We start from the raw sequence: 43,466 nt of genomic DNA, 5'->3' as shown, positions 1-43,466 counted from the left end.
AGCCCGGTGCTGGGCTTGTGCGGGTCGCGGATGTGCCGGTGGGCGAGGGCCGGACTACCGGAGCTGGGCGTGCCCCGATCGCCGATCCGCCCGGTAGACGGGGGTGGCCCGGTGCTGGGCGGGGTGGGTTTCGTGAGGTCTGCTTGGTCGCGGGGCGTGCGTGGGTGGGCAAAAGTCCGGGCCCGTGGGCGATTTGACCTGGTTGGTGGGCCTGTCGCGGTGAGTTTGTGCCGGTAGCTCGCCTTCCGGGCCGACTGGGTGGTGACGTGCGTGGGCTGGGCGGGTTGGTGCGTCTGGCTGGGCGGAGTATGGGCTTCAGGGCGTGGATCGGGCCGGATCGGGGGGTGTTACCCCGGGTTACGGCCAGTTTCTTCCGGTGGGGCGTCCTGCAGGCGGGGCTGGCGTCCTCACCGTCCCCGTACATGAGCCGCACCGGCCCGCGCGAGCCTTGCCGGGAGCGTTCGTGGGTGGCTACCACCCGGCGCCGATCTGCCCTGGCGCGCCCCCGTCCGTGACCGGCCCGGCCCTCGTCCCGCGACCGGCCAGGCCCGGCGCCGGGCCGTCGCCCCCGTCCGCCCGGCGCGCCCGCTCCGGGGCCCGCGAGTGTCGCGTTGACCGTACGCCTGTGCGGTCTTCCAAGGCCGTACGCGATGATGGCCCGGTGACCGACGACCCCTCTTCCGCCTCCCCTCCTCCGACGATCCGTCCCCGCCTCATCGCCACAGACCTCGACGGGACTCTGCTGCGCGACGACAAGACCGTCTCCCCCCGCACGGTCGCCGCGCTGGCCGACGCCGAGGCGGCGGGGCTGGCGGTGGTGTTCGTCACGGGCCGGCCGGCGCGGTGGATGAGCCTGGTCGCCGAGCACGTGCACGGGCACGGGATGGCGATCTGCGCGAACGGCGCCGCGGTCGTCGACCTGCACCGCGGGCTCGAAGTGACCGAGGTCTGGCCGCTGCCGATCGCCGACGCCCTGACGATCGTCGGCGTGCTGCACACCGTCGCGCCGGGTACGGCGTTCGCCGTCGAGTACACGGGCGGCTTCGGGCGCGAGGCGGGGTACCCGCTGCACCGGGGGCCGGGGCCGATAGCGCCGGTGGAGCGGCTGCTGGCGGAGGACGGGGAGCGCGCGGGCGACCCGCTGCTGAAGCTGCTGGCCTACCACCCGGACATCGGGGCCGACGAGTTCCTGCACGCGGCGCGGGCGGGGGCTGCCGCGTACGGGGAGTTCACCCGGTCGACGCCGAGCGCGCTGCTGGAGGTGAGCGGACTCGGCGTGAGCAAGGCGAGCACGCTGGAGCGCTACTGCGGGGCGCGGGGGATCACCGCGGAGGAGGTCGTCGCCTTCGGCGACATGCCGAACGACATCGAGATGATGACCTGGGCGGGCAGGTCGTACGCGATGGCCAACGCCCACCCCGCGGTCCTGGCGGCGACGACCTACCGCACGGCGGCGAACGAGGAGGACGGCGTGGCGCTGGTCATCGAGCAGTTGCTGCACGGCATGTGAGGCCCGGAGCGCCCGCCCCGTCCCCCTCTACGCCCCCGCTCGCTCCCCCTCTACGCCCCCGCCTCGCCGTCCGGCTCCGTCAGCGGGACCTCCCAGATCAGCGACGTCCCCCCGCCGCAGTCCCCCAGCCCCGGCCCGTACGTCGCCCGACCGCCCAGTTCCTCCGCCCGCCGCTCGATGTTCCGCAGCCCGCTCCGCCGCCCGTGCGGCGACAGCCCCCGCCCGTCGTCCGCCACCGTCAGCCGTACCGCGTCGCGACCGTCCGGCAGCTCCGCCGTCGCGTCGATCACCACCCCCACCTGCCCCGCCCCCGCATGCCGCGACGCGTTCGACAGGCCCTCCCGCAGCGCCGCCAGCAGGTGCCGCGCGATCCGCTCGTCCACCCGCTCGTCCACCGCCCCCACGAAGCTCGTCGACGGCTGGAACCCCAGCGGCCCCGCCGCTGTCGCGACCTCCCGCAGCACCAGCGCCCGCAGCCCTGTCGGTGCCTGTTCCGGCTCCTGCTGGAGCGCGTAGATCGTGCCGCGGATCTCCTCGATCGTCAGCTCCAGCGCATCGACCGCCGCGTCGATCCGCTGCCGCACCTCCGGCGCCGGCTCCAGCCGCTTCGCACCCTGCAACTGCATCCCCGTGGCGAACAGCCGCTGGATCACCAGGTCGTGCAGGTCCCGCGCGATCCGGTCGCGGTCCTCGTACACCGCCAGCCGCTCCCGGTCCCGCTGCACCTCCGACAGCATCAGCGCCAGCGCCGCCTGCCCCGCGAACTGCGTCGCCGACTGCTTCTCCGTCTCCCGGTACAGCCGTGCGCCCGGCGCCCGCGGAAGCGAGAGCACGCCGAGTACCCGTTTCCCGCTCCGCAGCGGCAGCATCATGCACGGCCCGAAGCGCTCCGCGCCGTCGCTCACCGCCCGCGGGTCGGCGGCGGCGTCGTCGAGAAACACCTCCTTGCCCGCGAGCAGCGCCTGCACCGTCGGGCTGTACGACGGCAGCACCCGCCCCACGAGGTCGTCCACCCCCTCCCCGGCCACCGCCACGACCTCCAGCCACTCCGGGCCCCGGGCCCCGTCGCCCCTCGCGCCCCGTACCTCCCCGCCACCGGCGTCCCCGCCTGCCGCATCGACCCCCGAACGCGGCAGCAGCACCACCCCCGCCACCGCGTCCGCGAGCCCCCGCGCCTGCTCCGCGATCACCCCCAGCGCATCCCGCGCATCCGCGCTCGACAGCAGCGCGGTCGTCACGGCGTGCGCCCCGTCGATCCACCGCTCCCGCTGCCGCGCCTGCAGGTTCAGCCGCGCGTTGCCGATCGCGATGCCCGCCTCGGTGGCGATGATCCGGACAAGGTGCACGTCGTCGTCCAGGAACCGCCCGCCGCCGCGCTTCTCCGCCAGCACCAGGTCCCCGAAGTACCGCCCGTCCACGTCGATCGGCACCGTCAGCGTCGTCCCCGGCGCGTCCGGGATCGCGTCGAGACGCGCCCGGTCCACCTCGTCCACGCCGTACGACGCGAACTCGTCCAGATCACCGCTCTGCTCGTCGATCACCACGATCGACGCGTACCGCGCCCCCGCCAGCTCCGCCGCCGTCTGCGCGATCACGTCGAGCGTGGGGTGAAGCTGCAGCCCCGTACCGATGGACCGCATGGCGGCGAGCAACTGCGTCACCCGCTCGGCCAGCTCGCCGGAGACCCCCTGCAGTCCGCGGGTGGCGCGGGCGGCGGCGTCCATCGAGTCGGCAGCGGTCATGCCCTGAGGGTAATAAGCGGCTCTTGGCAGGGAAAGTCGGGATTGTCGGCCACCGCGGGTCCGCCGCGGCCGTCCGTCTCCCCGTACGGGTACGGGGACGGGTGCGCCCGCTCGCGTACCAGCGTGCGCCGGAACGGACCGTCCGCCTCCGCCAGCTCCGCGTACGTGCCGCGCTGCACCACCCGGCCCCGTTCCAGCACGACGATCTCGTCCACCGCCTCCAGCCCGGTCAGCCGGTGCGTGATCAGCACGGTCGTCCGGCCCTCGGTGGCGGCGAGGAGGTCGGCGGTCAGGGCGTCGGCGGTGGGCAGGTCGAGGTGCTCGGCGGGTTCGTCGAGTACGAGCACGGGGAAGTCCGCGAGCAGCGCGCGGGCCAGTGCGAGGCGCTGGCGCTGGCCGCCGGAGAGCCGGGCGCCGTGTTCGCCGACCGGGGTGTCGAGACCGCGGGGGAGGGTTTCGACCCAGTCGAGGAGCCGGGCGGCGGCGAGGGCGTCGCGCAGGTCGTCGTCGGTGGCGCCGCCGGGGGTACCGCCCGTGCCGTTCGGGGTACCGCCCGTGCCGTTCCGGCCGGGAGGGAGGGCGAGGCGGAGGTTCTCGCGCAGGGTGCTGTCGAAGATGTGCGCGTCCTGGGCGCAGAGGCCGACGATGCGGCGTACGGCATCGGGGTCGCAGGCGAGAGCGTCAGCGGTGGTCTCCGCCCCTCCGCGGCCCAGTCGGTACGCCCCCGCCGCCGGATCCAGAAACCGCAGCAACACGTGCGCCAACGTCGTCTTCCCCGACCCCGACGCACCCACGACCGCGACCCGCCGCCCCCGCGTCAGCGTCAGATCCACGCCGTCCAGGGCAAGCCCGGCCTGCCCCGGATGGCGCGCCGACACCCCCGTCAGCGTCACCGGGAACGGATCCGCCGGCGGCTGCCCCGTGCTCTCCGCGGTCGGCGGCGGCGCGTCGAGGATCTCGTCGATGCGGGCGGCGCTGTGGCGCACGCGGGCCCGCTGCTGTAGCGCCAGCGGCATCCCGTTCACCGCCTCGAACGCCGCGAGCGTCCCCAGCACCACCACCCCCAGCCACACGCCGCCCAGCCGCCCCTCGTGTACGGCCTGCGCCCCGGCCGCCGCGGCCCCCACCACCGTCAGCCCGCAGATCAGCGCCGACAGTCCGGCGCCCAGCGCGAGCGCGGCGGCGCTGCGGGCGGCGATACGGGTCAGCCGGCGGTCGGCGTCGCGGAGCGCGGCGAGGCGGCGGGGCACGGCGCCGGCGACGGCGAGCTCCGCGGTGCCGGTGAGGACGTCGACGACCTCCGTGGTGAGAGCCGCGCGCGCCGGCGCGAGCCGGGCCTCCGTCCGCCGGGCGGTGGCCACGGCCAGCACCGGCACCCCCACACCCGCCGCCAGCAGCCCGGCCGCGAGCACGGCGCCCGCCTCCGGTAGCAGCACGGTGGCCGTTCCCACGGACGCGGCGCCCACCAGGACGGCGGCGGAGACGGGCAGCAGCCAGCGCAGGTAACGGTCCTGCAGGGTGTCGGTGTCCGCGACGAGCCGGGTGAGCAGGTCGCCGCGGCGGTGCGGGGCGAGCCCGGCGGGGGCGAGTCGTTCGAGCCGGGTGTACACGGCGACGCGGAGGTCCGCGAGGATCCGTAGCACGGCGTCGTGGGAGACGAGGCGCTCGGCGTAGCGGAAGACGGCGCGGCCGATACCGAACGCGCGGGTGGCGGTCACGGCGACCATGAGGTACAGCACGGGCGGCTGCTCGGAGGCGCGGGAGATCAGCCAGCCGGAGACGCCCATGAGCCCGACGGCGGACGCGAGCGCGAGTGCGCCGAGCAGTGCGGCAAGCGCCAGCCGCCCGCGGGCGGTGCTGCTGCGGAGCGTGCTGCCGTGCCGGGACGCGCTGCTGTACCGGGGTGCGCTGCCGTGCCGGGGCGGGTGCTCCGGCGCGTGCGGCCCGCTGCCCGGTGCGTACGCAGCCCCGGCGCCCTCTCCCGGTACGGGCGCGGGCCGCGGCCCTTCCGCCGCGCCCGCCGGCACCGCCGCCTCCGCCGGCGCCTCCGCACCTGCCGGCGTGGTCTGAGCCACCCGCGCGGACGCCACCTCCGCCACGGCCGCGGGCCGGGCCACCTCCGCCGGCGCCGCCTTCGCCGCGGCCCGTACGGCGCGCACGCCCGCGGCCACCGGGTCACGGCTTTCCCCCAGCCGCACCACCCGGTCCGCCACCGCCAGCAGCGCGGGGCGGTGCGCCACGAGCAGCACCGTGCGGCCCCGGGCCAGCCGGGCGATCGCGGCGGTGACGGCTGCCTCGGTGTCGCCGTCGAGGGCGGCGGTCGGCTCGTCCAGGAGGACCACCGGGCGGTCGGCGAGGAACGCCCGTGCCAGCGCGACCCGTTGCCGCTGGCCGGCGGAGAGGCCGGCGCCCCCCTCGCCCAGTTCGGCGGCGGGGTCGAGGTCGCCGGCGGCGGCGTCGCGGAGTGCCTGTGCCACGTCGGCGTCGGTGGCGTCACGGCGGGGGAGGCGGACGTTGTCGGCGATGGTGCCGGCGAAGAGCGCGGGCCGCTGCGGTACCCAGGCGACCTGCGCGTGCCAGCTCGGCAGGTCGAGGGCGGCGAGGTCACGCCCGCCTATGAGCACCCGGCCGGCCGCGGGCCGTACGAGGCCGAGGAGCGCGGCGAGGAGCGTGGACTTGCCGGCGCCGGAGGGCCCGGTCAGCGCCACGGTCTCGCCGGGCCGGAGCGTGAGGGACGTACGCGGAAGGGAGTCCTCGGTCCGGCCTTCGTGCCGTACGACGAGGCCGTCGAGGGCGAGTTCGGCGGCGCGTGCGTCGGGGCAGGCGTTGTCGGTGGGGGCGCCTACCCTTGGGCGGGCGTGCGGGGTTGAGCGGAAGGCGGCGCCGGTTGCGGCGGGTCGTTCACTGCCGGTGGGGCGCTTGTCGTCGGCCGGGCGGTCGCTTGCGGCTGTTTGGTCGCTGCCGGTGGGGCGTTCGTCGTCGGCCGGGCGGTCGCTGCCGGTGGGGCGGTCGCTGTCGGTGGGGCGGCCTACCCTTGGGCGGGTGTGCGGGGTTGACGTGGGCGGGGTCGCGTCGGCCGGCCCCTCCCGGGGCTCTCCCCGTTCCAGGACCGCGAACACCCTGTCCGCCGCCGCCAGACCCTCCGCCGCCGCGTGGTAGTGCGTACCGACCTGGCGCAGCGGCAGGTACGCCTCCGGGGCCAGGATCAGCACCACCAGCCCGGTGTACAGGTCCAGGTCGCCGTGGACGAGCCGCATGCCGATGGTGACCGCGACCAGCGCCACCGAGATCGTCGCCAGCAGTTCCAGTGCGAACGACGACAGAAAGGCGATCCGCAGCGTGCGCATCGTGGCGCGCCGGTAGTCGGCGGTGATGGTGCGGATGTTGTCGGCCTGCGCCTTCGCGCGGCCGAAGACCTTGAGCGTCGGAAGGCCCGAGACCACGTCGAGGAAGTGGGCGGAGAGCTGGGACAGGGTGCGCCACTGGCGGTCGGTGGCCGCCTGGGTGGCCCAGCCGATGAGCATCATGAAGACCGGGATCAGCGGCAGCGTGCCGGCGATGATGGCCGCGGAGACCCAGTCCTCGGTGACGATGCGCGCCAGCACGGCCGCCGGGACGACGACGGCGAGGCCGAGCTGGGGCAGGTAGCGGGCGAAGTAGGCGTCCAGGGCGTCGATGCCGCGGGTGGCGAGTGCGGCGAGTTCGCCGGTACGGAGTTCGCCCCCGGCGGCGCCGTCCGCACCGCGCGCCTCCGGTCCCGTCGCGCCCCGCGTTCCCCCCGGGCCGTCCGCGCCCCGCGCCCCCGGGGCCGCCGTGCCGCGTCCCTCCGGAGCACCGGGACCGTCGAGCCGTACCGCCTGCGTCAGCAGCCGCATCCGCAGCTCCGACTTGACCGCCGCACTCGACCGGTGCGCCGCCAGCTCCGTCAGCCAGCTCACCGCCGCCCGCCCCACGGCGACCGCCGCGAGCAGCAGCAGCGGCGTACGCAGACCGGAGGCAGGCAGGCCGTCCTCGAAGGCGCCGACGATGATCTCCGCCATCAGCACCGCCTGAGCGATGACCAGTCCCGCACCGGCCGCGCCCAGCGCGACCGCGGCGAGCAGGAACCACCGGGTGGCGCGTGCGTACCGGGCCAGACGCGGGTCGACGGGCTTCATGTCACCGGCCCGTTCCGCCGCCGGTGCGCATCCCGTCGGCCCCCGCACCGCCGGTGCCCGTACCCTCGCCGCCCGCACCGCCCGCGGCGGCCACCGCGGGCTCCTCCGGCGCGATGTGCTGCGTACCGATGCGCTTGCGGAACACCCAGTACGTCCAGCCCTGGTACAGCAGCACCACGGGCGTCGCGATCCCCGCGCACCACGTCATGATCTTCAGCGTGTACGGCGTCGACGACGCGTTCTCCGTTGTCAGGCTCCACGCCGGGTTGAGCGACGACGGCATCACGTCCGGGTACATCGCGAGGAACAGTGTCGCCACCGTGGCCACGATCGCCACTCCGGAGTAGAGGAACGACCACCCCTCCCGGCCCGCGCCCACCGCGCCGGTCGCGCAGAGCAGCGCCGCCGCGGCGACGATCAGGGTCACCAGGCTCCGCCCGTCGCCGGTGTCCGCCTGCAGCCACAGCAGGAAGCCGAGCGCCAGCGCCGTCGTCGCCGTACCGAGGGCGGCGGCCAGCCGGCGCGCCCGCATCCGGATGTCGCCGGCGGTCTTGAGCGCCGTGAAGACCGCGCCGTGGAAGGTGAAGAGGAAGAGCGTGACCAGCCCGCCGAGGAGCGCGAAGGGGGTGAGCAGGTCGAAGACGTCGCCGGTGTACTCCTTGTCGGGGCCGATCGGCACTCCCCGCGCGATGTTGGCGAACGCGACACCCCACAGGAACGCGGGCACCAGGGAGGCCCAGAAGATCACGAGTTCCCAGTTGCGCTGCCAGTGCTCCTCGGGGCGCTTGGCCCGGTACTCGAAGGCCACGCCGCGGAGGATGAGGCAGACGAGGATGAGGAGCAGGGGCAGGTAGAAGCCGGAGAAGAGGGTGGCGTACCAGTCGGGGAAGGCGGCGAAGGTGGCGCCGGCGGCGGTGAGCAGCCAGACCTCGTTGCCGTCCCAGACGGGGCCGATGGTGTTGATGAGCACGCGCCGCTCGGTGCGGTCGCGGGCCAGCACCCGGGTGAGGACGCCGACGCCGAAGTCGAAGCCCTCCAGGAAGAAGTAGCCGGTCCACAGGACGGCGATGAGGACGAACCAGAGCGTGTGCAGTTCCACGGCGTGGTCTCCCCCCTCAGTACGAGAAGGCCATGGGCCGGTCGGAGTCGTCGCGGTCGTGGCCGCCGATCTTCGTCGGCGGGTTGAGGTCGGACTCGGTGAGTTCGGGCGGTCCCGCCTTCACGTACTTGATCATCAGCTTGGCCTCGATGACGGCCAGGGCCGCGTACAGCAGCGTGTAGATGCTCAGCGAGGTGATGACCTCGCCCTGCGAGACGCCGGGGGAGACGGCGGAGGAGGTGGGCAGCACGCCGTAGACGACCCAGGGCTGGCGGCCCGTCTCGGTGAAGATCCAGCCCCAGACGTTGGCGATGAGCGGGAAGAGGAGGGTGAGGAAGGCGAGTCGCCAGTACCAGCCGCCGAGGCGGGGGCTGAGTTCGCGGTCCTTGGTGAGGGCGAGTCTGGGGACTTCGTCCTCACCGGTACGGAGCCGGCCGGCGAGCCAGAAACGGCGGCGGGTGAGCCAGAGCCCGAGGACGCCGAGGCCGAGGGAGGACATCCCGAAGCCGATCATCCAGCGGAAGCTCCAGTACGCGACGGGGATGTTGGGCCGGTAGTCGCCGAGGCCGAACGTGTCGTCGAACTTCTCCCTCATCTCCTCGTTGGTGGGGTTGATGCCGGGGACCGACTCGGAGAAGTTGTCGTGGGCGAGGAAGGAGAGCACGCCCGGGACCTCCAGGGTGACCCGGTTGTGGCCCTTGTCGACGTCGCCGATGGCGAAGAGCGAGAAGGGCGCGGGCCCCTCGGTCTCCCACAGGGCCTCGGCCGAGGCCATCTTCATCGGCTGCTGCTCGTACATGATCTTGCCGAGCCGGTCGCCGGAGAACGCGGTCAGCAGCCCGGCGACGACCATGGTCATCAGGCCCAGCCGCAGCGAGCTGCGCATGACGGCGACGTGCCGGCCGCGCATGAGGTGGTACGCGGCTATGCCGACGACGAACGCGCCGCCGGTGAGGAAGGCCGCGGTGAGGGTGTGGGCGAACTGCGCGAGGGCCGTGTTCTGGGTGAGTACGTGCCAGAAGTCGGTCAGCTCGGCGCGGCCGGACTCCTCGTTGATCCGGTAGCCGACCGGGTGCTGCATCCAGGAGTTGGCGGCGAGGATGAAGTAGGCGGAGAGCACGGTGCCGGCCGCGACCATCCAGATGCAGGCGAGGTGGATCTTCTGCGGCAGGCGGTCCCAGCCGAAGATCCACAGGCCGATGAAGGTGGACTCGAAGAAGAAGGCGATCAGGGCTTCGAAAGCGAGGGGAGCGCCGAAGACGTCACCGACGAAGCGGGAGTAGTCCGACCAGTTCATGCCGAACTGGAACTCCTGCAGGATGCCGGTCACCACACCCATGGCGATATTGATCAGGAACAGCTTGCCCCAGAGCTTCGTCGCCCCGAGGTACTTCTCCTTGCCGGTGCGCACCCAGGCCGTCTGCAGGCCGGCGACGAGGGAGGCGAGGGAGATCGTCAGGGGGACGAAGAGGAAGTGGTAGACGGTGGTGATCCCGAACTGCCAGCGCGCCAGGGTCTCCGGGGCGAGTGCCAGATCCACGTGGACTCCTCTCCGCGATCACGGGCGCGGCACTGCGGTGATCCATGCGCCGGTCGGTCCGCGGTAGGGCCGGGGCGGCATGGCATACGGGGGGAAATCCCTATGAACAGCGCCGCTCGTGAATGAGTTCACATTCACAAAGCCCAGTGTGACACAGGGGCTCCCGGGTCATTCAGGGGGGTCCCCTACGTCTCGTTTCGGGGTGTCTGGGGGGTGTGGTGCCGGAACGCCGCGAGGGCGGTGTTCACGAGGGTGAGCAGCGGTTCGGGGGCGGATTGTGCGCCTACGGTGCTCTGTGCCGAGAGCGGTGCTCTCGGCACAGAGCACCGCTCACCCCCCGGTGAGCCATCGGGCCGCCTCCGCCCGCCCTACAGCTCCTTCCGGAACTCCTCCGCCACCGCCAGCAGGATGTCGTTCGCCTCCTGCTCGCCCACCGACGCCCGTACCCCGTCACCCGCGAACGGCCGCACGACCACGCCCGCCGCCTCGCACGCCGCCGCGAAGTCCGTGCTCCGCTCCCCCAGCCGCAGCCAGACGAAGTTCGCGTGCGTCTCCGGCACGGTCCAGCCCTGCGCCAGCAGCCCCTCCCGGACCCGCGTGCGCTCCGCGACCAGCGCCTCCACCCGCTCCAGCAGCGCCGCCTCGCTCCGCAGCGACGCGACCGCCGCCTCCTGGGCGATCTGGCTCACCCCGAACGGCACCGCCGTCTTCCGCAGCGCCGCCGCCACCGGCTCGTGCGCCACCGCGAAGCCGACCCTCAGCCCCGCCAGCCCGTACGCCTTGCTGAAGGTGCGCAGCACGCACACGTTCGGCCGGTCCCGGTAGATCTCCAGGCCGTCCGGGATCCCGCCGTCCACGCCGTCGTCCCGGACGAACTGGCAGTACGCCTCGTCCAGCACCACCAGCACGTCCTGCGGCACCCGGTCGAGGAACCGCTCCAGCTCCCCGCGGCGCACCGCCGTGCCCGTCGGGTTGTTCGGCGTGCAGACGAAGATCAGCCGGGTGGCGTCCGTCACCGCGTCCGCCATCGCGTCCAGGTCGTGCCGCTCCTCCGCCGTGAGCGGAACCTGCACCGACCGCGCCCCCGAGATCTGCGTGATGATCGGGTACGCCTCGAAGGACCGCCACGCGTAGATCACCTCGTCGCCAGGCCCGGCCGTCGCCTGCAGCAACTGCTGCGCCACGCCCACCGACCCGGTGCCCGTGGCGAGGTGCTCGGGCGGGACGCCGAAGCGTTCGGCGATCGCGGCGGTCAGCGCCGTGCAGGCCATGTCGGGGTAGCGGTTGAGGCTCCCGGCCGCCGCGACCGCCGCGTCCAGCACGCCGGGAAGCGGCGGGTAGGGATTCTCGTTCGAGGAGAGCTTGTACGCCGGCGACCCGGCCGCCCCCGCCGCCGGCTTGCCCGGCTTGTACGTCGGGATGCCCGCCAGCGCGGCCCGCAGCCGGGGAGCCGCACCGGCCGCACCGCCCGCGGGAGCCGCCGCGGCCCCCGGAGTTCCGGCGTCGTCAGCAGCCCTGGGAGTCTTGTCGTTCGTCACCGCGGTCCTCCTCGACCCAGCCCGTACCCTGCCGTTACGCGCCACACCTGCCGCCCCCGCCCTGTCCCGGAAGCGCGGCCGCAGCCCCGGGGGGCGCATCCACCCTGTCGCGCACGGGTGGCGGACGCCATGGCGCGCATCACCCGTGAAGGTGACTGAGACCTCTTCGAGACCTTCGCACCATGGCAGGTATCACCCAGCTTGCGCCATCGACTGGGGGTCGACAATGGTGCGACCACTTGGCGTTCCATGGTCGTTTGACCGATCCGCTCCCGCAGAATCGTGCCTGTCAGTTACGGTTCGGATTCTCCCGCAATCGAGCCATCCGAGCCCTACTATCAGCTCGCGATGACAAGCCTTGCCCGACTACTGCGGCTTGCCCGGGGGACTACGTACGTGCTGGAAGAAAGAGGGCGCATGACCGGCTCGATCCAACCGCAAGTGAGCCGGCCGCCCAGCCGCAAGCTGGCGCGGGCGGGCATCCGTGATGTCGCCGCCGCCGCGGGCGTGTCGATCACCACCGTCTCCGACGCGCTGAACGGGAAGGGCCGGCTGCCCGAGGCGACCCGCCGCCACGTCCGCGAGGTCGCCGACCGCCTCGGCTACCGGCCCTCGGCCGCCGCCCGCGCGCTGCGCACGGGCAGGTCGGGGCTCATCGGCTTAACGGTGACGACGTACGGGGAAGAACCGTTCACTTTTACTGAGTTCGCGTACTTCGCCGAGATGGCCCGCGCCGCGACCTCGGCGGCCCTCGCCCGCGGCTACGCGCTGGTGATCCTCCCCGCGACCTCGCGGCACGACGTGTGGTCCAACGTGGCCCTCGACGGCACGGTGGTCATCGACCCGGCCGAGGGCGACCCCGTGGTCAGCGAAATCGTCCGGCAGGGCATCCCCGTCGTCAGCGACGGCCGCCCCGGCGGCTCCCTGCCCGTCACGGCCTGGGTCGACAACGACCACCAGGCCGCCGTCCTCGACCTGCTCGACCACCTCGCCGAGGCCGGCGCCCGCCGCATCGGGCTGCTCACCGGCACCAGCACGGACACCTACACCCGGCTGTCCACCACCGCATACCTCACCTGGTGCGAGCGCGTCGGGCAGGACCCGGTCTACGAGTCCTACCCCGCCCACGACCCGCGCGCCGGCGCCGTCGCCGCCGACCGTCTGCTCGCCCGCCCCGACCGCCCGGACGCCGTCTACGGCCTCTTCGACCCCAACGGCACCGACCTCCTCGCCGCCACCCGCCGCTACGGCCTGCGGGTGCCCGACGACCTGATGCTCGTCTGCTGCAGCGAGTCCCCGGGCTACGCCTCCACCGACCCGCCCATCACCACGCTGTCGCTCAAGCCGCGCCGCATCGGCACGGCCGTCGTGCAACTGCTGATCGACGCCATCGAGGGAGTCGATGCGGGCCGGCCCATCGAGCAGGTCATACCGACGGATCTGATCGTGCGGGCGTCCTCGCAGCGCCGCTCGCCGCGTACGGTCGTCAGCGCCCCGCGCCGCCCGGCGTAGCGGCGGCGAGCGCCCCGGCCTTACGGACGGTCATTACGGAACGGACCGGGCAACGGCCGTACGCGTACGCTCTGCGCGACGGCCGTACCCGAAGGCCCCACACGGCGGCCGTGCGAACCGGGCCCGCGCCCGGGGCCGTACGGCCACCCGCGCCCGGCCGTGCGCCCGCCGCGCCCTGCGGCGCGGCACACGGACCCGCGCCGTGTGACACCTCATGACCGCTTGCGGCGCCGACCCGCCGTCCCCGCGGCGGTTCTGCGCCGTTTGCCCGGTTCGGGTGGGTCGGCGGGCGCCGTCTTCCGCAGCCGGAGCCAATTGGCGGCCCCTGGTACCGCACAAGCTGCGACGGGCATTTCTATGATGGGCGCACGCACACCGCGGATCTCCTCCACCTGCACGGGGGAGCGGCACCTGGTCCCATGGCGGCCCGGTCGTGTCCCGGTGGCAGAACGGCTAGGCGGTGGAGGGGTTCGATGCAACAGGGGGCCGGTCAGACGCCGGGGCTGCGGACCACGGCTGGGGTGCCCGCAGGGGCGGCGCCCCCCGTCCCCGCGGCACCTGCCGCCGGCGACGCCTACGGGCACGCCGACGACGGGTACACCCCGACCCAGGCCGACTTGCCGGTGATCAGGCCCGGGGAGAACGGCGGCTACGGCCCGCTGTACGTCGTCGGCGACGTCCACGGCTATCTCGACGAGCTGCGCGCCGCCCTGCGCGCCCAGGGCCTCATCGACGAGGCCGACCGCTGGATCGCCGGGAACACCCGGGTGTGGTTCCTCGGGGACTTCACCGACCGCGGCCCCGACGGCATCGGCGTCATCGACCTCGTCATGCGGCTGTCGGCCGAGGCCGCCGCCGCCGGCGGCTACTGCAAGGCGCTCATGGGAAACCACGAGCTGCTGCTGCTCGGCGCCAAGCGCTTCGGCGACACGCCGGTCAACTCCGGTGCCGGCACCGCCTCCTTCCAGGCCGCCTGGCTGCTCAACGGCGGGCAGCGCACCGACATGGAGCGGCTGGAGGACGTCCACCTGCAGTGGATGGCGCGGCTCGACGCCATCCACGAGGAGGACGACCACCTCCTGGTGCACTCCGACACCACCGCGTACCTCGACTACGGCGACTCCATCGAGGGCGTCAACGACACCGTCCACGACATCCTCGCCCGCTCGGACGCGGACGAGGTGTGGGATCTCTTCCGCAAGTTCACCAAGCGCTTCGCCTTCCGTGACGAGGAGACGGGCCCTTCGGCGGTGCGGGAGCTGCTGGGCCGGTACGGTGGCGAGCGGCTGGTGCACGGGCACAGCCCGATCCCGTATCTGCTCGGGGAGGTGCCCAGTGAGGACACCGACGGCGAGGAGCGGGGCGCCGCGGTGCAGGGCCCGCACATCTACGCGGACGACCTGGCCATCGCCATGGACGGAGGCGTCACCATGGCCGGAAAACTGCTTGTCGTGCGACTTCCGCTCATCGGGCGGTAGCGCGCGTCCGCCGGGCGTGCTCTAATACGGAACCTCCTTTTCTGAAAAGACACTTATCCGCCATACGCGAAGCGCTCTACCATCGGTAATAGGCTCTGCCGCCCAGGGCCTAGCGCCGCAGGCACGCTCCGTCCCGTTTGCCTTGTTGCCTGCCCATCCGGGGGAGCACAAGCACATGACCAGTGCGTCGCATCTGCTGACGGAGGACCGCCCGGACTTCGAGCGGCTCCTCGATACCGCGCTGCACAGTGCCGAGTTCACCGTCGGTGCCGGCCGCGGGCGCCCGCTCGATCCCGAGCAGCTCCGTGCCCGCGCTCTCGGTGCGTCGGCGGAGATTTCCGCGAGCGCGTCCGCCGAATACACGCGTTATGTCGAGTTGCGTGCGGAGTTGCGCCGGCCCTCGGCGAGCGGCGGAACACTGGGCGGAGAGGGCATCCGCCTGAGCGGTGCGCGGGCCGGCGGCCAGGGCGGCGACTCCAGCGCGGGAGTGGCCGCGGCGGCGGCGGTGCTGGTGCCGGTGCTCGCCGGCACGGCGGCGGTGATCTTCCTTCTCGTCGGCTATCTGCTGCACTTGATGGACCCCGAGCCCTCCGTGGCGTCCTCGATGCGCCAGGCGGGCTGGATCTTCGCGATGCTCGCGGTCGCCGCCATCGTCATCTCGATGGCCGCGCTGCTGCTGACGGCCGTGCGCAACGGCTCGACGTCCATCAGGGCGGCGGCCAGCCGGGATCTGAGCGAGCAGGTCGACCGCGCCCGCGAGGAGTGGCGCGCGGCGCTGCTCGAACGCGGCATCCGGCCCTTCATCGAGCAGGCGCTCGCCGGCGGCGCCGGGCCCGGCGGGGCGGACGGCGGCCCCGAGACCGGCGGTCCCGACGGCGGCGGCGCCGGGGGCGGCGGTGCGTACCCCGCGGTGCGTACCGATCCCACCGTCACCCGCACACCGCGCCTGGGTTACTCGCGCCCGGCGTTCTCCAGCCCCGACGACGGCCAGCCGGCGGACGGACCGAGCTATTCGAGCCCCGACTTCACCAGCCCCGACTACGGCGGCCCGGAGCACGATCCGGACTGACCTCCGCGGCGGTGCGGCGTGAAGTAATCGTTTGTCCGCGGGCCTGCCCGCCCCTTAGCCTCACGGCCATGTCCCGGCTGCACATCTTCGACATGGACGGCACCCTGCTGCACGGCTCCTCCGCCAACATCGAGCTGGCGCGGCAACTGGGCCTGGTCGCGCAGTTCCGCGCGCTGGACGCGGCGTTCGGCTCCGGTGAGATCGACACGTACGACTACGCCGTGCACGCGCACGGCATGTGGAGCAGCCTCACGCCCGAGATCCTGGCGCGCGCGTTCGCGGGCGCGCCGTGGCTCGCCGGGATCCGCGAGGTGTGGGCGGACATCACCGAGCGCGGGGAGCACTGCGCGGTCATCTCCCTGGCACCCGGGTTCTTCGTCGAACGGCTCCTGGAGTGGGGGGTGCACGCGGCGCACGGGTCGCGCTTCCCGGCGCTGCCGTTCCGCGAGCCGGTGGACATGGCGGGCATCCTGGGGCCGCCGGACAAGGTGCGGATAGCGGATCTGCTCTGCGCGGAGTACGGGCTGACGCGGGCGGACTGCGTGGCGTACGGGGACTCCATGTCGGACACCGACCTGTTCGCGGTGGTGCCGCGCTCGGTCGCCGTGAACGCCGATCACCATGTGAGCGGGCTCGCCTCGCACGCGTACAGCGGCCGGGACCTGCGGGAGGCGTACGCGCTCACGCGCACCGGCGGGTGACGCGCCGCTAGCCGAAGTCGTCTGCGAGGACGGCGAGGACGCCCTCGATGTTCGTGCGCAGGTAGGCGCGCAGGCTGGGCGGGACGACGTCGACGGAGTCGACGCCCTCGCGGGTGAAGGGGATGCGGACGGCCTCGTACTCGCCGCGCGGCTCGTCGACTTCGGGGCCGTGGCGACGGGTCAGGTCCATGGACGCCAGCCGGCAGGCGAAGAAGTGCTGGACCTTCACGCCGCGTTCGCCCTCCGCAACGGTGTCGACGAAGACGGGGACGACGCCGGTGACGCGGGCGCCCAGCTCCTCGTCGACCTCGCGGTGCAGGGCGGCGACGACGGAGGCGTCGGCGGGCTCGACACCGCCGCCGGGGGTGATCCAGTACGGTGCGCGGCCCGGTTTGGTGCGCTTGATGAGTAGCATCTCGTCGCCGTCGAGGAGGACGGCGCGGGCGGTGCGCTTGACCACGGGCCGGTGGGACACGGTCATGGGATGTATGTGGCACGCGGGGCGGCGGTCGAAACCCGCTGCCGCCGCGGGAGACCGGCGGGCGGGCGCGTACGCGCGGACACCGGTGTCCCGCCGCGCCGGGCGCGCACGGGCGCGGGGCGCGACGGGACGGGCGGGAGCCGGACGCCGGGGGCGGGGGCGCCTGGGCGGTCAGCGCTGCTTGTCGCCGCGGTGGGGCTCGTCCCTGCCGTGGACGCGGTGCGTCGTGCCGCTCTCGTCGCCGCCCGGCCTGCTCTCGTGGGCCGTGCCGCCGGTGATGTCGCTGTGGGTGGTACGCCCGGACCGGTCGCCGGTGCCGGGCGCGGGGGACGTACGGGTGGCCGTGCCGCCGGGCGGGCCGGACTCGCCGCCCTTCATGCCGGAGGAACCCGACGTGCCGGAGGTGTCACCGGACGTGTGGCGCTTGCCGAAGGGCATGTGGTGCTTGCTGCGGGACTGGCCGGACATGTCCTCGCCGGAGATGCGCATGCTGCCGGTTTCCTTGCCCTCCCCGTGCCCCGTGCCCGTGCCCGTGCCGTACGCGCGGCGCGTGCCCGTCGTCTGGGCGGTGCGGTCGGAGGCACCGCCGCGGGGGCTGCTCTCGCCGGACTTCTTCGCCAGACCGGCGAGGCCGAGCAGGCCGGCCAGGCCCAGCAGACCCCAGTTGCTGGCGTTGTCGCCCTTCGGGCCGCGCGGGCCCTGCTTTTGCTGGACCGTGGTCCCAGGGCTGTCCGCCGGGGTGGCCGGCTCCGCGTGCGCGCCGGTCAGGGGGGCCAGGGCGACGATCCCGGCCACGCCCAGTGCTGCGGCGATCTTACGCATGGTGTGATCTCCCTTGAGAGCGGTGCCGACGGGCGTCTCGGACGCGGCTCTCGACCGCGTGCCCGCGGCTCCCCCACACACCATGAACACACGCATTGCTGATTTACGCGAGTTTTATCCTTTTTGCACGTCTTTTCCGGTGTCGGCGGCGCGCGCGTACGCCAGCGCCTCCCGCAGGTCCGCGACCAGGTCCGCGGTGTCCTCGACGCCGGCGGAGAACCTGATGAAGCCCTCCGGCACCGCGTCCCCGCCCCACCGTCCGCGCCGCTCCGCGGACGAGCGCACACCGCCGAAGCTCGTCGCCTCGTCGACCAGCCGCGCCGCGCCCAGGAACCGCTCCGCCGCAGCCCGGTCCGGCAGCGTGAACGCCACCACGCACCCGTACCGCCCGGCGCGCATCTGGCGTGCGGCGAGCGCGTGCGCGGGATCGGACGGCAGGCCGGGATGGCGCACGTCCGTCACGCCGGGCGCCGCGCGCAGCGCCTCGGCGACGGCGAGGGCGTTCGCCGCCTGGCGCGCGGTACGCAGCTCCAGGGTCGCGAGCGAACGGTGCGCGAGCCACGCCTCCATCGGCCCGGGGACCGCGCCCGCGGTCTTCCGCCAGGCACGCAGCCGGCGGGCGAGCGCGGGGTCACGGGTGACGGCGTAGCCCAGAAGGACGTCGCCGTGGCCGGTCAGCGCCTTGGTGCCGCTGGCGACGGACAGATCGGCGCCGAGCTCCAGGGGGCGCTGGCCGAGGGGGGTGGGCAGGGTGTTGTCGACGGCGACGAGCGCGCCCGCGGCGTGAGCGGCTTCGGCCAGGCGGCGGACGTCGCAGACGTCGAGGCCGGGGTTGGAGGGGGTCTCCAGCCACAGCAGCCGTGCGCCGTCGAGGAGCCCCGCCTGCGCGTCGCCGGCGGTGGGGGCGGTGCGCACCTCGCTGCCGTGCTCTTCGAGGAGGGTGCGCAGGCCGCCGGGGACGAGGTTGTAGCCGTCGGAGGGGAGGACGACGTGGCCGCGCGGTGCGCCGTCCCGCGGGGCGGGGACGGCCATGAGGACGGCGGTGATCGCGGCCATGCCGGAAGCGAAGGCCACGGCCTCGGCGGGGACGCCGGGCGACTCCAGCTCGGCGAGCGCGGCTTCGAGGCGGGTCCAGGTGGGATTGGCGTCGCGGCCGTAGTCGTAGGGGGCACCGGTGACGTCGCCGGGGAGGTGGTAGTGCGCGGCGAAGACGGGCCCGGGGAGGGCGGGCTCGTACGGCTCGGGGGCGGGGAGGCCGGCGCGTACGACACGGGTGGCGTCGGCGTGCGCTGCGCCGGTGCGGGGGGCGCCGTCGTGCGCTGCGGTGCGCGGGGCGTCGCCGGAGGTCATCGGCCGGCTCCTTTCAGGGCCGCCCGCGCCGCGGCGCCGCACTGTGCGCCGTAGCCGGCGCCGAAGAGCGCGGCGTGCACGAGCAGGTGGTGGAGTTGGTACAGCGGCACCCGGCCACGCCGGCCGGGCAGCGGGCGTACCTCCTCGTACGCGCCGAGCAGCCGCCCGAGCTGCGGGCAGCCGAAGAGTTCCAGAAACGCGAGGTCCATCTCGGGGTGACCGCCCTGCGCGGCGGGGTCGATGAGGTACGCGCGGTCGCCCGCGGCCCACTGCACGTTGCCCGACCACAGGTCGCCGTGGATGACGGCGGGCGGCTGCGGCGGCCCTGTGACCTCGCCGATCACCTCGCAGACGCGCTCGACGGCGCGGGCGTCGGCGGGCGTGAGGGCGCCGTTGTCAGTGGCGAGGCGTAGAAAGGGAAGCAGCCGGTATCCGGCGTAGAAGCCGGGCCAGTCATCGGGGGAGGCAGGCGCATGTCCGAGGTGCTCAGGGGGTGGTTCCGCAGCCGGATCCGGGGTGCCGGGAGCGCCCGGGGACGGCAGCGGGAGCGAGCCGATGTAGGCGGGCCATGCGGTGCCGTAGGCGTCGGCGGGGGTGCCGTGCAGGGCGGCGAGGTCGCGGCCGAGCCGCTCGGCCTGCGCCGGGGTCGCGGGGCCGGGTTCGATCCACTCCAGCAGGATCATCCCGGGCTCCTCGCCGAGCACGGCCGGGACGGGGACCGTGCCGGTCTCCGCGAGCAGGCGCAGGCCGTGCGCTTCCGCGGCGAAGAATCCGGCGGGGGCGCCCGCCCTGGTCTTGGCGAAGACGCGGCGGCCGTCGGCGAGTTCGAGGCGGTGCGCGGCGGAGATGTCCCCGCCGCCGACGCCCGCGCGGGCGCGTACGGGGCTGCCGGCGAGCGCGGCGGCGCGGGCCTCGACGCCCCCGGGGGCGGCGGTCCCGCCGGAGGGGGCGGGCTCGTCCGGTGGCGGGCCGGCTGCCGGGGTGCTCACGGGCGGGCGGTGAGTTCGTCGCGTACGGCCTGCAGCAGGCCCTCGGCGGCGGTCTCGATCAGGTCGAGGGCTTCTTCGAAGCCCCGGGTGCCGCCGTAGTACGGGTCCTCGACGTCGGTCAGGTCGAGGTCGGGCGCGAAGGAGAGCATCAGCCGCACCTTCTCGGCGTCGGCGGGCGTTGGCGCGATCTTGAGTAGGCGGCGGACGTGCCCGCCGTCCAGGCCGAGGACGAGATCGCGTTCGGCGAACCAGTCCGGCGTGAACTGCCGGGCGGTGTGCGCCAGCTCGTAGCCGTGCTCGGTGAGCACGGCCGCGGCGCGCGGGTCGGCCGCCTCGCCGACGTGCCAGCCGTCGGTGCCGGCGCTGTCCACCTCGATCTCGCCGTCGAGCCCCGCCTCCGCGACGCGGGCGCGGAAGACGGCCTCGGCCATCGGCGAGCGGCAGATGTTGCCGGTGCAGACGAAGCAGACGCGGAAAGGCGCGGTGAGGGGGCGTTCGCTCGTTCGCATGCGCTCCATCCTGCCTCAGCCGGAGCGGGGGTGCCCGGTGCCGGTGGCTGGTTCCCGACGTTCCGGAGCCTGCCGCTCCGCGCGGTGCGGGCTCGCGGGCTCAGTCGCGGTCGAGGACCATGCTCGTCGCCCACGACACGATGCTGATCACCAGCCCGCCGAGCACCGCTGTCCAGAATCCCTCCACATGGAAACTCAAGTCTGCTTTGTCCGCGATCCAGGAGGTGAGCAGCAGCATCAGCGCGTTGATCACGAGCGTGAACAGCCCGAGGGTCAGCAACAGCAGCGGCAGCGACAGGAGTTGGACGAGGGGCTTGACGATGAAGTTCACGACGCCGAAGATCAACGCGACCAGCAGCAGGGTGACGGCCTTGTCGGCGTCGTCGTGACCGGTCAGCCCGATATCGGGGATCAGCCAGACCGCGACCGCGAGGGCGGCGGCATTGGCGAGGGTCTTGATCAGGAAAGTCTTCATGGGGATCGTTCCAGAGGTAGTCGGGAGCACCATGGACGCGGAGGGCAGAGCACGATGAAGGCATTCCGGCTGGACGATCTGGAGGCGGAGCGCCGTGCGAACGACGGAGCGTACCTCCAGTTCCTGCGGGAACGGAACATGTCGGTGGGCCTGTACGCGCTCGACGCCGGGTCGCCCGATCCGCAGAAGCCCCACACCCAGGACGAGGTCTACGTGATCATGAGCGGTCGCGGCTCGGTCACCGTCGGCGACGAAACCCTGCAGGTCGGCAGGGGCTGCGTCGTCTACGTACCGGCGGGCGTGCCACATCGTTTCCACCACATCACCGAGGATCTCCGGGTTCTGGTGGTCTTCTCTCCACCCGAGGCGTGAATCAGTCCCTCAGGGTCGCCTAGGGGTTCGCTCCGGGGTGGACGAGGGCCGGGGGCCCTCCCATCCGCCCCTCCGGAGTCTTAGCATCGAAACCACCGGGACAACCCCGGCGTACCGGAGGAGGAGTGACCGTGTCCGTGAAAGAGATCACCGCGGGACTGCCGTGGTGGGTGACGTGGGTGCTGATCCCGGCGATCGTGCTGGTGGTCTTCGGCAGCCTGATCATGTGGGTGGTCGGTGTCATCATCGGCCTGCTGTTCAAGGCACTGCTGGCCGCGGCGCTGATCGCGGGTGCGATCTTCCTGGTGCGGAAATTCATGAGCGCGTCGTAGCCGGACAACCACTGGCAGACGCCCGCCGACCCCGTCTCCGGCGCTACCTCCGGCGTCGCCGACCGCCGCCGCCCCGGCGGCGGGAGCGGCCCTCGGAAGGAGCCGCGGCAGCGCCGGAGCCCCTGCCTGCCCGGCCGTTCCCCGGACCCAGCCCCCGACCGGGACCCGGTCTTACGTCCGGACCCGCGCCCGGTTCCGCCGCCGGCGCCGGCACGGACCCCGCGCCCGCCCCCGGCCCCCGGCGGCGGTCCGCCGAGACGACGAGCGCCGCGAGCCCCGTCGTCAGCGGCACCGAGGCGACCAGCCCGATGCTGCCCACCAGGGTCCGTACGATCTCCTCGGCGACGAACTCACTCGTCGTCACCGTCCCCACGCCCTGGTCGGCGATCGTGAAGAGCAGCAGCAGCGGCAGCGCCGCACCCGCGTACGCGAGGACCAGGGTGTTCACCACCGACGCGATGTGATCGCGCCCGATCCTCATCGCGGACGCGTACAATGCCCGCCACGGCGCCGACGGATCGGCCTGCCGCAGCTCCCACACCGCCGACGCCTGCGTCACCGTCACGTCGTCGAGCACCCCGAGCGAGCCGATCAGCACGCCGGCCAGCAGCAGTCCGCTCATGTCGATGTCCGGGTACTGGGTGTGGATGAGCCCCGTGAAGTCGTCGGTGTTCCCGGTCAGTTCCGACCAGCCGACGAACAGCGAACCCAGCAGCCCGATCAGCAGCAGCGACGCCAGCGTGCCGAGCGCGGCCACCGACGTGCGCGCGTTGAAGCCGTGACACAGATAGAGCGCGATCAGCATGATGGCACTGCCCCCGACCACCGCCACCACCAGCGGATTCGACCCGTCGAGGATCGCCGGCAGGATGAACAGGATCAGGATCGCGAAGCTCACCGCCAGCCCCGCGAGCGCCGCCAGCCCGCGCAGCCGCCCGACGACGACCACGGCGAGCGCGAACACCAGCGCCAGCGCGGCCATCGGCACGGTGCGCACCACGTCGGAGACCGCGTACTGCAGCTCGCGCGGCGCCTTCGGCGAGTAGGAGACGACGAGTTCCTGCCCCACGTCGTACCGCCGGGACGCGTCGGGCGCGACGACCTCCGTGAAGGTGCGCCCCGCGTGCTTGCCCGACGTCACCTCGATCGTCGCCTGCTCGCACACCGCGTCCTCGTCGGGCCGCAGCTCGTCCGGGTCGCCGCCGCCGGCCGGCGGCCCCTGCTCCTGGATCTGCGCGCCCACGTCCGCGCACCTGACCTCCTCGACCTTCGTGACCTTCGCCCGCTGCCGCTCCTGATCGAAGCCGATGCCGCTGCGCTCACCCGCCGGTTCACCGCCCGGCCAGAGCACGATCAGCCCGGCGAGCACCGCCAGCGCGAACGGCACGAGCACCGCGGCGATCACCGTGCGCAGCCTGTGGGAGGCGGGCCGGCCCGGGGCGCCGCCGTGGTGGTGGGTGTGGCCGTGGCCGAGCGATGGTGTCACCGGCTGATCATCGCAGGAACCCGGCCGGGGCCCTCTTCCGTGCCGGAATGCGGGGAGTTAGCGTGGTCGGCGAACTGCACACCGCGGGAGCTCGGAGCACCGGGCTGAGAGGGCGCTGACGGATCCGGAACCGGACCGACGCTGCGCCGACCGCCGAACCTGTTACCGGGTAATGCCGGCGTAGGGAGTGGGTCTCCATGACCGTTTCGGATGCACGTACGCCCGCCACCGAGGAATCCACCGCGATCGGCTGGCACAAGGACCACCTCGCACACCCCGCACGGCCCGACATCAGGGTCCCGGTGCGGCGCGTGCACCTCACGAACGGCCGGGACGTGACGCTGTACGACACGTCCGGGCCGTACACCGACCCGACCGTCGACACCGACGTACGCCGCGGGCTCACGCCCCTGCGCGACACCTGGATCGTCGCCCGCGGCGACACCGAGGAGTACGCGGGCCGCCCGCCCCGCCCCGAGGACGACGGCGTCAAACACACCGCCCCCCGCGGCGGACTGCGCAACCTCGACGCCGTCTTCCCCGGCCGCCCGCGCCAGCCGCGGCGCGCCCGCGGCACGGCGGTCACGCAACTCGCGTACGCCAGACGCGGGGAGATCACCGCCGAGATGGAGTTCGTCGCGCTGCGCGAGCGCGTCGGACCCGCCTTCGTACGCGACGAGATCGCGGCCGGCCGCGCCGTGCTCCCCGCGAACGTCAACCACCCCGAGTCGGAACCGATGATCATCGGGAAGAACTTCCTGGTGAAGGTGAACGCCAACATCGGCAACTCCGCCGTCACCTCCTCCATCGAGGAGGAGGTGGAGAAGATGACGTGGGCCACCCGCTGGGGCGCGGACACGGTCATGGACCTGTCCACCGGGCGCAACATTCACACCACCCGCGAGTGGATCCTGCGCAACTCCCCCGTGCCCATCGGCACCGTGCCGCTCTACCAGGCGCTGGAGAAGGTCGACGGCCGCGCCGAGGAGCTGAGCTGGGACGTCTACAAGGACACCGTCATCGAGCAGTGCGAGCAGGGCGTCGACTACATGACCGTCCACGCCGGCGTCCTGCTGCGCTACGTCCCGCTCACCGCCCGCCGCAAGACGGGCATCGTCTCCCGCGGCGGCTCCATCATGGCCGCCTGGTGCCTGGCCCACCACCGCGAGTCGTTCCTCTACACCCACTTCGACGAGCTGTGCGAGATCCTCGCCGCGTACGACGTGACGTTCTCCCTCGGCGACGGCCTGCGCCCGGGCTCCATCGCCGACGCCAACGACGAGGCACAGTTCGCGGAGCTGCGCACGCTCGGCGAGCTGAACCGGGTCGCGAAGTCCCACGGCGTACAGACCATGATCGAGGGCCCGGGACACGTCCCGATGCACAAGATCAAAAAAAACGTGGACCTGCAGCAGGAGATCTGCGAGGAGGCCCCGTTCTACACCCTCGGCCCTCTGGCCACCGACATCGCGCCCGCGTACGACCACATCACCTCCGGCATCGGCGCGGCGATGATCGCCTGGTGGGGCACGGCGATGCTCTGCTACGTCACCCCGAAGGAACACCTGGGCCTGCCCGACCGCGACGACGTCAAGACCGGCGTCATCACGTACAAGATCGCCGCCCACGCCGCCGACCTCGCCAAGGGCCACCCGGGCGCCCAGGAGTGGGACGACGCCCTGTCGGACGCGCGCTTCGAGTTCCGCTGGGAGGACCAGTTCAACCTGGCTCTGGACCCGGACACGGCCCGCGCGTTCCACGACGCGACGCTGCCGGCGGAACCGGCGAAGACGGCGCACTTCTGCTCGATGTGCGGCCCGAAATTCTGCTCGATGAAGATCAGCCGGGGCATCACGGAGCGCTTCGGCGGTGACGCGCCCGCCGACGCCACGGAGGAGGAGGCCGCCGCCGGGATGCTCCAGAAGTCACGGGAGTTCGCGGAGAGCGGCCACCGCGTCTACCTCCCGATCGCGGACTGACGCGCCGGCGCACACCACGCGGGCCCCGCTCCACAGCGGGGCCCGCCGCCGCCGGTCATGTCGCCGCGCGATCCCGGGCGCAGGACTCGGCGAGTTCGGTTGCCGGATACGCCCCGCCCGGGGCGTATCCGCGGCTATCGCCGGTCGGCCGCCCCCAGGTAGAGCTGTGCGAGGCGCGGCAGGCGCCTTTGCATCTCCCTGTCGTCGTCGAAGTCGAAGTCCTCCCCCATGTCCTGCACCGCCTCACCCTGACCGTCGGCCGGCCGGTACGCGGCCCACGCCTCGTGGAAGGCGTCCTTGTTCCCCGTCAGGCGCTCGAAGGCGGCGCCCGCCGCGTAGTTCACCTCTTCGCGGAACAGGACCTCGTCATCGCCCTCCCGCGCGGCCTCGGCGACGGCCGGGTGCCCGGCGAGGCTGTCGGGCGCGGCGGCCGTGCGCTCGTACCAGACGCGGCCGAGGGCGATCACCCCCGCGCGGAAGTCCATGAAACCGGCCTCCGAGCAGCCCCCGCCGATGAGATACGCGGCAGCCCACACGTCCCAGCGGTACAGGGCACCGTGCACCTCGCCGAACCGCTCCGCAAACTCGAGGATCTCCTGCGGGGGGAGCCCCGTCAGGTGCCTCACGAGCGCCTCGTCGAAGGCCACACCGCCCGCCGACGCCGCCGAGCGCGCCGACTCGACGACGTGCCAGAACCGATCGATGTCCATGGCCGGTACTGTCGCACCCCCCGCTGACATTCCGGTCTCATCCGGCAAACGCGTTGCATGGGGACGGCGGGCGTGGGACATTGGCCGCCGCCCGCGCTCTCGCGGAACGAACCCGCCGGCCGACCGTCGGCGTACTCACGGTGAGGAACGAAGCCTTTGATCCCGGCGCCCGTCAGCGGCCGCCGTCGGCGCCGAGCGGCCCGCCCGCTTCCGTAGCGGGGCCTCCTGCTCGACCGCCGGGCACGACCGTCTTGTACGGCGGCCCCACGATGCCCGCGCTGTGCCGCGGGCGCTCTGCCCTGCCTTCGCACACCAGAGACTCCCGTGAGGTCGCTACCACCGTGGTCACTCCCATGGACGAACAGGTCCAGAACTTCGCCGTCGCCAACCTCCGGCGCCGCCCCGACGTCGTCGAGACCGGCGGCTTCGTCGCAGGCTTCTCCCCCGGCACCGACAGCCCGTACCTCAACTACGCGACCCCGCTGCCCGGCACGGCCCCTACCCACGGCGACGTCGCCGCGCTCATCGCGGCGTTCCGGGAGCGGGGGCTGCTGCCGCGGCTGGAGTTCGCGCCCGGGGCCGCGCCCGGGGCGGCGGCTGCGCTGCGGGCGGCGGGATTCGGGACGGAGGCGGTGCACGCATACCTCGTCTGCACCCCCGGCACCTTCACCGACCCCCTGCCCGGCGGGCACGGGCCGCTGGTGGAAACCCCCGCCACCGACGCCGAGTTCCGGGCGCTGGACGCGGCGCTCGCCGAGGCGTTCGGCGGCGCGTCCGCCGCGTCGGCGGACGGCGCCGCGCGGCTGCGGCGGCTGGCGGAGGACGGCGGCGAGGTGCGGTTCGTCCGGGCCGGGGACGGCGGCTGCGCCGGCGGCGCGACGTGCTCGCCGCCGGCCGAGGACACCGCCGAACTCACCGGCGTGGGCACCCGCCCCGCGCACCGGCGCCGCGGTGTCGCGGTGGCGGTGACCGCGGCGCTGACGGAGGCGCTCTTCGAGCGCGGGGCCGGCTCGGTGTGGCTGGAGTACTCCGGCGAGGGCTCCCGTGGCACGTACACCCGCGTCGGCTACCGCCCCGGCGGCACCCGCCTGTACGTCTCCCTGCCCGCGACACCGCCCGCCTGACCCGGCACTTGCGCCCGCGGCCCCGGCCGCGGGCGCATCGGTGCAGGGGGCGGGCCCGGGTGGGGGAGGGCCGGGGCGGCGGGTCAGAGCTCCGGCCGCCAGGGCAGGACGCGGAAGTCGCCGGTGCCGCGCTTGACCTTCTCGAACGGTGCCGAACTCACGCACGGCGCCAGATCCTTGTCGTCCAGCGGGCTGCCCGTGCCCGCCCAGCTATAGCCGAGACGGTCGTGGCGGCCCTGGTCGTGGACGGTGACGCCGACGCGCAGACCCTTCGCGCCCGGGAGGCTGGTGTCGGTGATGACCCCGGAGACGACGGCGACCTTGCCGCCGGTGACGAGGCAGTCGACGTCGGCCTCGGCCCAGGCGCCCTCGCCGTCGAGGTAGTGGCTGAAGCCGAAGGTGCCGGTGGCCTGCCGGGGATCGTCGTGGTGCTGCGCGGCGAGGCGGGCGTCGAAGGTGAACGTGATGTCGTCGCCGAGCGACCGGGTGAGCTTCGCGGAACCGGTCAGGGAGGCGGCGGGCCGCTGCCCGCGGTCGGTGCTCCCGGCGCGGTCGGTGCTCCCGGCGTCACCGGCCGCGGCGGCGGTGCCGGCGGTGGCCGTGGCGAGTACGGCGGCGGCGAGGGCGGCGGCGCGAAGGCGGTTGCTGCGTAGGTAGCGCAAGAGAACTGCTCCTCAACGGTGTTGCCCCGGACGATCCGGGTACCGGCAGCCTCGCCCGCCGCGGCCCGTACCGCGTCAGCCCACGGCGGCAAGTGACGTACCCCCTCGGTCTGTCCCACCACCCGGCCCGTTACCTCCCGGGCATGACACGCTGTACGTGACCAGGGCAGGATCGCGGCCACGGGGCGCGGAACACCGTCGCTGCCCTCGGGAGTTCCCCACGGAACCCCGGTGCGTCGCACGCCACCGCAACGCCGACGCTGCCAACCCCGTCACCACCCCGACCCCGACCCCGACGCGACCCCGACGCGACCGCCGTACGACCACCTCGGAGAGGAGCCGCTTCCATGCCCACCGGATCGCTCGCCAAAGGCGCCAACCTGCCCGTCGACGCTCCTGCGGTACGGGCCGAACTCTCCTGGTCCGAGGGCCCCGGTGTACCCGACGTCGACACCTCGGCGCTGCTGCTCACCGCGGCCGGCCGGGTCCGTGACGACGGCGACTTCGTCTTCTACAACCAGCCGCAGCACACCTCCCAGGCCGTGACCCACCTCGGCAAGCAGAACGCGGGAGGCCGGTACACCGACTCCGTCGAGGTGCTGCTGACATCCCTGGGGCCGGGCGTCGAGCGGGTCGTCCTGTGCGCCTCGGCCGACGGCGGCACCTTCGGCCAGGTACCGGGGCTGTCGCTGCGCCTCCTGGACGCCGGAACGGGCGCCGAACTGGCCCGCTTCGACATGGAAGCGACGACGGAGACGGCGTTCGTCGGCGGCGAACTGTACCTGCGCGGCGGCCGCTGGAAGTTCCGCGCGGTGGGCCAGGGCTACGCCTCCGGCCTCGCCGGTCTGGCCACGGACTTCGGCATCACGGTCGACGAAGCCCCTCCGCCCCCTCCCTCCCCCACCCCACCCGCCTCTTCCCCGCCCGCCTCGGCGTCCTCCGCCCCGGCAGCACCGGCCGCGGGTGCACCCGCGGCTCCGCCGCCGGCCGGCCCGCCGTTCCAGACCGGCCCGGGGGCCCCGGCCCCCGCGACACCGCCCTCCGCCCCGCAGGCGCCCCCGCCCGCCGCGCCCTTCCCGCACGCGGTCCCGCCTCCGGCCCCCGCCCGGCCGGCGCCCGTCCCCGCGCAGGGACCGCCCGCCGCGCCGTACCCGCCGGCTCCCCCCGCCGCCGCACCACCCGCGCCCGGCGCCCCTCCCGCACCGGCACCCGCCGCCCCACCCGCCGCGTCCGGCGGGCCGAGGCTGGTCAAAGGCGAGGAGCACCTGCCCGTCGACATGCGCAAGCGGCTGTCGCTGCGTAAGGAGCAGGTGGCCATCAGCCTGCGCAAGCACGGGGCCACCGACATCTCCGCCCGCGTCATCCTCGTCCTCGACGCGTCCGGTTCCATGACCCGCCTCTACGCCCAGGGCGTCGTCGCCGACGTCGTCGAGCGCATGGCCGCGGTCGCCGCGGAGCTGGACGACGACGGCGCCATGCAGGCCTGGACGTTCGCCTCCCATCCGGCCCGGCTTCCGGATCTGCTCCTCGGGGATCTCCCCGAGTGGCAGCGACTGCACGTACGGGTCGGGCAGCTCGCCCTCTTCCGCCCCCGCAAGAAGCGCAGGGCTCTGGAGAACGGCCAGGTCGACATGCGGGCGGTCGGTATCCAGAATGAAGAGCAGAAGGTGATCGCCGAAGTCCGCGCCTACGTCCGCGAGAACCCGGCGCCCGTTCCCACGCTCGTGCTGTTCTTCTCGGACGGTGGCGTCTACCGCAACCGCGAGATCGAGCGTGAGCTGCGCGAAGCGGTCGAGGAGCCGATCTTCTGGCAGTTCGTGGGGCTGGGCGCCGCCGACTACGGCGTCCTGGAACGGTTCGACAGCCTCGGGGGCCGCCGCGTCGACAACGTCGGTTTCTTCGCCGTCGACGACATCGGTGGACTCCCCGATGCACAGCTCTACGACCGGCTCCTCTCCCAGTTCCCCGGCTGGATCACCGCCGCCCGCGGCGCGCGCATCCTCTGACCCCGGTCGGCCCCCGCCCTCGCCCCGGCCCCGGCCCCGGCCCCGGCCCCGGCACCGGTGCCGGTCCCAGTCCGGCCCCGGCAGGGCGAGGGCCGTCAGCCTTCGGCTGCGCGCGTGTGCGGGACGAGCGCCGTGATGACCGTGTCCCACAGCTCCGGCGGGGGCATCTGATGGCCCATACCGGCCAGCGGTACGAGCTTGGCCCCCGGGATCTCGCGGGCCAGCGCCTCACCGTGGGCGTAGGGGAACAGCGGGTCGTGCGTGCCGTGGAGCACGAGGGTCGGCGCGGTGATGTCGCCGAGTGACTCCGAGGCCGGCTCCTTGCCGTCGTCGAGCAGCCAGTGGTTGGCGGCCGCCTCGGGGACGGGGCTGCGGTCGAAGGCCCGGCCGGCGATGCGGCGTACGCGCTGCTCGGCGACGGGGATGGTCCCGGCGAAGGTGCGCTCACCGGCGAGGAAGTAGGAGACGACCGCCTCCCGGTCCGACCAGTCCGGCCCCGGCTGCGGCTCCGCGAACTTGCGCGCCAGCTCCTCGCTCATCGGCGGCAACTCGGGGCGGTCGGGCCCGCCCGGCGTCGCGGGAGTGGTGGCGATCAACGTCAGCGAGGCGACCCGGCCGGGATGCCGCGCCGCGATGAGCTGCGCCATTCCGCCGCCCATCGAGACGCCCACGAGGTGCGCGGAGTCCAGGCCGAGTGCGTCGAGCAGTCCGACCACGTCGGCGACCAGGTCCTCGCCGCTGTACGGCGGCGACCCGACCGGGAACGTGGTGGAGCGACCCGTGTCGCGCGTATCGAAGCGGATGACATACCGTCCCGCCGCCGCCAGGCGTGAGCAGAAGCCGTCCTCCCACCAGTCCATCGTCGCTTCCGCGCCCCCGATCAGCAGGATCGGCGGATCCGTCGCCGCGCCGAACGTCTGCGTACAGATGTCGACATCCCTGACCCGCACCAACCGCTCAGCCGTGGGCCGGGCTTCCGCCGTGCCGTTCATGACCTGCCTCCCTCACCTCGTTTTCCAGGAGGCTACTACATTTCTCAAAGTTTCTGCTACATTTTTCGTAGTGAATTCAGGGGCGCGGGAGGAGAGCGGCGATGGCGAGAGGCAGCGGCGACGAGAGGCGGACCTACGGGCAGGCGTGCCCGATCGCCCACGCGCTCGACATGATCGGGGAACGCTGGGCCCTGCTCGTCGTGCGCGAGCTGCGGCTGGGCCCCCGTCGCTACGCGGACCTGCAGGCCGCGCTCCCCGGCATCGGGCCCAGCGTGCTGTCCCAGCGCCTGCGTGACCTGGAGCGGTTCGGCGTGCTCGCCCGCCGCGCGCTGCCGCCGCCCGCCTCGGCGAAGGTGTACGAGCTGACGGAGTGGGGCAGCGAGCTGGAGCCGGTCTTCGCGGCTCTGCGCAGGTGGGGGCTGCGTTCGCCGGTGATACCCCTGGAGGGGGAGCTGACCTCCGACACCGTTCTGCTTGGGCTGCGCGCCTATTTCCAGCCGCAGCCGCACGCGGCGTGGTCGGCGAGCTACCGCATACAGCTTGAGCGCGAGGTGTACCGGCTGGAGGTCGACGAGGGCGAGTTGACCGCGGTGCGGCGCGGTGAGGAGCCGGCGTCCCCGGACGTCGCGGTGACGACGGACCACGACACGCTGCAGTCGGTGCTGTCCCACGAGCGCCCGCTGTCCGAGGTGGTCGAGGCGGGCGAGCTGACGGTCGAGGGTGACGGGGAGGTGATGGAGCGGCTGGTGGAGGCGGTGCAGCGGCGCTGAACTGCGGCCTGCCAACGGGCGCCGGTCGCGTCCCGTTCGGGTTGCGCCTGCCGCTTCCGCCCGGCCCGCGGGGGTGGGGACGGGGCGGTCGGTCAGGGGCGCCGGGTCACCAGACGGGGCGCAGCGGCGGGAGTTCGTCGCCGGCGAGGTCATCAGCCCCACCCCCGACCGCACCGTCACCACCCCGAACGCCGAGATGGCGTCCCTCGCCACTCCCTCCCGGGGCAGCACCGCGCTCAGCACCTGGCGGGTGCGTATCGAGGCCGGCCGTTCCGGGCCCGTGCACGCCATCGACCGCGAGCAGGTCTGGATGGTCGTCGCCGGCTCCCTGGCCGTGACCTGCGACGGCCGCACCGAGACCGCCGCCGCCGGGGAGGCGGTCCTGCTCCCGCCCGACGTGCTGCGGCGGCTCGGCGCGGCGGAGGGCGCCGGTGCCGTCGAGGCCGTGGTGGCGATGGAGGCCGGGGGCGGCGCCGTCACCGAGGACGGCACGCGGCACCCTCTGCCGTGGGCGGAGTAGAGGTCGCCGGTGCGCCGGAGGCGGCGCGCCCGGACCGGCCGGTCCGGGCGGGAGGGTCGCCGGCTCCGTTCCGTACGGCGCTGCCCGCCACCCGTACCGTCCGTGACTCCGCCGCCCCCGGCCGCCGTGCGGCGCTCCAGGCTCGCGGCGAGGAGAGCGAGGACCAGACCGGAGCCGGCGAGCGTGGCGCCGACCCAGTTGGGGGCGGTGTAGCCGAGACCGGCCGAGATCACCAGGCCGCCGAGCCAGGCGGCGAGGGCGTTGCCGAGGTTGAACGCGCCGACGTTGACGGCGGAGGCGAGGGTGGGCGCGGCGGCGGCCTGGTCCAGCACCCGCTTCTGCAGCGGCGGTACGGTCGCGAAGCCGAAGAATCCGATAAGGAAGATACTCACGGCCGCGGCCGGCTTGGAGTGCGCGGTGAGCGTGAACAGCGCCAGGGTCGCGGTCAGCGCGCTGAGGGCGGCGTACAGCATCGGCATGAGGGCGCGGTCGGCGAACCGCCCGCCGATCAGGTTGCCGCCGACCATGCCGACGCCGAAGAGGGCGAGGAGCCAGGTGACGGAGCTGTCGGCGTAGCCGGAGACCTCGGTCGTCATCGGCGCGATGTAGGTGAGGGCGGCGAAGACGCCGCCGAAGCCGAGGATGGTCATGCCCATGGCCAGCAGCACCTGGACGTTGAGGAATGCGGCCAGTTCGCGCCGGAGGCCCGCGCTGCCGGGGGAGGGTGCGTGCTCCGGCGCCCGCGGCAGGTCCGGTACGAGCCTGGCCACGCCGGCCAGCCCGACGACTCCGATCGCCGCGACCGCGAGGAACGTCGCACGCCAGCCGACGGTCTGCCCGAGGAGCGTGCCGCCGGGGACGCCGACGACGTTGGCCACGGTCAGCCCCGTGAACATCAGCGCGATGGCCCCGGCCCGCTTGCCCGGGGCGACGAGCCCGGCGGCGACGACCGCGCCGATCCCGAAGAACGCGCCGTGCGCGAGTGAGGCGATGATGCGGCCGGCGAGCAGGATGCCGAAGCCCGGTGCGAGCGCGGAGATGGCGTTGCCCGCGATGAACAGGCCCATGAGGCCCGTCAGCATCCGCTTGCGCGGGACGCGGGTGCCGAGCGCGGTGAGGAGGGGGGCGCCGCCGAAGACGCCGAGGGCGTAGCCGGTGGTGAGCCAGCCGGCGGTGGGGACGGAGACGGAGAACTCGTCGGCCACTTCCGGGAGCAGGCCCATGACGACGAACTCCGTGGTGCCGATCCCGAAGGCGCCGATGGCCAGCGCGAGCAGCGCGAGAGGCATGCGGGGACTCCTGCGATGGGTGCGGGGGGCTGTCATTGCCAAGCGCCCACAATAATTGCGCACGCTGGTCCTTGCAAACGCGGGCTTTTGCAATCGTGGAGTAAACTCGGAGTCAGGACGGCGAACGCACTCACGGGACGCGGAGGTCTCATGGCGGCCACAGCCGAGCAACTCGACGAACTGGCCCGGGGCTGGTCGGCCCTGGCATCCCTGCACGCCCGCATCGAGACCCACGTGGAGCGCACGCTCCAGCGCGCACACCGGCTGAGCGCCCGCGAGTACTCGGTACTGGACGCCCTCAGCCGCCAGAACGACTTCCACCTGCGCATGAACCAGCTCGCCGACACCGTCGTCCTCAGCCAGAGCGCCACCACCCGCCTGGTGACCCGCCTCGAAGAACGCGGCCTGCTCAGCCGCTACCTCTGCCCGGACGACCGCCGCGGCATCTACACCGAGGTCACCCCCGCCGGCCGCCGCCTCCTCGCCGAGGCCAGGCCCGGCTACGAGATCGCCCTGCGCGCCGCGCTGGACGAGGCCGCGAAGCGGCCGGAGCTGGCGCCGCTGGTGGCGGCGGTGGAGACGCTGGAGACCCCGTCGGCCTACGCCACGTAGGAGCGCGTACGAGAAGCGGCGGGGCGCGCGACGTCCGACGGGGCGCATACGGACTGAGGGCGCGCCCCGCGGCGCGCGTAGGGTCGGGGGCATGAGCGACCTGGAAATCCGGCGCGCAACGGCCGCCGACGTCCCCGCCCTCGTGGCGATGCTCGCCGACGACCCCTTGGGCGCCGCCCGTGAGACCCCCGACGACATCGCCCCTTACGAGCACGCCTTCGCGCGGATCGACGCCGACCCCGGCCAATGGCTCGCGGTCGCCGAACGCGACGGCCACGTCGTGGGTACGCTCCAGCTCACCCTGATCCCCGGGCTGTCGCGGCGGGGCGCGACCCGCGCGCTCATCGAGGCGGTGCGCGTGCACCGTGACGAGCGCGGGAGCGGGCTCGGGACCCGGCTCTTCGAGTGGGCCGTCGAGGAGGCGCGGCGGCAGGGATGCGCGGTCGTGCAGCTCACGTCGGACGCGACGCGCACGGACGCGCACCGCTTCTACGAGCGGCTGGGGTTCGCGGCGTCGCACGTGGGGTTCAAGCGGATGCTGTAGAGCTGGGTGCAGGTCGTACCCATCCGGCCGACGGCTCTTCCCCAGCGTGAAGTATCCCCTGCTCAGGACGCCTTTGACGAGCATGATCCGAAGTTATCCACAGGCCCGAGCGGGCCGGTGCGGGCTTCGGCATACTGCCACTATGCAGATCACGACAGAGCAGCGGCGAGCCCGGATCGGCGTGCGGCACGCCCTCGCGCCGACCGCCCGCGTGGCCACGCCCGCCGGTGCCGCGGACGCGGTCGTCGCGCTGCACGCGACCGACGCGGCGACCGTCTTCCTCTCCGCATGCGCGCGCATGCGGGAGCCGGGCGTCACGCCGGTCGAGCGCGCGCTCTACGAGGACGTGTCGCTGGTGAAGCTGCTGTCCATGCGGCGCACGCTCTTCGCGGTCAGCCGTGAGCTGGCGCCCGCCGTGGACGCCGCGGCGGCACGCGCGATCGCAGCGCGCGAGCGCGCCACCTTCCTGAAACACCTCGGGGGGAACGGGCTGGACGAGGCATGGCTGCGGCGCGCCGAGGCCGCGGCGCTGACGGTGCTCAAGGACAAGGGCGAGGCGACGGGCAGCGAGATATCGGCCGCCGAGCCGCTGCTGCGCACGAAGATCACGGTCTTCCCGGGCTCCCGCCAGGAGACGCAGCAGGGCGTGGCCACGCGCGTGCTGCGGATGCTCGCCTGCGACGGGCACATACGGCGCGGGCACCCCCGCGGGTCATGGACGTCGAGCCAGTTCCGGTGGGCGCCCGGCGAGGACTTCGGCGGCATGGAGGTCGCCGCGGCGCAGGCGGAGCTGACCAGGCGCTGGCTGCACGCGTACGGCCCGGCCACCGAAGCGGACCTCGTGTGGTGGACCGGTTGGACGAAGACCGCCGCGCGCAAGGCCCTGGCCACGACCGGCGCCGTGGCGGTGGAGCTGCACGAGGGCACGGGGTATGTGCTGCCGGGCGACACCGGGCCGGTCACGACGCCGGAGCCGTGGGCGGCGCTGCTGCCGGCGCTCGACCCGACGCCGATGGGCTGGAAGGAACGCGGCTGGTATCTCGACGCCGGCTACCGCAAGGCGCTGTTCGACGGCAGCGGCAACGTGGGGCCGACGGTCTGGTGGAACGGCGAGGTCGTCGGCGCCTGGGCGCAACGACCGGACGGAGAGGTGGTGTGGCGGATGCTCACGGACGTGGGCGGCGATGCGGAGCGCGCGGTGGCCGCGGAGGCCGAACGGGTGGCGGCGTGGATCGGTGACGCCCGGATAACGCCGCGGTTCCGCACGCCGCTGGAGAAGGAGCTGGTGGCGTAGAGGGCTGCGGCGCAGCCGTGCTGTGATCCGGTGGCTCGGCCTGGGCCGGCGGCGTGGCCGGATCCCCGGGCCGGATGCCGGGGCCCGTCGTCGTGCACGACGTCAGCGGTCCTCGACGCCGGTCCTGCCGGCCGGCGGACGTCCGCCGGCCGGGATCTCCTCCGTCCTCCCGGCCGTGACGCGGCGGACTACGTCCAGCCGCGGGCGCCGCCGGGGACGGGGGCGTCCGGGTCGTACGGCTCGCGGGTGAAGACGAAGGTGCCCAGGTCGAGGTGCGAGACCTCGCCGTCCGCCGACAGCTCCACCCGCAGCGTCTCACCCGCGCAGTAGCCGTCGACCGCGGTCCACGTCCCGTCCGCCTCCGGGCGGAGGCGCGAGGCGTAGCCCGCGCCGCTCAGCGGACTCAAGTCCAGCCACCGGTCCTCCTTCAACCGCAGCACGTGGGGGTTCGCGCCCCAGTACCACGGGCCCGTGAGGGCGAGCAGCTCCGGATCCACCGCGTCCGCGGGCAGCGGACGCCACGGCTCGGGAACACGCGGCTCGTGGCGCAGCACGGTGCCGATCAGATCGGCGGCCAGACCGGAGACGGACACACCGGAAGTGACGTTCGTGAGGACGACCGCGCTCACGCCCTCGTCGACGTCGGAAAGGAGGCAGGCGAGAAACCCGGGCATGGAGCCGGTGTGGCCGGTGAGCAGCGTGCCGTCGTGGCGGATGAGCTGGACTCCCAGCCCGTACGCGCTGTCCCACGACGCGCCTTCGGGAGCCACGGCGGGGGTACGCATCTCCGCCAGCGTCCCGGCGGAGAGCACCCGGTCGTCGCCGCGCACGAGGAAGGCCGCGAACCGGGCCAGGTCACCGGCCGTGGACCACAACTGGCCCGCGGGGCCCATCAGGCCGGTGTCGTGCAGCGGCTCGGGCTGCATGACGTCCGCCCACGGATGGACCGCGAAGCCGCCGGCGTGCGGTGCCTCGGGCAGCAGCGTCGTACGCCGCAGGCCCAGCGGCTCCAGCACCTCGCGTCGCAGCACGTCGCCCCACGGCGCGCCGCGCAGGGCCTCGACGAGCGCGCCGAGGTAGGCGAACCCGGGGTTGGAGTAGTGGTACCGCCGGCCCGGCGGATGGCGGGAGGGGTCGCCGTCGAAGAGTTCACCGAGCCCGGGGCGCAGCGTGCCCGGGGTCCGCTCCCACCAGGGGCCGCGGGGCTCGGAGCCGATACCGGAACTGTGCGAAAGGAGCTGGGCGATGGTCACCGCGGGAGCCTGAGTGCCGGGGACGTGCTTCTCCAGCGGATCGGCGAGGTCGACAAGGCCCTCGTCGCGCAGCCGCAGGACCAGCACGGCGACGAACGTCTTGGTGATCGAGCCGATGCGGTACTGGACGTCGGTGGTCGGCTCGTGGCCGTCGGCCATGGAGCGGGCTCCGGACCAGACGGTCTCCCCGTCGCGTACGACGGCCGCGACGAGTGAGGGCGTCCGGCCCTCGCTCTGCGCGACGGCGAGCCGGTGGCGCAGGGCGCGGGCGGTGGCGGGGAGCAGGGCGTCGTCATACGGCGGCATGCGGCGCAGCCTAGCCGCGGCCCGCGGTGCGGAGCGCGGGAGTTTCCGCGCCGCGCCCGCCGCCGGCGCGGGTGGCGTACCAGACGGTGGCGATCACCAGCACGCAGCCGGCGTACTGGGTCGCCGTGGGCCGCTCGCCGATGAACACGACGGCGGTGGCGATGGCGAGCACCGGCTGGAGCAGGAGCAGCGCCGCCCCGGTGGCCGGGGCGAGGCGGGGGAGAGCGGGGGTGATGAGGAGCAGCGCGAGGACCTGGCCGAGCGCGGCCATCGCGGCCAGCCAGGCGAGGGCGGCGGGTTCGGGCGCCGGATCGATACCGGTCCACAGCGCCCCGAGGATGCCCGAGGCGATGCCCGCGGAGAACGTCGCGGTGCACACCGGTACGGCGATGTGTCCGCGGGAGCGGGAGCGGGGGTGGGCGCCGCCGAGGCGGGTGAGGAAGAGGTAGCCGGCGAAGGCGACGCCGGCGGCGGTGCCGTAGAGGATGCCGGTGACGGGGCTGGAGCCCGGTTCCGGGTCGCCGATCGCGCCGCCGGCGAGCGCCACCCCGGCGAGCAGCACCGGGGCGGTGAGCCAGAAGCCGCGCGGCAGCGGTGTGCGGGTCAGCAGGCGGGCCAGCAGCGGGAAGACGATCACCTGGACGTTGAGCAGCACGGTCGCGATGGAGGCGCCGACGTCCCTGATGCTGCCCGCCCAGAAGACGAAGTCGACGCCGAGCAGCAGCCCGGCTGCCAGATCCGTGAGCACGAGGCGCCGTGCGCGCGGGCCCAGGCGGCGGAGCTCGACGGCCGCCAGGGGGGCGAGCAGCAGCAGCGCGAGGACACAGCGCAGAAAGGCGGCGGTGCCGGCGTTCACGTCGGAGAGCTTCACGAACATCGCCGACAGCGAGATGCACGCCGAGCCGCCGATGACCATCGTGACCGGGGTGGCCAGCCGGGTCAGGGGCCCCCGGCCGCGTGCCGGGGCGGCCGGGTCGCCGGGGCCGGGCCGTACGACCGGGGCGGGGGAGCCGGTGGGCAGGGGCGGATGGCTCCGGGTCGGTATGCCGCCCTGGTCGCCCCGGCCTTCCCCGTCGCCTCGCATGCCCCTCACTCTGCCTGCCCCGTCCCCCAAGAAAAAGCGATGATTCGTTAGCCGAAAGCGTTAGCATCGCTTCGTGTTCAGCCTGGAGCGCCTCCGCGCCCTCGACGCCGTCGCCGTCCACGGCACCATCGCCCGTGCCGCCGAGTCGCTGCACGTCACCGCCTCCGGCGTCTCGCAGCAGCTCGCCAAGCTGGAGCGCGAGTCGGGGCACCGGCTGCTGGAGCCGTACGGGCGCAGCGTGCGGCTCACCCACGCCGGCACGGTGCTCGCCGCCCACGCGGCCCGGGTGTGTGCGCAGGTCGCCGAGGCGGAGGCGGATCTGGCCGACCTGCAGGACGAAATCCTCGGCCCGCTGCGTCTGGGCGGGGTCGGCAGTTCGCTGCGTGCGCTGCTGCCCGAGGTGCTGACCGCCCTGACCGCCTCACATCCGCGGCTGGCCCCCACCGTCGTCGACGGCGAGGTCGTCGAGCTGGTGCCCGGACTGGTCGGCGGGGAGCTGGATCTGCTGCTCATCGAGAGCTGGAGCAGCCGGCCCATCCGGCTGCCGCAAGGGCTGGCGGTGCGGACGCTGGTCGTCGAGGACGTGCAGCTTGCGGTGGCCGACGCGCACCCGCTGGCCGGCCGCGAGCGCGTCGGCCTCGCCGAGCTGGGCGGTCTCGCCGGCGGGTTCGGGGCGGCGGTGTGGGCGAGCTGTCCGGTCGGCACCGAACCGTACGAGGGGCTGACGCAGGCGCTGCGCGAGGTGGGGCTGGAGCCGGAGGTGCGGTATCTGGTGACGGAGTACGCCACGCAGCTCGCGCTCGTGCGCGGCGGGTTGTGCGTGTCGCTCGTGCCGGAGATGGCGCAGCGGCCGTGCCCGCCGGGGGTGCGGTTCGTGCCGGTGCGCCCCGCGGTGCGGCGCACGGTCCAGGCAGCGTGGCGGTCCCGGGGCGAGAGCCCGGCCGTACGGGCGTGTGTCGCCGCCCTGGCGCAGGCCGCGCAGGCCGCGCAGGCGGCGCAGGTGAAAGCCGCGCGGGCGCCGGAGGCGCCCGTCGCGGGCGGGTGACCTGCGGGGCTGTCGGTGGGCCGTGCGAGGATCACGGTGTCGAGCACAGCCACTGGAGGACCCGATGTTCGCGATATCCCTGGGCGACGACGGTGCCGAGCTGCGGCCGCTGGAGCCGTGGCAGGCCGAGGAGTTCCTCGCCCACATGGACCGCGGCCGCGCGTTCATAGGCCGTTACGTGGGCCTCCCCGACGCCGCCGCCGACCTCGGCTCCGCCCGCGCCTGGCTCCAGTCCTACGCGGACAAGACCGCCTCCGACTCCGGCCGCCTCTACGGCATCTGGCTCGACGGACTCCTCGTCGGCGGCGTCCTCTTCCGCGTCTTCGACGCGGAGCAGCGCACCTGCGAGGCCGGCTGCTGGCTGGAGCCCGCGGCGGCCGGACGGGGGCTGGTCACGCGGGCGGTGCGCGTGATCATCGACTGGGCGGTGCGTGAGCGCGGCATGGAGCGCGTGGAGTGGCTGGTGTCCGCGGAGAACACTCCGAGCATCCGCGTCGCCCAGCGCCTCGGCATGCGGCGCGACGGGGTGCTGCGCTCGCGGTATCCGTACCGCGGGGTGCGGCAGGACACCGAGGTGTGGTCGGTGCTGGCGGCCGAGTGGGTCGAGGGCGACAAGGCGTAGCGGCGTCTCCCGCCTGTACGGGCGATCCCCGGCGCCGTCAGCCCCGGGGCCGCCGTCAGTCCGCGGTTCCGGCCGCTTCCAGCAGGGCCGGCAGCTTGCGCATGTCGTCGAAGAGCACGGTGCCCTGCCCGGCCAGCCAGTCGGCCGGTGACAGCCCGCCGGTGAAGCCGTACCCGCGCATGCCCGCGGCGCGCGCCGCCTGCACCCCGTAGCGGCTGTCCTCGATCACCGCGCACGCCTGCGGGGCGTAGCCCATCCGGCGGGCCGCGTGCAGGAAGAGGTCGGGTGCGGGCTTGCCGCGCCCGCCGACGTCGGCGGCGGAGTAGATGCGTCCGCAGAAGCGGTCGTACAGCCCGGTCCGGCCGAGGGTGCGGCGCATCCGTTCGTGGTCGCCGCTGGAGGCGACGCAGGTGGGCAGCCCCGCGGCGGCGATGGCGTCGAGCGCGTCGACGACGCCGGGTACGGCTTCGAGGCGGTCGAGGCCGGCGAAGAACTCCTCGTAGTAGCGGGTGCGCCAGGTCTCGTCCGCGCCTGGGCCCAGGCGTTCGACGACCATGGCGCCGACGGATGCCTGGGACTTGCCCATGAACAGCTCGACGGCGTCGGCTTCGGTGAGCGGCCAGCCGAGTTCCGCCCCGACGGTGACCTGCGCGGCGGCGGCGATGCGCTCGGAGTCGACGAGGACTCCGTCGCAGTCGAATATCACGAGTTCGATGGCTGCGGGCATGGTCACGAGGCTAACCGAGCGCCCGCGGTACGGGACGGGCGCCGGGGCGTCAGCGGGTGCCCGGGACGACGAGGCCCGTTTCGTACGCCATGACCACGGCCTGCGTACGGTCCCGCAGACCCAGCTTGGCCAGCAGCCGGCTGACGTGCGTCTTCACGGTCTCCTCGCCGACGTGGAGGCGCGCGGCCAGCTCGGGGTTGGACAAACCCTCGGCGAGCAGCCGCAGCACCTCCGTCTCGCGCGGCGTCAGCGCCGCCAGGGCCGCGGCGGCGTCGCTCCGCTCCGGCCGCGACGCGCGCAGCCGCGCGAACTCGGCGATGAGCCGCCGCGTGACCGCCGGCGCGAGCAGCGCCTCACCGGCCGCGACGACGCGCACCGCGTCGAAGAGCCGCTCGGCGGTGACGTCCTTGAGCAGGAAGCCGCTGGCTCCGGCGGCGAGGGCGTCGTAGACGTACTCGTCGAGGTCGAAGGTGGTGAGGATCAGCACCCGGGGGTGCGGCGGGTCGGCGGTCAGGCGGGCGGTGGCCTCGATGCCGTCGACGCCGGGCATGCGCACGTCCATGAGGACGACGTCGGGCCGCCGGGCGCGGCAGACGCGGACGGCGTCGGCGCCGTCGTGCGCGGTGCCGACGACGTCGATGTCCGGCTGGGTGGCGAGGAGTCCGGCGAAGCCGGCGCGTACGACCTCGTGGTCGTCGGCGACGACGACACGCACGGTGCCGGCGGTGCCGGCGGGGGAGGCGGGGTCGGTCATGCCGCGGTCTCCTCTCCACCGGCACCGGTGCGTGCCGGCAGCGTCGCTTCGAGCAGGAAGCCGCCGCCCGCGGCGGGGCCGCTGCGCAGCGTGCCGCCGACGGCCGCGGCGCGTTCGCGCATGCCGAGCAGTCCGTGCCCGCCTGCTGCGGGCCCGGGCCCGGGGCCGGGGCCGGGGCCGTTGTCGCGGACGCGCAGGCGCAGGGCGGCGTCGGCGTAGTGGAGTTCGACGTCGACGGCGGAGCCGGGGGCGTGCCGGCGGGCGTTGGTGAGGGCTTCCTGCACGATGCGGTACGCGGTGAGTTCGATGCCGGTGTCCAGGGGGCGCACGGAGCCGCTGACGATGAGGCGTACGGTGCCGCCGGCGGTGTCGCGGGCGCCGTCGAGGAGTTCGTTGAGCTGGGCGAGGCTGGGGGCGGGGCGGCGTTCCGCGGGGGTGGCGCCGGCGTCCTCGCGCAGGACGCCGAGCAGCCGGCGCATCTCGGTGAGGGCGGTACGGGCGGTGTCCCCGATGTCGCGGAGCCGGCGGGCGCCTTCGTCGGGGAGGCCGGGGGTGGTGAGGCGGGCGGTTTCCGCCTGGACGGAGATCATCGAGATGTGGTGGGCGACGACGTCGTGGAGTTCGCGCGCGATCCGGGCGCGTTCGCCGCGGGCGGCGTGTTCGTAGAGGGTGTGCGCGATGGCGCGTTCGGTGGCGCTGTGGGCGGCGGCGGTGCTGCGGGCGCGGCGGGCGAGTGCGGTGCCGGTGGCGGCGGCGACGAGGACGGCGGCGGCGACGGCGAGCAGCCGGCCGGGGGCGTCGAGCCGGCCGCCGGCGGCGGTGCCGGGGTCGCCGACGGCGTACCCGGCGAGTGGCAGCACGAGCAGGACGGCCAGGGTGCGGCCCCGGCGGCTGCCGTGGCGGGCGAGGCGGTGCAGGAGGACGGCCTGGGCGGCGGTGCCGGCGGCGACCGGGGCGCCGAGGAGGGCGAGGAGCGGGGTGTTCGCGGCGGTGGTGAGGACGGCGGCGGGGGCGGGGTGGGTGCGCAGGAGCGCGACGGGCGCGGTGGCGCCGAAGGCGAGGAACAGGGCGGCGGTGAGGCGGTCGCCGGCGCCGGCGCGCAGGACGGTGTCGACGGCGGCGAGGAGCGCGAGCAGCGCGGCGGCGGCGACGGGTGCGTCGGGGGAAGAGAGGGAGGCGAGGAGGGCGGCGCGGCGGCGCAGCGGCGTCACGTCCGCACGCCCCGTCCGTTCCCCCCGTGCTCCCGTCACCCCGCCATTGTCCCCGCGTCTCCCGCTCCCGGAGTCCCTCCCGCCCTGGACAAGTGCCTCCCCCACACGAGCTACTCCGCCGCCCGCAAGACTCCTCCCCTGCGTGACGACCCGCCCGCCGCCCGCTTCGTAGCCTCCTCGTCATGGCAGCGTCAGAAGCAACCATCGAGGTCCGCAAGCTGCGCAAGCGGTTCGGGCCCGTCGCCGCCGTGGACGGTCTGTCGTTCACGGTCGTCCCCGGTCAGGTCACCGGGTTCGTCGGCCCCAACGGGGCCGGGAAGTCCACCACCATGCGCATCGTCCTGGGCCTCGACGCGCCCGACGCGGGCGGCGCGCTGATCGGCGGCCGGCCGTACGCGGCGCTGCGCCGCCCGCTGCAGCACGTCGGCGCCGCGCTCGACGCGGCGGCCGTGCACCCCAGCCGCCGCGGGCGCGACCACCTGCTGTGGCTGGCGCACTCGCACGGGCTGCCGCCGCGCCGCGTCGACGAGGTACTGGAGCAGGTGGGTCTCGCCGCGGGGGGCCGCCGGCGGGCCGGCGGCTATTCGCTGGGGGTGGGCCAGCGCCTCGGCATCGCCGCCGCGCTCCTCGGGGATCCGCCGGTGCTGCTCTTCGACGAGCCGGTCAACGGCCTGGACCCGGAGGGCATCCGCTGGATACGCGGCTTCCTGCGCCGGCTGGCGGCGGAGGGACGGGCGGTGCTCGTCTCCAGCCATCTGATGAGCGAGCTGGAGGACACCGCCGACCACCTGGTGGTCATC

General features: G+C 74.0%; 38 protein-coding genes and 1 pseudogene. 18 read left to right on the top strand and 21 right to left on the bottom strand.

Features of this window, described 5'->3' with window-relative positions:
• The first annotated feature begins 661 nt into the window (after positions 1-661).
• Positions 662-1,510 carry an HAD hydrolase family protein gene (locus tag I003_RS0125185; protein WP_027774049.1) on the top strand — a complete coding sequence of 283 codons (849 nt, stop codon included), beginning with the start codon at positions 662-664 and terminating at the stop codon, positions 1,508-1,510.
• Between the two features lie 50 nt (positions 1,511-1,560).
• Here the strand turns inward: I003_RS0125185 and I003_RS0125180 are convergent, their stop codons facing one another.
• The 5 genes from I003_RS0125180 to hisC all read right to left on the bottom strand — a co-directional run bounded on the left by I003_RS0125180 (position 1,561) and on the right by hisC (position 11,490).
• Positions 1,561-3,252 carry a GAF domain-containing protein gene (locus I003_RS0125180; protein WP_078564347.1) on the bottom strand — a complete coding sequence of 564 codons (1,692 nt, stop codon included), beginning with the start codon at positions 3,250-3,252 and terminating at the stop codon, positions 1,561-1,563.
• The gene (gene cydC, locus I003_RS0125175) at positions 3,249-7,409 is read right to left on the bottom strand and encodes a thiol reductant ABC exporter subunit CydC (RefSeq protein WP_027774047.1); all 4,161 of its coding nucleotides are present in this window, start codon (positions 7,407-7,409) and stop codon (positions 3,249-3,251) included. The genes I003_RS0125180 and cydC overlap by 4 nt, the downstream gene beginning before the upstream one ends.
• Before the next feature lies 1 nt (position 7,410).
• Positions 7,411-8,508 (bottom strand): cytochrome d ubiquinol oxidase subunit II, encoded by a 1,098-nt coding sequence (gene cydB / locus I003_RS0125170; RefSeq protein ID WP_027774046.1) that lies wholly within the window; start codon positions 8,506-8,508, stop codon positions 7,411-7,413.
• A gap of 16 nt (positions 8,509-8,524) precedes the next feature.
• Entirely contained in the window at positions 8,525-10,048 is a 1,524-nt protein-coding gene (locus tag I003_RS0125165; RefSeq protein ID WP_027774045.1) for a cytochrome ubiquinol oxidase subunit I, read from the bottom strand.
• A 368-nt stretch (positions 10,049-10,416) separates the two neighbouring features.
• Positions 10,417-11,490: a histidinol-phosphate transaminase gene (gene hisC / locus I003_RS0125160; protein WP_027774044.1), complete on the bottom strand. Its 1,074-nt coding sequence runs from the start codon at positions 11,488-11,490 to the stop codon at positions 10,417-10,419.
• A gap of 513 nt (positions 11,491-12,003) precedes the next feature.
• Between hisC and I003_RS0125155 the strand changes: the two genes are divergently transcribed.
• The 4 genes from I003_RS0125155 to I003_RS0125140 all read left to right on the top strand — a co-directional run bounded on the left by I003_RS0125155 (position 12,004) and on the right by I003_RS0125140 (position 16,346).
• Positions 12,004-13,098, top strand: coding sequence for a LacI family DNA-binding transcriptional regulator (locus I003_RS0125155; protein WP_027774043.1), 1,095 nt, complete (start codon positions 12,004-12,006; stop codon positions 13,096-13,098).
• Positions 13,099-13,619: 521 nt separating this feature from the next.
• On the top strand, positions 13,620-14,576 hold the full coding sequence (locus tag I003_RS0125150) for a metallophosphoesterase (protein WP_027774042.1): 957 nt from the start codon (positions 13,620-13,622) through the stop codon (positions 14,574-14,576).
• Positions 14,577-14,751: 175 nt separating this feature from the next.
• Positions 14,752-15,645: a hypothetical protein gene (locus tag I003_RS0125145; RefSeq protein ID WP_027774041.1), complete on the top strand. Its 894-nt coding sequence runs from the start codon at positions 14,752-14,754 to the stop codon at positions 15,643-15,645.
• Between the two features lie 68 nt (positions 15,646-15,713).
• Positions 15,714-16,346: an HAD-IB family phosphatase gene (locus I003_RS0125140; protein WP_027774040.1), complete on the top strand. Its 633-nt coding sequence runs from the start codon at positions 15,714-15,716 to the stop codon at positions 16,344-16,346.
• A gap of 7 nt (positions 16,347-16,353) precedes the next feature.
• On the opposite strand, the gene I003_RS0125135 is transcribed toward I003_RS0125140, so the two are convergent.
• The 6 genes from I003_RS0125135 to I003_RS0125110 form a co-directional block, all read right to left on the bottom strand.
• The gene (locus I003_RS0125135) at positions 16,354-16,827 is read right to left on the bottom strand and encodes an NUDIX hydrolase (protein ID WP_027774039.1); all 474 of its coding nucleotides are present in this window, start codon (positions 16,825-16,827) and stop codon (positions 16,354-16,356) included.
• A gap of 171 nt (positions 16,828-16,998) precedes the next feature.
• On the bottom strand, positions 16,999-17,649 hold the full coding sequence (locus I003_RS0125130; protein ID WP_027774038.1) for a WGxxGxxG family protein: 651 nt from the start codon (positions 17,647-17,649) through the stop codon (positions 16,999-17,001).
• A 114-nt stretch (positions 17,650-17,763) separates the two neighbouring features.
• Entirely contained in the window at positions 17,764-18,999 is a 1,236-nt protein-coding gene (locus I003_RS33165; RefSeq protein ID WP_051368463.1) for a cystathionine gamma-lyase, read from the bottom strand.
• Positions 18,996-19,988 (bottom strand): fructosamine kinase family protein, encoded by a 993-nt coding sequence (locus I003_RS0125120; RefSeq protein ID WP_027774037.1) that lies wholly within the window; start codon positions 19,986-19,988, stop codon positions 18,996-18,998. The genes I003_RS33165 and I003_RS0125120 overlap by 4 nt, the downstream gene beginning before the upstream one ends.
• A complete protein-coding gene (locus tag I003_RS0125115) occupies positions 19,985-20,506 on the bottom strand; it encodes a low molecular weight protein-tyrosine-phosphatase (protein WP_051368461.1) in 522 nt (173 codons plus the stop codon). Before I003_RS0125115 ends, I003_RS0125120 begins: the two co-directional genes overlap by 4 nt.
• A 91-nt stretch (positions 20,507-20,597) precedes the next feature.
• A complete protein-coding gene (locus I003_RS0125110) occupies positions 20,598-20,972 on the bottom strand; it encodes a phage holin family protein (protein ID WP_027774035.1) in 375 nt (124 codons plus the stop codon).
• A 54-nt stretch (positions 20,973-21,026) separates the two neighbouring features.
• On the opposite strand from I003_RS0125110, the gene I003_RS0125105 reads away from it, so the two are divergent.
• Positions 21,027-21,344 (top strand): cupin domain-containing protein, encoded by a 318-nt coding sequence (locus I003_RS0125105; RefSeq protein ID WP_027774034.1) that lies wholly within the window; start codon positions 21,027-21,029, stop codon positions 21,342-21,344.
• 137 nt (positions 21,345-21,481) lie between these two features.
• On the top strand, positions 21,482-21,676 hold the full coding sequence (locus I003_RS0125100; RefSeq protein ID WP_027774033.1) for a DUF5326 family protein: 195 nt from the start codon (positions 21,482-21,484) through the stop codon (positions 21,674-21,676).
• A gap of 43 nt (positions 21,677-21,719) precedes the next feature.
• Here I003_RS0125100 and I003_RS0125095 read toward each other — a convergent pair whose 3' ends face one another.
• Positions 21,720-23,162, bottom strand: coding sequence for a YibE/F family protein (locus tag I003_RS0125095; protein WP_027774032.1), 1,443 nt, complete (start codon positions 23,160-23,162; stop codon positions 21,720-21,722).
• A 197-nt stretch (positions 23,163-23,359) separates the two neighbouring features.
• Between I003_RS0125095 and thiC the strand changes: the two genes are divergently transcribed.
• The gene (gene thiC / locus I003_RS0125090; protein WP_027774031.1) at positions 23,360-25,141 is read left to right on the top strand and encodes a phosphomethylpyrimidine synthase ThiC; all 1,782 of its coding nucleotides are present in this window, start codon (positions 23,360-23,362) and stop codon (positions 25,139-25,141) included.
• Positions 25,142-25,275: 134 nt separating this feature from the next.
• On the opposite strand, the gene I003_RS0125085 is transcribed toward thiC, so the two are convergent.
• Positions 25,276-25,851: a DUF4240 domain-containing protein gene (locus I003_RS0125085; RefSeq protein ID WP_027774030.1), complete on the bottom strand. Its 576-nt coding sequence runs from the start codon at positions 25,849-25,851 to the stop codon at positions 25,276-25,278.
• Between the two features lie 353 nt (positions 25,852-26,204).
• Between I003_RS0125085 and I003_RS0125080 the strand changes: the two genes are divergently transcribed.
• A complete protein-coding gene (locus I003_RS0125080; RefSeq protein WP_027774029.1) occupies positions 26,205-26,975 on the top strand; it encodes a GNAT family N-acetyltransferase in 771 nt (256 codons plus the stop codon).
• Positions 26,976-27,058: 83 nt separating this feature from the next.
• On the opposite strand, the gene I003_RS0125075 is transcribed toward I003_RS0125080, so the two are convergent.
• Entirely contained in the window at positions 27,059-27,637 is a 579-nt protein-coding gene (locus I003_RS0125075) for a hypothetical protein (protein ID WP_027774028.1), read from the bottom strand.
• Positions 27,638-27,984: 347 nt separating this feature from the next.
• Here I003_RS0125075 and I003_RS0125070 point away from each other — a divergent pair, with 347 nt between their 5' ends.
• On the top strand, positions 27,985-29,643 hold the full coding sequence (locus I003_RS0125070; protein WP_027774027.1) for a VWA domain-containing protein: 1,659 nt from the start codon (positions 27,985-27,987) through the stop codon (positions 29,641-29,643).
• Between the two features lie 95 nt (positions 29,644-29,738).
• Here I003_RS0125070 and I003_RS0125065 read toward each other — a convergent pair whose 3' ends face one another.
• The gene (locus I003_RS0125065) at positions 29,739-30,635 is read right to left on the bottom strand and encodes an alpha/beta fold hydrolase (RefSeq protein WP_027774026.1); all 897 of its coding nucleotides are present in this window, start codon (positions 30,633-30,635) and stop codon (positions 29,739-29,741) included.
• A 101-nt stretch (positions 30,636-30,736) separates the two neighbouring features.
• Here I003_RS0125065 and I003_RS33160 point away from each other — a divergent pair, with 101 nt between their 5' ends.
• Positions 30,737-31,405 carry a transcriptional regulator gene (locus tag I003_RS33160; protein WP_037721671.1) on the top strand — a complete coding sequence of 223 codons (669 nt, stop codon included), beginning with the start codon at positions 30,737-30,739 and terminating at the stop codon, positions 31,403-31,405.
• 196 nt (positions 31,406-31,601) lie between these two features.
• Positions 31,602-31,925, top strand: coding sequence for a cupin domain-containing protein (locus tag I003_RS33155; protein ID WP_078564351.1), 324 nt, complete (start codon positions 31,602-31,604; stop codon positions 31,923-31,925).
• A gap of 71 nt (positions 31,926-31,996) precedes the next feature.
• Here the strand turns inward: I003_RS33155 and I003_RS33150 are convergent.
• A pseudogene (locus I003_RS33150) lies at positions 31,997-33,214 on the bottom strand (MFS transporter); the annotation flags it as partial.
• Positions 33,215-33,364: 150 nt separating this feature from the next.
• Between I003_RS33150 and I003_RS0125055 the strand changes: the two are divergent.
• The 3 genes from I003_RS0125055 (at position 33,365) to I003_RS0125045 (ending at position 35,664) form a co-directional block, all read left to right on the top strand.
• Positions 33,365-33,826 (top strand): MarR family transcriptional regulator, encoded by a 462-nt coding sequence (locus I003_RS0125055; RefSeq protein ID WP_027774025.1) that lies wholly within the window; start codon positions 33,365-33,367, stop codon positions 33,824-33,826.
• 91 nt (positions 33,827-33,917) lie between these two features.
• Positions 33,918-34,370, top strand: coding sequence for a GNAT family N-acetyltransferase (locus I003_RS0125050; RefSeq protein ID WP_027774024.1), 453 nt, complete (start codon positions 33,918-33,920; stop codon positions 34,368-34,370).
• A 142-nt stretch (positions 34,371-34,512) separates the two neighbouring features.
• Positions 34,513-35,664, top strand: a complete 1,152-nt coding sequence (locus tag I003_RS0125045) for a winged helix DNA-binding domain-containing protein (protein ID WP_037721667.1) — start codon at positions 34,513-34,515, stop codon at positions 35,662-35,664.
• A 188-nt stretch (positions 35,665-35,852) separates the two neighbouring features.
• On the opposite strand, the gene I003_RS0125040 is transcribed toward I003_RS0125045, so the two are convergent.
• Together I003_RS0125040 and I003_RS0125035 are read right to left on the bottom strand one after the other, a co-directional pair.
• Positions 35,853-37,223, bottom strand: coding sequence for a serine hydrolase domain-containing protein (locus I003_RS0125040; RefSeq protein ID WP_027774022.1), 1,371 nt, complete (start codon positions 37,221-37,223; stop codon positions 35,853-35,855).
• 10 nt (positions 37,224-37,233) lie between these two features.
• Positions 37,234-38,307: a DMT family transporter gene (locus I003_RS0125035; protein ID WP_027774021.1), complete on the bottom strand. Its 1,074-nt coding sequence runs from the start codon at positions 38,305-38,307 to the stop codon at positions 37,234-37,236.
• A 73-nt stretch (positions 38,308-38,380) separates the two neighbouring features.
• On the opposite strand from I003_RS0125035, the gene I003_RS0125030 reads away from it, so the two are divergent.
• Positions 38,381-39,352 (top strand): LysR family transcriptional regulator, encoded by a 972-nt coding sequence (locus I003_RS0125030; RefSeq protein WP_027774020.1) that lies wholly within the window; start codon positions 38,381-38,383, stop codon positions 39,350-39,352.
• A gap of 64 nt (positions 39,353-39,416) precedes the next feature.
• A complete protein-coding gene (locus I003_RS0125025; protein WP_027774019.1) occupies positions 39,417-39,974 on the top strand; it encodes a GNAT family N-acetyltransferase in 558 nt (185 codons plus the stop codon).
• A gap of 55 nt (positions 39,975-40,029) precedes the next feature.
• Here the strand turns inward: I003_RS0125025 and I003_RS0125020 are convergent, their stop codons facing one another.
• The 3 genes from I003_RS0125020 to I003_RS0125010 are packed head-to-tail and all read right to left on the bottom strand — an operon-like array spanning position 40,030 to position 42,705.
• The gene (locus I003_RS0125020; protein WP_027774018.1) at positions 40,030-40,701 is read right to left on the bottom strand and encodes an HAD family hydrolase; all 672 of its coding nucleotides are present in this window, start codon (positions 40,699-40,701) and stop codon (positions 40,030-40,032) included.
• 49 nt (positions 40,702-40,750) lie between these two features.
• Entirely contained in the window at positions 40,751-41,455 is a 705-nt protein-coding gene (locus tag I003_RS0125015; protein WP_051368458.1) for a response regulator transcription factor, read from the bottom strand.
• The gene (locus I003_RS0125010; protein WP_027774016.1) at positions 41,452-42,705 is read right to left on the bottom strand and encodes a sensor histidine kinase; all 1,254 of its coding nucleotides are present in this window, start codon (positions 42,703-42,705) and stop codon (positions 41,452-41,454) included. The genes I003_RS0125015 and I003_RS0125010 overlap by 4 nt, the downstream gene beginning before the upstream one ends.
• A gap of 143 nt (positions 42,706-42,848) precedes the next feature.
• Between I003_RS0125010 and I003_RS0125005 the strand changes: the two genes are divergently transcribed.
• Positions 42,849-43,466 (top strand): ATP-binding cassette domain-containing protein (locus I003_RS0125005; protein WP_027774015.1); only part of this gene is annotated, 618 nt, incomplete at its 3' end.

This window comes from Streptomyces sp. CNQ329, assembly GCF_000482585.1.
Note: the sequence above shows the minus strand (reverse complement) of the source record. Positions and strands in the feature narration are given on the sequence as shown.

Excerpts from the sequence above, each read along its gene's own strand:
- I003_RS0125025 (WP_027774019.1), top strand. The coding sequence starts at position 39,417 with ATGTTCGCGATATCCCTGGGCGACGACGGTGCCGAGCTGCGGCCGCTG.
- I003_RS0125135 (WP_027774039.1), bottom strand. The coding sequence starts at position 16,827 with ATGACCGTGTCCCACCGGCCCGTGGTCAAGCGCACCGCCCGCGCCGTC.
- I003_RS0125110 (WP_027774035.1), bottom strand. The coding sequence starts at position 20,972 with ATGAAGACTTTCCTGATCAAGACCCTCGCCAATGCCGCCGCCCTCGCG.
- I003_RS0125020 (WP_027774018.1), bottom strand. The coding sequence starts at position 40,701 with ATGCCCGCAGCCATCGAACTCGTGATATTCGACTGCGACGGAGTCCTC.
- cydC (WP_027774047.1), bottom strand. The coding sequence starts at position 7,409 with ATGAAGCCCGTCGACCCGCGTCTGGCCCGGTACGCACGCGCCACCCGG.
- I003_RS0125065 (WP_027774026.1), bottom strand. The coding sequence starts at position 30,635 with ATGAACGGCACGGCGGAAGCCCGGCCCACGGCTGAGCGGTTGGTGCGG.
- I003_RS0125070 (WP_027774027.1), top strand. The coding sequence starts at position 27,985 with ATGCCCACCGGATCGCTCGCCAAAGGCGCCAACCTGCCCGTCGACGCT.
- I003_RS0125145 (WP_027774041.1), top strand. The coding sequence starts at position 14,752 with ATGACCAGTGCGTCGCATCTGCTGACGGAGGACCGCCCGGACTTCGAG.
- I003_RS0125055 (WP_027774025.1), top strand. The coding sequence starts at position 33,365 with ATGGCGGCCACAGCCGAGCAACTCGACGAACTGGCCCGGGGCTGGTCG.
- I003_RS0125035 (WP_027774021.1), bottom strand. The coding sequence starts at position 38,307 with ATGCGAGGCGACGGGGAAGGCCGGGGCGACCAGGGCGGCATACCGACC.
- thiC (WP_027774031.1), top strand. The coding sequence starts at position 23,360 with ATGACCGTTTCGGATGCACGTACGCCCGCCACCGAGGAATCCACCGCG.
- I003_RS33165 (WP_051368463.1), bottom strand. The coding sequence starts at position 18,999 with ATGACCTCCGGCGACGCCCCGCGCACCGCAGCGCACGACGGCGCCCCC.
- I003_RS0125155 (WP_027774043.1), top strand. The coding sequence starts at position 12,004 with ATGACCGGCTCGATCCAACCGCAAGTGAGCCGGCCGCCCAGCCGCAAG.
- I003_RS0125105 (WP_027774034.1), top strand. The coding sequence starts at position 21,027 with ATGAAGGCATTCCGGCTGGACGATCTGGAGGCGGAGCGCCGTGCGAAC.
- I003_RS0125080 (WP_027774029.1), top strand. The coding sequence starts at position 26,205 with ATGGACGAACAGGTCCAGAACTTCGCCGTCGCCAACCTCCGGCGCCGC.
- I003_RS0125040 (WP_027774022.1), bottom strand. The coding sequence starts at position 37,223 with ATGCCGCCGTATGACGACGCCCTGCTCCCCGCCACCGCCCGCGCCCTG.
- I003_RS33160 (WP_037721671.1), top strand. The coding sequence starts at position 30,737 with ATGGCGAGAGGCAGCGGCGACGAGAGGCGGACCTACGGGCAGGCGTGC.
- I003_RS0125050 (WP_027774024.1), top strand. The coding sequence starts at position 33,918 with ATGAGCGACCTGGAAATCCGGCGCGCAACGGCCGCCGACGTCCCCGCC.
- I003_RS0125140 (WP_027774040.1), top strand. The coding sequence starts at position 15,714 with ATGTCCCGGCTGCACATCTTCGACATGGACGGCACCCTGCTGCACGGC.
- I003_RS0125115 (WP_051368461.1), bottom strand. The coding sequence starts at position 20,506 with ATGGAGCGCATGCGAACGAGCGAACGCCCCCTCACCGCGCCTTTCCGC.
- I003_RS0125130 (WP_027774038.1), bottom strand. The coding sequence starts at position 17,649 with ATGCGTAAGATCGCCGCAGCACTGGGCGTGGCCGGGATCGTCGCCCTG.
- I003_RS33155 (WP_078564351.1), top strand. The coding sequence starts at position 31,602 with ATGGCGTCCCTCGCCACTCCCTCCCGGGGCAGCACCGCGCTCAGCACC.
- I003_RS0125085 (WP_027774030.1), bottom strand. The coding sequence starts at position 25,851 with ATGGACATCGATCGGTTCTGGCACGTCGTCGAGTCGGCGCGCTCGGCG.
- I003_RS0125045 (WP_037721667.1), top strand. The coding sequence starts at position 34,513 with ATGCAGATCACGACAGAGCAGCGGCGAGCCCGGATCGGCGTGCGGCAC.
- I003_RS0125180 (WP_078564347.1), bottom strand. The coding sequence starts at position 3,252 with ATGACCGCTGCCGACTCGATGGACGCCGCCGCCCGCGCCACCCGCGGA.
- I003_RS0125015 (WP_051368458.1), bottom strand. The coding sequence starts at position 41,455 with ATGACCGACCCCGCCTCCCCCGCCGGCACCGCCGGCACCGTGCGTGTC.